Here is a 57,671-nt window from a genome sequence, read left to right as displayed (position 1 = left end):
AGCATAAAATAATGCTTGAATTGTTAAGCCTTTTTTTTCTTCAGTTAAGCGAAATGTAGGAATACTTACGCTGATTGCTGCAATAATTTTATTATTGTGTTTTATAGGAATGGCCAAACAGTTTAAGTCAAGGGAGCTCTCGCCGGATTCTTGGAAATAACCGTCTTGTTTAGAATGAGAACATTCTTCATATAATTGAGGTATGCTTTGGCATGTTTTTTCTGTCATCGCCTTCAAAGGTTCCTTATAAAGTGTGGTTAATTCTTCATAAGAATAGTCGCTGAGCAGTGCTTTTCCAATTGCGGTACTGTATGCAGGCAGTCGTTTGCCTACAAAAGAAACCAGTCGAATGGGTTCTGGTGAGTCTTCCTTTGCTAAATATAATATATCGCCATCCACTAATATTCCCAGTTGGCACACTTCTGATGTTTTGGCGACAATCTTTTTCATTTCGGTTTTAAAAACATCCAGCAGCGTAATATTTTTTAATGACGCAGATCCGATAAGAAACATACTGATACCGATGATATATTTACCGTCGTTTTTTTGTTCGATAAATTTTCTGTCCCGCAGCGTATGGATGATAGGAACAATTGTACTTTTGGGAACTTGTATTTGTGTTGCAATTTCTGTTAGGGTTAGTCCCTCGTCTTTGGAAGAAGCCAGAATTTGCATAATATCCAAAACGCGCAACGTAGGCTTGTGTTGTGAATACGCCATAAAATATCACTTCTTTCATTAATTTATACTGATATATACCGTTAATCTTGCTGGTAATAGTTTGGTCTTTATTCTTCAAATGAATTTAGTCTCATGAATTATACTATTACATATAATTATATAGTATTACTTGTATCTAGTCCAGATATTGGAACAACTATTTTCTGAATAGACTGCATGATTACACAAGAATATACGTTCCTATTAATGTATATAATTTCTTATAAATCAGAGATTGAATAATTTTATGATAGTTGAATACCAGCAGGGATAAATATAAAAATTGAATCGTCATAGAACTTTATACAATTTTCCATCTGGTGATAGCGGCTTAATGCAGAAGTCCATAGATGGCATAAAATGAGAAAATAGTCTTTCTTTTTTTGAGTTCATACAGAATAGGTATTGAATTTTTTCATATAAAATGATAAAATAACGAATATAAGAATTAAAACGTATACACGAACTAAAAACGCATCAATAGGTAGCAACGTATTCATGTGGAAAAGGAGACATATAGCTTCCATCGCAAGGTTCGGTATATGCATATTTATTTTAAATATAGATAATTGTTTTGTCAGGGAGGAAAAAACATCGTGAAAAAAAAATATGTAGTTATGGATGGGAACACGGCAGCAGCATATGCATCGTATGCTTTTACGGAAGTCGCTGCTATTTTTCCGATTACGCCGTCGTCAGTTATGGCAGAAAAAGTAGATGAATGGGCCGCAAAAGGGAAAAAGAATATTTTTGGCAATACTGTAGATGTCATTCAGATGCAATCTGAAGCTGGAGCTGCCGGAACGTGTCATGGATCCCTGCAGGCAGGCGCCCTTACGACAACCTATACCGCTTCGCAAGGGCTATTGCTTATGATTCCGCCTATGTTCAAAATTGGTGGTGAATTTTTACCGGGCGTATTTCATATAGCTGCTCGTACTGTCAGCGCACATGCGTTATCCATTTTTGGTGATCATTCAGATGCCATGGCCTGTCGGATGACCGGGTTTGGCATGATTATGTCTTCTTCGCCGCAGGAAGCCATGGATTTAGGTGCAGTAGCTCATTTAGCAGCTATTGGCGGCAGATATGCGTTTATGCATGTTTTTGATGGTTTTCGGACATCTCATGAAATGCAGCGTATTGAGGCGCTTGATTATGAAGATTTAAAAAAGTTGGTAGATTATCAGCAGCTTAATGCATTTCGTAAAAACGGGCTAAACCCGGAACATCCGCATGAACGCGGTACGACTGTCAATCCGGATATTTTCTTCCAGTGTAAGGAAGGCGCCAATGAAAAAGTTGCGTCTATACCTGATGTAGTGCAGCAATATATGGATAAAATCAACGGGTTAACAGGACGTGATTATAAGCTGTTTAATTACTATGGGGCACCGGATGCTGCAGAAGTTATCGTGATCATGTGTTCTGGTGCAGAAACCGTTCGCGATACGGTGGATTATCTCAATGCGCATGGCCGCAAAGTCGGCATGGTTCAGGTTCACTTGTATCGGCCTTTCTCGGTGAAATATTTTACAGAAGCGATTCCGGCGACATGTAAAAAAGTGGCTGTGCTTGATCGTACGAAAGAGTCCGGCAGTATTGGGGAACCGCTGTATCTGGATGTACAGAGCGCACTTATTCAAGCGGGGCGTGGTGATATTATCGTTGTTGGCGGCCGCTATGGACTATCATCCAAAGATACAACGCCGGCGCAGATTGCTGCAGTATATACAAATCTTGCAAAAAGTACGCCGAAAAATAATTTTACGATCGGGATTATTGATGATGTGACGCATACGTCTTTGGCTTCTGAACCAGTTAAGCTTTCCTATCCGGCGCAGACCGCTGCTAAGATTTGGGGACTTGGAGGAGATGGTACCGTCGGTGCCAATAAAAGTGCAATTACGATTATCGGGTTGCAGGCAGATAAGTACGCTCAGGCATATTTCTCTTATGATTCTATGAAAACAGGCGGCTTAACACAGTCCCATCTGCGGTTTGGTGATAAGCCGATTCATGCGACATATCTTGTGGATTCTGCCGATTTTGTAGGGTGTCATGCGCCGACATACGTCCATAAATATGATACAACAGCTGATCTGAAGGAAGGCGGTGTGTATCTGCTGAATTGCCCGTGGAGTCAGGACGAATTGGAGGTACAGCTTCCAGCTAAAATGAAACGTGATTTGTATAACAAGCATGCACAGTTTTATACAATTAATGCCACAAAACTGGCTGGTGAAATAGGGCTGGGAAATCGTGTAAATACTATTTTGCAGGCTGCTTTCTTTGAATTAACCAAGGTTATTCCTTTAAATATAGCCGTCAATGCAATGAAGCAAGGCAACTATGACAGTTATTTTAAAAAAGGCGGGCAGGAAATTGTAGATAAAAATAATAAGGCCGTAGATGCAGGAATTGATGGATTAGTGAAGGTTGAAATTCCGGCAGCATGGGCTGAAGCTGCAGAAGCTCGGTATGATACATTACAAGTGCCTGCTTTTATCCATGATATCGTAGAACCGATGAATCGGCAGGAAGGGGATGCCTTGCCTGTATCCATCTTTAAAAAACATAATTGCTTTGATGGCACATGGCCGCTCGGTACGACGGCATACAGTAAACGAGGCGTGGCTATTAACGTGCCGCAATGGAATGCGGATGCCTGCGTACAATGCAATAGTTGTTCCATGGCATGCCCCCATGCCGCTATTCGCCCAGTACTGCTTACGGATAAAGAGCTTGCGGAGGCGCCGGCATCCTTTGTAACGGCTAAGGCAAAAGGGGCTAAAGTGGCACAATACCATTTCCGGATGCAGGTTTCACCGTATGATTGCCTTGGCTGCGGCGTATGCTTGAGTGTTTGCCCAATGAAGAAAAAAGGTGCGCTTACGATGGTTCCTATGGAGGAAGTAGCCGCGCAGCAGGATAATTTCAACCGCTTTGTTATGGATGAATCATACCTCAAGAAGGAAGTTGTCAGTGATAAAACAGTGAAGGAAGCACAGTTTGCGAAACCGTATTTCCAATTTTCACCAGCTTGTGCAGGATGTGCCGAAACAACCTATATCAAAATGGTTACACAACTCTTTGGAAGTCGCATGTATGTTGCCAATGCGTCCGGTTGTTCCTCGGCGTATGGCGGTTCTTTGCCAACGACGCCGTACTGCAAAGATGCCCGCGGCTTTGGACCTTGCTGGGAACAGTCCTTATTTGAAGATAATGCTGAATTTGCGTATGGGTTCCTGCGTGCGCAGGATGCGATTCAAAAAGAGCTGGTTATTCATCTGCAGGCGTTGAAAGATGCGGCGATTGCTGTAGATGTCATTGATGAGTACTTGGATTTTTATCAAAATAGCAGTAAATCTCGTGAAGTGACGGATCAATTGATTAATGGATTGGAACGGATTCCGGCAAACGAAGATATAGAATTCATTTTGCAGAATAAAGAGTTTTTAGCGCGGAAATCAATATGGGCTTTTGGCGGTGACGGCTGGGCATATGATATTGGTTTTGGCGGTATTGATCATGTAATTGCTCAAAATCGTGATATCAACATTTTGGTCATGGATACAGAAGTATATTCGAATACTGGCGGACAGTCTTCCAAAGCGACTCCTACGGCGGCGGTTGCCAAATTTGCGGCTGGCGGCAAACAAGTGAAGAAAAAAGATCTTGGGGCAATTGCCATGACCTATGGATACGTATACGTCGCGCAGGTGGCGATGGGATATAATCAGGCTCAGACCTTGAAAGCCATTCGTGAAGCCGAAGCCTATCCGGGACCCTCTATTGTGATTGCGTACTGCCCTTGCTTGGAACATGGGATCAAAGCCGGTATGGGTGCAACACAGATGGAAATGAAAAAGGCTGTGGAATGTGGCTATTGGCATTTGTACCGTTATGATCCGCGTCTTGCGGCAGAAGGGAAAAATCCATTCCAGCTTGATTCTCCGGAACCAGATTCAGAAAAAATGAGAGAATATTTGAGCGGAGAAAACCGGTATAACCGCTTGAAAATTAATTTCCCGGAACGTGCGGAAACGTTGTATGCCAAGACTATTCGCGAAGCTAAAGAACGATATGCTACATATTCGAAAATGGCAGAAAAATAATTAGTTTGGGCTAAATAGCAAGAAGCTTTGCTGCTGCTGGGATAAACGCTCCATTCTAAGTAATGGCAGAGCTTCTTGGTATCATACTATATTTGATGACAATGATAGTCGTATGAGAAAGGGGTTTGGATAGAATATGGATTTTCAGTTTTCTGATGAACAGCGAATGATTATCAAACTGGTTCGTGATTTTGCAGCTAAAGAAATTGCTCCTACAGTACAGCAGCGTGATGAAGCGGAAGTGTTTGATCGTACTATTGTAGATAAATTAGGTGAGCTTGGTTTGATGGGGATTTTTTTTCCAGAAGAATATGGCGGTGGCGGGGGTGATTACCTCAGCTATATTTTGACTAATGAGGAATTATCCCGCGTAGATGATTCTATTGCCTGCAGCTATGCTGCGTCGGTGTCATTGTGCGCATGGCCGATTTTTGCGTATGGTACGGAAGAACAGAAGCAAACCTATTTGGTGCCCTTGGCAGAAGGCACCAAGCTGGGGGCTTTTGGCCTGACAGAACCGAATGCCGGTACCGATTCTGCCGGACAGCAATCGCATGCGGAAAAGAAGGATGGTTATTATTTGCTTAACGGCAGCAAGTGTTTTATTACTAATGGTGGTGAAGCAGATATTTATGTCGTTTTTGCGATGACTGATAAGGCAAAAGGCACTAAAGGCATCTCGGCTTTTGTTCTGGAAAAAGGTATGCCGGGCTTCACTTTTGGAAAAAAGGAACATAAAATGGGGATCCATGGATCACAGACGATGGAATTGGTCTTTCAGGATGTAAAAGTACCAGAAAAAAATCTTTTGGGCCAGGAAGGAAAAGGCTTTAAGATTGCTATGACCAGCTTGGACGGCGGCCGTATTGGTGTGGCTGCGCAGGCTTTAGGAATTGGTCAGGCAGCATTGGATGCAGCCGTTAAATATTCCAAGGAACGAGTACAGTTTGGTAAGCCTATTTGTAAATTCCAGGGTGTATCCTTTATGCTGGCGGATATGGCAACCCGGCTGGATGCTGCCAGACTGCTGATTTATCGTGCAGCGTGTCTGAAGGGGGCAGGGCTTCCTTTTTCAAAAGAAGCGGCTATGGCTAAAATGTATGCGTCTGATGCGGCCATGTCTATTGCTACGGATGCCGTACAAATTTTAGGTGGGTATGGATATATTCGTGAATATGATGTGGAACGGCTTATGAGAAATGCAAAAATCACACAGATTTATGAAGGAACCAACCAAGTACAAAAAATGGTTATTTCAGGGGCTTTATTGCAGTAATGACATACTATGATTACTACTCGGAGGCTGTGTAAATGAGTGATATATTAACGTACGATGAAATGAATATTGGGGATAAAACCAGTTTTGGCAAGACGATCAGCGAGTCTGACGTCTATATGTTTGCAGGCATTACCGGTGATTTTAACCCTCTCCATATTAATAAGGTAGAAGCAGAAAAAACGTTGTTTAAGAGTCGAATTGCGCATGGAATGCTGTCCGCTGGAATTATTTCAACGACGATGACTCAAGCGATTCACGGCGGGACTTCCATTTATTGCTCACAAGAGCTGCTTTTTAAAGCACCTGTCCGAATCGGTGATACTATTACATGTACTGCGGAGCTTATTGAAAAAATTCCGGAAAAGCGACGCCTGATATATAAGACGACAGTTGTCAATCAGGATGGCGTGGTTGTTACCGATGGAAAAGCAGTTATGCTGAAGAAATGATATAGCTTACATTATGCGTATATACTTAGGAGGAATACCCTATGACCTTGAGAACAGGGGAACAATATATTGAAAGCATGCGGAACATGAATCTGCAAGTATACATGTTTGGCAAGAAGGTCGAGTGTCCGGCAGATGATCCTATTTTACGGCCATCTCTTAATTCGGTACGGATGACATATGATTTGGCACAGCTGCCGGAATTTGAAGATCTTATGACGGCGACCTCTCATTTGACAGGGGAAAAAATAAATCGATTTACCCATATTCATCAGAGTGCCAAGGATTTGATGAACAAAGTGAAAATGCAGCGATTGCTGGGGCAGAAAACCGCCGCATGCTTTCAGCGGTGTGTGGGAATGGACGCATCTAATGCTGTTTACTCTACTACGTATGAAATTGATCAGAAATATGGGACCCATTATCATGAAAACTTTGTCAATTTCTTAAAACAAGTGCAGAAAGAGGATTGGACGGTAGACGGGGCTATGACAGATCCGAAGGGGGATCGGGGCAAAGCTCCGCATGAACAAGATGATCCGGATTTATTTTTGCATGTTGTAGAACGTCGTCCAGATGGGATTGTCGTTCGCGGAGCTAAGGCACATCAGACAGGATTCATTAATTCGCATGAAGTTATTGTTATGCCTACGATTGCTATGCGTGAAGCTGACAAAGAGTATGCTGTATCTTTTCATTGCCGTACAGATACAGAAGGTATTTTTATGATTGTCGGCCGTCAATCGTGTGATACTCGTAAAGTGGAAGGAGCGCCTATGGATACAGGCAATCCGGAATTTGGCGGTACAGAAGCTCTTGTTATTTTTGATAATGTTTTCATTCCCAACAATCAGATTTTCCTTAACGGTGAAGTGGAATTTGCAGGTATGATGGTAGAACGTTTTGCCGGATATCATCGTCAATCCTATGGCGGCTGTAAAGTCGGAGTGGGTGACGTCCTCATCGGCGCGACGGCACTGATTGCTGACTATAATGGTTGTGCCAGAGCCTCTCATATAAAAGATAAAATTATTGAAATGCAGCATTTGAATGAAACATTGTATAGCTGCGGTATTGCTTGCTCTGCTTTGGGGACAAAAACCGAGTCGGGAAACTATCTGATTGATCTGCTTTTGGCGAATGTCTGCAAGCAAAATGTCACACGATTTCCTTATGAAATTGTGCGCCTTGCTGAAGATATTGCCGGTGGTCTTATGGTGACAGCCCCGTCTGAACTGGATTTGCGAGACCCTAAATTAGGTAAATATGTAGAAAAATATTTGAAGGGTGTCGGTGTTGTTTCAACGGAAAATCGTCTGAAGGTTTTACGGCTGATTGAAAATCTGTGTTTGGGAACGGCAGCCGTTGGCTATCGTACGGAATCCATGCATGGTGCGGGATCACCGCAGGCTCAGCGTATTATGATTTCCCGTCAGGGGAATTTGGAAATGAAAAAAGAACTGGCAAAAGAACTGGCGCATGTAACCGAATAAGGATAGGTGATGGCTGTGGTTAATGATATTAAAGAAAAGATGGAAGCATTAATGGATGCAGAAATTCGCCCGAGGTTATGGGGGCATCAGGGAAATATCGTAATTCAATCTATCACGGATGGCGTTGTACATCTTCAAATGTCAGGCAGGTGCAGTGGCTGCCCTAGTGCTTTGACAGTTACAGGAGAATGCATTAGAGAAAAAATATTGGCAGCGTTTCCGCAGATTCAAACCGTCATATTTAATTGTGTAAGTGAAGATTTACTGCAGCAAGCTCGAAATATATTAAGACGGTCAGATTCAGCAGGGAGTATATAATGGATATCGGCATTAAGTATTGCGGTGGGTGCAACAGTCAATATGATCGTGTCGAAGCAATCAGGCACTTACAGAAAATGTATCCCCACCATACATATTCGTATGTTTCAGATGAAAGAATGGCACAAGATATATGGATTGTTGTATGCGGATGTTCCAGAGGATGTGCCGGTATAGAAGGTCTCGTAGCACGACAGCATCTGTTTTTTGTTACCCAGGAGGAGGATATGGCTGCTGTGGAAATACAACTCAGTGCGATGCCACGCAGCGGGAAATGATCATTGAAAGGTGATTTATAGTATGACAATTGGGATAAAAGCACCTGGATATTATATCCAGGGCGCAGGAGAATTGGATAGGCTGGGTAACTATATAAAAAAAATAGGAACATCATTTTTGGTGATCGGATCTGCTAATAATAAGAAGCGCATTGGAGATCGCATTGCGGTCTCGCTGAAAAGTGCAGATAAGACGATGTTTTACTGGGAATTTGGCGGTCAATGCTCAAAACAAGCAATTGCTGATGCCGTGACAGCAGCACAGAAACAGGGCTGCGATGCCATTATCGGTGTTGGCGGCGGTAAGGCACTGGATACGGCGAAGGCTGTGGCGACGAATATGGGAGGACTGCCGGCAATAATTATTCCGACGATTGCGTCTAATGATGCGCCGTGCAGCAGCGTTGCGGTTATTTATAATGATGACGACGTTGTCGTAAAAGCGCTCATGATGCATCGAAACCCGGATATAGTCCTTGTTGATACGAACTTGATTGTTCAGGCCCCGAAACAGTATTTGATTGCCGGTATGGGAGATGCCCTGGCCACGTATTTTGAAGCGCGGGCCTGTCGCCGGAGTGGTGCGAAAACCATGTCCCGCGGTCAATGTTCTATGACCGCCTTGGCCTTGGCCGAATTGTGCTATAAAACGCTGCTCAGAAACTCGGTCAATGCACTGACAGCGGTGGAACATCATGTTGTTACGCCAGCACTGGAAGTGGTTGTTGAAGCTTGTGTGTATTTGAGCGGTGTTGGTTTTGAGTCTGGAGGACTGGCAGCGGCCCATGCTGTCAATGATGGTCTGGCCCATGTCCCACAGGCGAGCAAGGCATCGCACGGTGAAAAGGTTGCTTTTGGACTCTTAGTACAACTTCAGTTGGAACATGCGCCACAGGAAGAGTGGGACACTGTGTTGGCCTATATCCGGACTGTCGATCTGCCATCGTGTCTTGCTGATTTGGGAATTACAGAGGTAAAGGAAGCGGAAATCCGTAAGGCTGCGGAAGCAGCGGCAGCACCAGCGCAATTCACAAAAAATATCCGTCCTGATATTACGGCAGAAGAAGTATATAATGCGATCATGGCCGCGGATGCGGCGGGAGGCCATACATAAAAAATACTGAACAGATACAGGTGTAATATGTTTTGTGCAAAAGGGTAAGGATGGGAAAAATTCCATCCTTACCCTACTACGTTTATAGCAGATAAGAAAACATAAAAAAACAGCTCATCCAGAAGGATGAGCTGTGAACAAAACTTTTCATATAGAGCATATTCAAGTATGCTTAGGTTTCATACAATCCGCTCGGTTTTTCCGAAAGATTGATGTAAATATTTTTGGTCTGCATATAATGCTTCATTGTTGTCTTATCCGTTTCACGGCCGATACCGGAAAGCTTATATCCTCCGAAAGGAGCTCCGGCAGGGATTGCATTGTAGGTATTGACCCACATACGTCCTGTTTCAATGGCACGGGCTACACGAATGGCACGATTAATGTCACGGGTCCAGACGGCACCGCCTAAACCGTATTCGCTGGCATTCGCCAAAGCGATTACATCGGCTTCGTCTTTGAAGGGGATGATGCATACAACCGGCCCAAAGATTTCTTCCTGAGCGATGCGCATATCATTTTTTACATCAGCAAAAATGGTCGGGCGGATAAAGTTTCCCTTTTCAAGCTCATTTCCTGTGATCTTTTCACCGCCGCAGACAAGCCGTGCACCTTCTTTTTTACCGATTTCTATGTATTCCAGGATTTTTTTGACCTGAGTCTGATCGATCTGAGCACCCATTTGTGTATCAGATTCCCAAGGAAAACCAACTTTTACGCGGTTAAAGCGTTCTGCTAGATCACTTACAAACTTATCATAAATCGATTCCTGAACAAAGATACGAGAACCGGCGCAGCACACTTGGCCCTGATTAAAGAGAATCCCCAATTGAGCGCCATCCATTGCCATATCCCAAGGAGTATCTTCAAAGAAGATGTTGGCTGATTTGCCGCCTAATTCAAGCGTTGCCGGAATTAATTTTTCCATGGCGGCCTTGTATACATCACGCCCGATTTCTGTGGAACCTGTAAATGCCAGCTTCTGAATATCCGGATGATCAAGGATGTACTGTCCCGATTTAGAACCCTTGCCGGTAATTACGTTTACTACACCAGGCGGCAGAATACCTTCAATTAAATGCATTAATTCAAGAACGCTCAACGACGTCGTGCTGGATGGTTTCAGAATAATAGTGCAACCAGCTGCCAGTGCCGGAGCTAATTTCCATGCTGCCATAAGGAAAGGGAAATTCCAAGGGATTACCTGGCCGACCACTCCGATTGGTTCATGAACAACAAGGCTCAATGTATTTTCATCAATCAGAGAGGCACGCCCTTCTTCAGTGCGGACGACACCTGCAAAATAACGGAAATGATCCGCTGCAAACGGAACGTCAACGTTTGCTGTCTCGCGAATAGGTTTACCATTGTCCAGGGTTTCGATCATAGCCAGCTTATCTTTATTGGCAGTGATCGCATCTGCTATTTTCAGCAATGCATCCTGACGCTGTGCCGGCGTTGTTTTTTTCCAGGCGGGTAATGCCGCGTGAGCAGCCTTTACTGCCGCGTCGACATCAGCCTTTGTTGCCTGGGCGCATGTTGATAATACGTCGCCGTTAGCTGGGTTGACAGCATGGAAGGTAGCGCCGTCACTGGCGGGAACCCACTGACCGTTAATGTACAAACCATAAGAATCGCGTATCCATTTTTCTGTCATAAATGACACCTCTTTTACAAAAAATAATGGTAAATATAATAGAAATGAATGTTACAACATTCACACAACAACAAATATATTTTAGTTGACAACCTTTATCAATTAAAATATATCATAGAGTGATAGAAATGTCAATGAGTAATTTTGTGAATATATGGAATTCATTTGACGAATATATGCGTATGGATGTATAAGTCTACATGAGAGGATTCTCTGAAATGTAAAGGTGTTTATATACAAAAAAACAGACACTGCGAGGACCGTGTCTGTTTTAGGTTAAAATCGATAGGTTACGCCGGCTCCGACGCCGTGCTCATTGTCGCCGTTATCGGGCATGTAGTTGTGATAATTTACATTAAAGCCCAGCCCTAAGGCCAGATTATAGTTCAATCCGATCTGGGCTTCATCAAAATGAGAACCAACTACATAGGTGGCATATGGCTGCAGGCCCAGTACATGAGGTGTGGATACGCCGACGCCTCCATATATAGAATCGGATTGACCACTCATATGATTGCGCCAGCCGCCGAGCAGCTGAATATGGGAGCCTACCAGATTATATTTAGCGTAAAAATCGTTCTGATGTCCATATTCATCACGATCGACGTATTTATAGCCGATGGTTAATTTAGGAGCTACTCTGCCCTCAATATAGGATTCTTTTATACCGACGCCACCTTGAATGCCCACGTCGGGAACGCCCGGCACCGGGACGGCCAACGCTGTAGAGGCATTGATGATAGTACTTAAAGCGGTTAGCAGTAATAGTTTTTTCATTATTTTCTCCCTTCAAATTGAGCTACTCTTTGCCGAATATAAAGCGATCAATTGCTTCTGCGACAGCACCTTCGTTATTATTTGCATTCGTGATGACATCACAATAAAGGCGAATTCGTGGATTCAGATTGCGTACTCCAATAGCGAGTCCGGCAGCTTTTAACATTTCAATATCGTTGATATTGTCTCCGATCGCCATCGTTTCTTCGGGCTGAACTCCAAGGAGTTCAGCTAGCTTGAGGAGCCCGACTCCCTTTGTAACATTCTTGTGCATGAATTCGATATATCGGTTACTTGAAAAACTGACTTCAGCGTCAGCAAGCCAAAGTCGCATTTCCTGATGAATTTTTTGGAGAATTGCATCATCTGTGTTCATAATAATGATTTTACTGACAGCATCACCCTTTAAGAAATCGAGAGTCCTTTCCTCTGTCGGGATGTAATCCATCCGTCCCTTTAAAAAAGCTTTTTCATCAGGTGTGATACGGCGGATATACACATGGTCATGAGTGTATATGTGTGTACACATGCCATAGGTCACGCTTTTCTGGTATAGTTTATTGGCCAATGCAAAGGGGATGGCATCCCAATATAAAGACGTGGAATTTTTGTTTTCCGTGATACTGCTGCCATTAAAAGCAATGACATATTGTCCTCTTTTATCATATAATTGTAAGGTTTTTAAAATTCCCGCGACCGAGCGAAAGCCGCGTCCGGTACAGGGAACAAATTTGATCCCTGCTGCGGTAGCTCTGGCGATAGCCTCTATATTACGTTGGCAGATAGTAGCATCGTTGCTGAGCAAGGTTTCATCCATATCACAAGCAATAATTTTATATGTACGCATGGGACCGATCTCTCCTTTGTTTTGAATAGACTTAGTCTAGCATAGATTACCGGCAGCGTAAAGCGATTTTATCATACCTGAAAAAAAACGAAGTGATAAAATGACTGTTTAATATTACATAAAATATAGAAAAAAATACTGCAGCAGTGCAAGACCGTCTATATTCACAGAAAATGGATTTAAGCGCATATTTTTTGTGTGTCTCGCAATTTTTAATAAATAAAATACGCTGCAGATGGTATAATAGAATAACATGAAAAGGTGATAAAGGAGGAGAGGTATTTTGACAAACACAGAATTGGCGGATCATGCAGCACAGGTTCGCCGGCATATTGTGAAAATGATTACGGAAGCGCGATCCGGACATCCTGGCGGTGCCTTGTCCATTGTGGATATGCTGCAAGTATTATATTTTGAAACAATGCGCGTGGATCCGTCGCGACCCCATTGGGAGAATCGGGATCGTTTTGTGCTATCCAAAGGACATGCGGCGCCGGCATTATATGCTACGTTAGCGGCACGGGGCTTTTTTTCGGAAGAAAAATTATGGAAGCTGCGGCAGTGCGGCGCGATGCTGCAAGGAAATCCAGATATGAATACGACTCCGGGAATCGACATGTCGACCGGATCGTTAGGACAAGGTTTGTCTGCGGCAAATGGAATGGCACTGTCTGCTAAAGTCGATGCTGCTGATTGGCGTGTGTATGTCATCGCCGGCGATGGGGAAATACAGGAAGGGCAGATTTGGGAAGCCGCAATGTCGGCAGCACAGTACCAGCTGGATAATCTTACTTTGTTTATTGACCATAACGGGCTGCAGATTGATGGCGCAAATACAGATGTCATGTCGGTCATGCCAATTGCTGATAAGTTTCGATCTTTTGGCTGGAACGTTCTGGAAATCAATGGTCATGACTATGATGCGATCCGATCCGCATTGGTCTTGGCAAAACATGCAAAAGGCTGTCCTTCTGTTATTGTAGCGGAGACAATCAAGGGAAAAGGAATTTCCTTTATGGAAAATGAAATTGCCTGGCATGGTAAAGCTCCAGATGTAAGACAGTGCAGAGAAGCGCTCGGGGAACTGGGAGGTAATGTATGATGGGAACTGCGATGCGAACTGCATTCGGACATATTTTACAGCATGAATTATATAAGAACCCCCGGATCGTAGTGTTGGATGCGGATCTGGGAAGCTCAACAAAATCAATCGCGTTCAAATCCGCAGCACCGGGACGGTATTTTGATATGGGAATATCCGAACAGGATTTGATGGGAACGGCTGCCGGTTTTGCGGCTGCCGGGAAAATACCGATTGCCAGCACTTTTGCCGTATTTGCTGCAGGGCGGGCGTTTGAACAAATACGCAACTCGATCTGCCTGCCCAATTTGAATGTCAAAATTTGTGTTACCCATGCCGGCCTGACTGTAGGTGCCGATGGGGCGACACATCAGGCTATTGAAGATATGTCGATCATGCGCAGTCTGCCTAATATGACCGTCATCAGCCCATCTGACGCTATAGAGACGGCGGGCTGCCGTTCAGGCGGCTGTGGCTCACGATGGGCCGGTATATATACGTATGGGCCGGGATCCTGTGGAAGAGATTCATGCAGCAGATTATCGGTTCCAATGGGGTAAAAGCGAGATTCTTCGGGAAGGCAGGGATGTGGCAATCATTGCTGCGGGAATTATGGTGCATAAAGCCCTGGAAGCGGCAGACATACTGAAGAGCAGAGGGATACAGGCCATGGTCATCAATATGCACACGATTAAACCTATTGATGTGGCAGGGATTGTGGCAGCTGCGAAAAAAACAGGATTTATCGTTACTGCCGAAGAACATACTGTCCTTGGCGGTCTCGGTTCGGCAGTGGCGGAAGTATTGGTGCGGCAATGTCCGGTAAGGCAGGCATTTGTAGGCGTACAGGATCAGTTCGGAGAATCGGGATCAGCAAGTGAACTACTGGAAAAATATGGATTGACGGCTCGGAACATTGTCGAAAATGTTATGCTGGGAATCCGATCTTAGCAGCTTGTTTTTCGGTGCGTTTTTCAGTATTATTATAAGGAAATACATACTTAGTGCATAGGGAGGAAATGATATGATTACGGATGATAACATGATGAAATTGCAAAACGGCAGCGATGTCCGCGGCGTAGCAGTAGCGGGGGGCGCCTCAGAGCCGGTTACGTTGTTCCCCGAAGCCGTGAATCGTATTGCTGCGGGTTTTGTCCGTTTTTTGGCAGCAAAAACAGGAAAACAGCCGGGCAACCTGCGGATTGCAGTGGGTCATGACTCCCGTATTTCTGCCGGCATGCTGAAACAGTCCGTGTTAGAAGGTATTTGTGTGCAGGGGGCGGCAGCTGCCGATTGCGGCTTGGCCTCCACACCGGCCATGTTTATGTCGATTATTTTTGAGCAGACCCATATGGACGGAGCGATTATGATTACGGCCAGCCACCTGCCGTACAACCGTAACGGATTAAAGTTTTTTACAAAAAGCGGCGGTTTGGAAAAAGCAGATATTACGGAAGTACTCCGGAGTGCTTCCGGCATGAAGGCGCAATCCTGTGGCAATGCAGGCGTGCAGAAAATTAATATTATTGATATATATGCAAAGCACTTATGCGGGAAAATACGGGAAGGCCTGCAGGCTGCGCCTGACAGTAAGCCGCTGGCGGGGATGCATGTTGTTGTGGATGCCGGAAACGGCGGCGGCGGATTTTTTGCGGATAAAGTGCTTGCTGTGCTGGGAGCCGATACGTCAGGCAGTCAATTCCTCGATCCGGACGGTATGTTTCCCAATCACATTCCCAATCCGGAAAATAAAGAGGCCATGGCGGCTATTCGTAAAGCTGTCTTAGACAATCATGCCGATCTGGGACTTATTTTTGATACGGACGTAGATCGCATGAGTGCGGTTCTTCCCGATGGGAAGGCTATTGATCGAAATGCACTGATTGCAATGATGGCGGCAATTCTGGCGCCAACGTATCCTGGCAGCACGATTGTGACGGACTCTGTTACCTCAGATGAATTGACTACATTTTTACAGGATGAACTGCATTTGATCCATCACCGGTATATGCGGGGCTACAAAAATGTTATTGACGAATGTATTCGCTTGAATCAAAACGAAACCGTATCGCCGCTGGCCATCGAAACATCGGGTCATGGAGCACTGAGCGAAAATTATTATCTTGACGATGGAGCCTATTTAGCAGTCAAGCTGCTGATTGCAGCCGCCTGGGCGAAAAAAGAAGGAAGGTCTCTGGGCACGCTGATTGCTGCGTTAAAACAACCGGCTGAAAGCAAAGAATATCGATTGAAAATTAAAGGAACCGATGATGTCAAGGCATATGGGACGGAGGTTCTTCGCATGTTTGAAGCGCGGGCGGCTGCGGCTGGTATTGCCATTGCCAAACCATCGTATGAAGGTACACGACTGGTCTTTGCTGATGGCTGGGCGCTGCTTCGTATGTCTCTGCATGATCCGAATATGCCGCTGAATATAGAAAGCAAGCATCCCGGCGGCTGCAGACATATTGCGGGACAGGTCAGGAAACTTTTGACCGGCTTTGATTGTCTGGACATGAGTGTATTTGATCAATAATAACAAGTCATCGTATTGATTTGTATCGGTATAGTTGCCATTGAAGGAGAACTGTTTGTTAGCATATACATAGAAAAACACAAACCAAGAAGGTGTCTGGCAAAAAAAATATAATTTCTCTTGACTATTTGACTTTATGCTGTATGATATAAAGGAGAACTGGCACTCGATGATAGGGAGTGCTAATATATCTTGAATAAAAGGAGACTGTTAGACATGGCAAAAGAAATGTTTGAATTTCAGGCAGAAACGAAGCAGTTGTTGGACTTGATGGTCCATTCTATCTATACGAATCATGAAATTTTTTTACGGGAATTGATTTCCAATGCCTCGGATGCGATTGATAAACTTCATTATCAATCCTTGACCAATCGGGAATTATTGGAAGGAGACACGAATTTTGAAATTCACCTGACTCCGGATGAAGCTGCGCATACGCTGACGATTTCTGATAACGGGATCGGCATGAACCGTGATGAAATCATTCAGGATTTGGGGACCATTGCCAAATCAGGAACGAAGGCTTTTCTGGAAAAGCTGAAAGAAACGAAGGAAGCCGATGAAAAGGTAACAGATAAAGATATGATTGGTCAGTTTGGTGTTGGCTTTTATTCTGCCTTTATGGTTGCCGACAGCGTGACTGTCGTCACACGCAAAGCTGGAGAAACTAAGGCATACCAATGGGAATCGGCAGGAGATGGTCAATACAGCTTGGAAGAATGCGAAAAGCCAAAGCATGGTACTACGATTGTCCTGCATTTAGGCACAGGTTTTTATGGCAGTGATGCGGAAGAAAACTATACGGATAAAAATTCCCTTGAAAGCCTGGTTAAAAAATACTCGGATTATATTCGTTATCCCATTACCATGGAGTTCACGGTAAAGGAAAAACCAAAGGACAAAGACGGCAAGCCCATTGAAGATGCTAAAGAGGAAGAACGTGTGGAAACACGTACTTTAAATTCCATGCAGCCTCTGTGGACGCGTACTAAATCAGATATTAAACCAGAAGAATATAAAGAATTTTTCCAGCATCAATTTTTTGAATGGGAAGATCCCATGGAAATTTTCCATACGCGTGTAGAAGGGAATGTCGAATATACGGCATTGCTGTTTATTCCGGGCAGTGCCCCCTTCAACTTGTATTATTCTGATTATGAACCGGGCATTCAACTGTATTCGCGGCATGTATTTATTATGGATAAATGCAAGGATCTGCTTCCGGATTATTTGCGTTTTGTCAAAGGCCTTGTCGATTCACCTGATTTATCCTTGAACATTTCACGGGAATTGTTGCAGCAAAGCCGGGAATTGAAGCTTATGGGACGTAATTTGGAAAAAAATATTCTCAAGACGTTGACTCGCAAGCTGGATAAAGACCGGGACGCCTATGAAAAATTCTGGGCCGAATATGGTAAATCCTTGAAAATAGGGATTTACAGCGGCATGATGAGCGGCGAAAATAACGTCGAAAAGTTAAAGGATTTGATCCTGTTCACGTCCTCAAAGGACGGCAAGCTTTGCACACTCAAGGAATATGCAGGCCGTATGAAGGAAGGGCAGAAGAAGATTTACTATGCAACGGGCAAAGATAAAGCGGCTATTGATGGATTACCTCAAATGGAATTGCTGCGCGATAAGGATATTGAAGTCTTGTGCATGACAGATCCTGTCGATGAATTTGCTGTTGAAGCCATTCGTGAATATGATGGCAAACAGTTCCACTCTATCAGCCGCGGGGATTTGGATCTCGACGATGATGCATTTAAAGAAGAAAAGAAGAAAAATGAAGACTTGACTAAAAATAATGAAGGTCTTTTGAATGATATGAAGGAATTTTTGGATGGAAAAGTAGTCGACGTTCGGCTATCTAATCGCTTGAAAACGGGTGCCGTATGCCTTGTATCTGATGCGGCAGGGCCGTCTCTTTCCATGGAACAAGCCTTTGCAGCGGCAAATAACCCGATGCTCAAGGCCAGACGGATTTTGGAAATCAATCCGCACCATGCCCTTTTTGAAAGGTTGCAGCATGTGCATGAAACCGGCAAGGATGCGCCGGAATTCAAGGATTACTGCAAGTTGATGTATGATCAGGCACTTCTCCTGGAAGGGATTATGCCGGATGATCCTGTCACCTTTGCAAATAAAGTTGCTGAAATGATGGCAAAATAAAATAGATTGCAAAAAAGAAGTACGGTGGGCACCATATACTCACCGTACTTCTTTTTTGTGCGGGATAAGGAATCGTATGTTTGATTAGTGCACATTTGACGATAAGAAAGTGTAATGGTATAGTTTTCTATATGCAATATTTGCAATTATTTATCATATGCGGAATAGTTTGAAGGGTGGTCTTAGTATGGAAAGTGTCTTTTTACGGCAGTTTTTGATGATCAGCGATATGCGGACCGTTTTGTTTTTGGCGGTGCTGATAGTGCTCTTTGGTTTTATTTATTATTTGTATAAAAAACGGCACATGAGTTTTTCCGTTGTTGTTATGATCGGTACGGGTTTAGGTCTGCTGTTAGGATTAAGTATCCAGGCCATGATCGGATTTTCGCCGGAACCGATGAAAATCACATTTGTCAAAGAGGTAACGAATTGGTACGCGTTATTTGGCAATGGTTTTATGGATTTGATTAAAATGCTGGTTGTACCTCTGGTACTTATTACGATGGTTCATGTCGTTATCAACATGAAGGGCGGACAGACCATGAGTAAATTGGTCAAGGCCGGCGTGGGCGTGACGATGGGGATGGTAGCCATTGCGGCTGTAGTCGGAACGGCTATGGGGATGCTCTTTCAGGTTGGGGCGGGCATAGCCGTTGAGAGCGGCGCGGCAAAAGCCAAGGAAATCGTATCAGTCGCTTCGACGCTGCGCAGCCTTATTCCAGGAAATCTTGTGGACAGCATGGTTCATAATAATGTCATCGGAATGGTTATTTTTGCCGCTATTTTGGGTGCCGCTATTTGGTGGGTCAACTATGAAGACGCAGAAACGGCAGAACCATTGTATAAATTGATCAACAGCCTGTACAAAGCCATTATCAATATGGCACTGCTGATTTTGGATCTTATGCCGTATGCCGTAATTCCACTGCTGGCGAATACCATTGCGCAGCATGGTCTGGTCGGACTTCTTGATGTAGGAAAATTTATTATTGTGCTTTATGCCGCTATGATTCTGCAATTTATTATTCAGCTGATTATGCTGGCCTTGTACGGAATTAACCCGTGGCCTCATTTGAAAAAGTCCTATCCGGCTCTGCTGCTGGCATTTACTTCCCGGTCTTCGCTGGGGTGCCTGCCGATGACCCTGGAAACGCTGACAAAACGTCTCGGTGTTTCTCAAGGAACGGCCAGTTTTGTTGCAGGTTTTGGCTGCACTGCCGGCATGCAAGGCTGCGCCGGTGTATTTCCGTCTATGTTGATTGTCTATGTGGCTAACGTGACGGGACAGCCTATTGACTTTACGTTGATTGTCATGACGATTATCGTTGTTACGATTGGCTCACTCGGTATTGCCGGGATTCCCGGCGTAGCGACCATGGCGGCGTCTGTAGGACTGTCTGGCGTTGGCATGGGAGCACAGTTTGTCAAAGTCAGTCCCATTTTAGCAATCGACCCGTTTATTGATATGGGCCGGACACTGTTGAATGTTGCCGGAGCAATTACCAATGCGCTGATTGTCGATAAATATATGGGTTCCCTTAACGCACATACCTATCAGGATATGCAGGCAGGATTACAGACAAAAAAGACGGACACAGATAACAAACAATAAAACATATCTTTCTTTGCATGCGGGAGAGCTTTACATAGAAAACTGCCATACACGCAGCATACGGTGTATGGCAGTTTTTGTATGTCCGATTTTTTCGAAACGGTGGGATGCGGCTTTTAAGCAGCTGCATAGCGGAAAAATCACTGCGGGAATATACAAAAATAAGCGTGCAGATGCGACGGATTTTTTCACATAGTTATATCTGTACATATGTTTGGTTCCATGCTATACTAATGTAACCGATAATAGTTATTTTTTAATGAATATGGGGGAGGCAGCGAAGTGGATATACAATCCCATTTAAATAAAGATTATAATATGGAAACGCCGTTTCGCGTCGTGGCGCCGTACCAGCCCATGGGAGATCAGCCTGAGGCCGTTCAGTCACTGGCCGGCGGTATTCGATCCGGCCAATGGGCGCAGGTACTTCTGGGAGCGACGGGTACGGGCAAAACGTTTACAATGGCTAAGGTCATCGAGGCAGTACAGAAGCCGACACTGATCATCGCTCACAATAAGACGCTGGCTGCCCAGCTGTGCAGCGAATTCAAAGCTTTTTTTCCTGACAATGAGGTGGGATACTTTGTCAGCTACTATGATTATTATCAGCCGGAAGCGTATATTGCGTCGACGGATACGTATATTGAAAAGGATGCGTCTATCAATGATGAAATTGATAAACTGCGCCATTCGGCTACGATGAGTCTGTTTGAACGGCGTGACGTGATTATTGTGGCGTCTGTATCCTGTATTTATGGCTTGGGCGATCCGGAGGATTATAGTGAATTGGTTGTATCGCTTCGCCTGGGGCAGGAAAAGACACAGGAAGAAATACTCCATAAACTGGTGGATATTCAATATTCCCGCAATGATATGGATTTGCAGCGCGGTACTTTCCGTGTTCATGGCGATACGATTGAAGTCGTGCCTGCGGCGTATGACAATTCCGTCATCCGTATCGAAATGTTCGGAGATGAAATTGACAGATTGACAGAGGTGGATATTCTTACTGGCGAAATAATTGCAGAACGGAAGCATGTGGCGATTTATCCGGCCAGTCATTATGTCACGACCAAGGAAAAAATGGAAAAGGCGCTTGTCACGATCCGTAAGGAACTCGAACAGCAGTTGACGGAACTGCGGGACGGCGGTCACCTTTTGGAAGCACAGCGACTGGAACAGCGTACTCGGTATGACATGGAAATGATGGAGGAAATGGGATATTGCTCCGGCATCGAAAATTATTCCCGCCATTTGGCGGGACGCACTGCCGGTCAGGCCCCATATACGCTTCTCGATTATTTTCCCGATGATTTTCTTATTATGATTGATGAATCTCACGTTACCTTACCGCAGCTGCGGGCTATGTATGCCGGTGATCGGTCGCGGAAGGAATCCTTGATTGAATACGGCTTCCGGCTGCCGTCAGCCTTGGATAACCGGCCTTTGAAGTTTGAGGAATTTGTAGAGCGGATCAATCAGATCGTCTATGTCAGCGCTACGCCGGGAGAATATGAAATGAGTGTGCAGACCAACCTGGCGCAGCAGATTATCCGGCCAACAGGCCTGCTGGATCCAGAGGTGGAAGTGCGGCCTATTGCCGGACAAATGGATGATTTGCTGGGTGAGATTCGTAAACGTATGGAACGGCACGAACGGGTTTTGGTAACTACGCTGACAAAAAAAATGGCAGAAGATTTGACGGATTACCTGAAAGAAATGGGGATTCTCGTGCGCTATCTTCATTCGGATATCGCTACGATCGAGCGGGCTGAAATCATCCGTGATCTGCGGGCCGGCGTATTTGACGTGCTGGTAGGGATCAATCTTCTCCGGGAAGGTCTGGACATGCCGGAGGTATCCCTGGTAGCAATCCTGGATGCCGATAAAGAAGGCTTTCTTCGGTCAGATACGTCGCTTATCCAAACCATGGGCCGGGCAGCCCGCAACGTCCATGGTACGGTTATTATGTATGCTGATAGAATGACAGGCTCGATGCTCCGAGCTATGGATGAAACGAAACGTCGCCGGGAAGTGCAGGACGCTTATAATAAAACGAATCACATTACACCTAAGTCTGTCCAAAAGGCTGTTGTGGATCTCATTGAATTGACAAAAATCGCCGAAGACAGTGTCTCTTATAAAGGCGGTGGAGAAAAGCTGACGAAGGAAGCACTGCATAAAGTAATCAACACGGTAACACAGCAGATGAAGGCGGCGGCGAAAGGACTTGAATTTGAAAAGGCGGCGGAGCTGCGGGATCGTTTGGGAACGCTGCGTCAGCAGTTGGCAGATTTGAGCCATGATGATACATTGCCTAAAGAAATGCAGGGCGAAGATATGCCGTCCGCACGATATATCAGAAAGGTGAAGCGGCCAGACCGCAGCCGGAAGAAAAAAGCATGAACTGCACCGTTTATGGCAGGTAACTATTTCATTTAATATGATGATAAGGAGTATATAATCAACCTATGCAGGAACCATATATTGTTATTAAAGGTGCACGACAGCACAATTTAAAAAATATAGATGTAAAAATTCCTCGAGACAAGCTGGTTGTGTTTACCGGTTTGTCCGGATCCGGAAAATCATCGCTGGCTTTTGATACGATCTATGCGGAAGGACAACGGCGATATGTTGAATCTCTGTCGGCATATGCCCGGCAGTTTTTAGGACAGATGGACAAGCCGGATGTCGATTATATTGAAGGACTGTCCCCTGCTATTTCTATTGATCAAAAGACAACAAGCCGCAATCCCCGTTCTACCGTCGGCACGGTTACCGAGATTTATGATTATCTCCGGCTGCTGTATGCGCGCGTAGGCGATGCCTTCTGTCCTAAATGCGGCAAGCCCATCCGGCAGCAGACGATTGAACAAATGGCCGATTCAGTCATGGCGCTCGGAGAAGGGGAAAAGGTCATGATCATGGCACCGGTTGTTGACGGACGCAAGGGAACTCATCAGAAAATCCTGACCCGGCTCGTCAAGGACGGGTACGTGCGGGTGCGGGTTGACGGAACTGTTTATCTCTTATCCGACGATATTCCTATGGATAAAAATAAAAAGCATACGATAGAAGTGATTATCGACCGGCTGGTTATAAAAAGCAGTATTCTAACTCGACTGACAGATTCACTGGAAACAGCGGCCAAGCTTAGTGACGGCATTGTCCATATCTTGCAGATGAACACCAAAAAAGTACTTACCTTCAGTCAGCACTTTGCCTGCCCGGATTGCCATATCAGCCTGCCGGAAATAGAGCCGCATCTTTTTTCCTTTAATAGTCCTTTCGGCGCCTGCCCGGATTGCTCCGGCATTGGCAGTACGATGGAAGTGGATCAGCATTTGGTGCTGCCCGATGAGGATAAACCCTTCGCCGACGGGGCCATTGCGGCACTGAGCAGTAATCCCGATTCGTGGTTTATGCGTCAGCTGGGAGGGCTGCTCAAGCCCCGGGGATTTACGCTGAATGCCTGCTATAGCGAACTTCCTGAGGAACTGCAGAAAAAAATTCTGTGGGGCGCCGCGGATACCTGTGTATTTGAATATGAAAATCTGCGCGGAGAGGTAAAAACCTTTTCCACCCCTTTTGAAGGCGTTATTCCCATGGTGCGCCGCCGCTATCGTGAAGCCTCTTCGGACATGATGCGGGATCAGTTTGAACAATTTATGTCCGTGAAGCCCTGCACGACGTGTCACGGTGCCCGGCTGCGTCCGGAAGCGCTGGCGATCAAAATTGGCGGATTAAATATTTATGAATTAACGACTTGCACTGTCAGTGATATGATACGCTTTTTTCAAGGCTTGCAGCTGACGGAAAAACAGCAGCTTATTGGCAAACAGATTTTTAAGGAAATACGGTCACGTCTGGAATTTCTGCAGACTGTCGGCTTGGAGTATCTTACCTTGTCCCGGACGGCAGGAACACTGTCCGGCGGTGAAGCTCAGCGTATCCGTCTGGCAACGCAGATTGGCTCAGGGCTTGTCGGCGTATTGTACATTTTGGATGAACCGTCTATCGGACTTCACCAGCGGGATAACGATAAACTTCTTCAGGCATTGCAGCATCTGCGTGATCTGGGCAATACGCTTATCGTGGTAGAGCACGATGAGGATACGATGCGGGCGGCAGATTTTATTGTCGATATAGGTCCGGCTGCAGGAGAACATGGCGGTCAGGTCGTCGCGCAGGGGACCGTTGCCGACATTATGGCCTGCGAACAGTCTGTGACCGGTCAGTATTTGAAAGGCACAAAATTTATCCCCCTTCCTGTCGAACGGCGTCGGGGCACCGGTAAGATGATTGAAGTTATCGGTGCGGAAGAACATAATTTGAAAAAGATCAATGTATCCTTCCCTATAGGAACCTTGACGGTAGTGACGGGCGTATCCGGATCGGGCAAATCGACCTTGGTCAATGAAATACTCTACAAAGGGCTGGCTGAAGCTGTTTATGGGACATTACACCGGCCGGGAAAATTCAAGAAAATAAAGGGCACGGAATATATCGATAAAATCATTAATATCGATCAATCACCCATCGGACGGACGCCGCGTTCCAATCCGGCCACGTATACCGGTGTGTTTGATTTTATACGTCAACTGTACAGTCAGACCTCGGAAGCTAAGGTGCGGGGCTATAAGGCGGGGCGGTTCAGCTTTAACATCAAAGGCGGACGCTGTGAAGCCTGCCATGGCGACGGCATCATCCGCATTGAAATGAACTTCCTGCCTGATGTATATGTGCCCTGTGAGGTTTGCCACGGAGCGCGCTATAACAGGGAGACGCTGGAAGTAAAATATAAGGGAAAAACGATTTCTGACGTACTGAACATGACTGTTGATGATGCTTGTGAGTTTTTTGCCAACCTTCCGCGAATTCTTAATAAATTGAAAACACTGCAGGAAGTTGGCTTAGGATATATCCGTCTGGGGCAGCCGGCTACGACACTTTCCGGTGGGGAAGCTCAGCGTATCAAGCTGGCCGCAGAACTGTCCAAACGCAGTACGGGACGAACTTTGTATATATTGGACGAACCGACGACGGGTTTGCATGCCGCAGACATTCACAAGCTCATGGATGTACTGCAGATGCTCGTCGATGGCGGAGATACGGTCATTGTCATCGAGCATAATCTGGATGTTATCAAGACGGCTGATTATATTATTGACCTGGGGCCTGAGGGCGGAGACGGCGGCGGCAGTATTGTTGCTGCTGGAACGCCGGAAGACATTTGCCGTGTGCCGGAGTCGTATACCGGCAGATTTTTAAAGCCTGTCTTAGAACGAACCAGACAGCTCATGACAAAGGGGAAGGATCATGGCAGTAAGTGAAGCAGTACTGGAGAAAATACATAATCTGACGACACAGCCTGGTGTATATCTTTGGAAGGATGTGACCGGCCGTATTATTTACGTCGGCAAGGCTGTTAATCTGCGTAACCGTGTTAAAAGCTATGTCCGGAGAGATGTAAACCGATCTCCGAAGGTAGCAGCCATGATGAGTCATGCTGTCGATTTGGAAACGATGGTTGTGACTAATGAGATGGAAGCGCTCATACTGGAAAATACGCTGATCAAAAAGCATCATCCACGGTATAATATTATGCTTCGGGACGATAAAACATATCCCTATATTAAAGTGACGCTGCAAGAGGACTATCCGCGTATTTACATGACGCGCCGTGTCTTGCGGGACGGTGCCCGCTACTTCGGCCCCTTTGCTGATGCTGGGGCCGTACATCGTGTGCTGAAGCTCCTGCAGCGTGCTTTTCATATCAGGTCCTGCCGTACGATGCGGACAGATCGTCCTTGCCTGCAGTATCATCTGGGCCACTGTGATGCACCCTGTGTGCATTATATTACCAGGGCCGCATACGGCGAGCTGGTTCAGCAAGCCGTCAATGTCCTGGATGGGCGGGATACCGGTGTGCTGCGGGAACTGCAGTCTAACATGGAGGAAGCGGCAGAACAGATGGAATTTGAAAAAGCGGCTATGTACCGTGATCAAATTCAATCTATTCATGTTATTCAAAAGCAGCAGACAATCGTGACACAAGGGGGCGGGGATATGGATGTTCTTGGCTTTTCTCGTGATGCAGGACAGACTTGTGTGCAGATTTATTTGATACGCCGGGGCAAGCTCATGGGGCGAGAGACCTTCAGTCTGGATAATAGTGCGGATGAAACGGCGGCGGCTCTTACCGACGCTGTACTGGATCAATATTACACCGGCGATGTATTTGTACCCAGGGAAATCGTCGCAGCGGCAGTCGATGACGTAGAAGGGCATGAACGGCGCCTCAGCGCCAAAAAGGGGCAGCATGTATCTCTTGTCGTGCCCCAGCGGGGCCTGAAAAAAAAGCTGCTTGATATGGCCGAAGACAATGCTCGCGTTTTGTTGGAACAGCGCCGCCTGCAATGGCAGCATGACAAGGATAAGACCAGCGGCGCCGTCGAAGCGCTGGCCCGTATTCTTGATTTGCCGCATCTGCCGGAACGGATGGAGTGCTTTGATATTTCGCATACGCAGGGAATTGAAACAGTGGCTTCGATGGTGGTGTTTGAAGGAGGCCGGCCGGCTAAAAAGGAATATCGCCGTTTTAAATTGAAAACTGTTCAGGGAAAGCCGGATGATTTTAAATCTATGGCGGAAATCATGGGCCGGCGCTACCGTGAAAGTGAATGGCCTGAGCCGGATCTGATTATTATAGACGGCGGCAAAGGGCAGCTTCATGCTGCCTTGCCAGTCATACGGGCGGCTGGTTGCGAAGCGCCGGTTGTCAGCCTGGCTAAGCGCATCGAAGAAGTATTTGTCGAGGGGCGGAGTGATTCTATCATTTTGGATCATCATACGCCGGAGCTGCAGCTGCTGCAGGCTATCCGGGATGAAGCGCACCGCTTTGCCATTACCTATCATCGCAGTCTGCGCGGCAAGCGGAGTCTTGTATCCATCCTTGACCACGTAGAAGGTATCGGCCCCAAACGCCGCAAGGCCTTGTGGCAGTCTTTCAAAACACTGGAAGACATGAAAGGTGCTACTGTGGAAGAATTGGCTGCTGTGCCGGGCATGTCCAGACAGGCAGCGGAAAATGTATATTATTTTTTTCGTTTGGGTACCGATGAAAAGCGAAAAATGATATAATGATATAACAATATATTATGTGAGGAGGAGATGGAAGGATGATTAAACAGAAATTTCTTATGGCGGTATGTTCTGCGCTGCTGATCGGTTCCATGGCCTTGGCGGCATCCCCGGCCGCAGTACAGGATGCGCAAAGGGCAGTATACACACGTCCTAACGGCAGTACGCTGACGGTACAATATCCTCAGGTCTCTGTAGAAGGTAATCTGGCAGCGGGACAAGCAATTACCCAGTATTTTTTGGATGAACAAAAAAAAGCGGAACAATTCTTCCAAAAAGAGGGTCGGGACGACATGAAAATGACCGAAGAAAAGTCCTATGCAGTGACACTCAACGATGGGAAATATTTGTCCTTTATTGATCAAGGATATATTTATCTTGAAGGGGCAGCACATCCCACAAGCTGGAAGACCGGTGTAACCTTTGACGTACAGACCGGGCAGCGGCTCAACTGGCAGGACCTGGTCCGCCCGCAGGATGCGAAGGACTTCACGCTGAAGCGCATCAATAATAAAATTACGCTCAGCTCCTATAAGTTGTCCTCTTATTTCAATGGCTTAACGGAACTTCCGTCCAATTATTATCTGGATGGCAAACGGAATATACACTTTCTTTTTGGGCAATATGAAATTGCACCGTACGCTACCGGTATTGTAGACATTGATATGGGAAAACCGGCAAAATGAGTATTGCAAAATGCAGTAGCATATGGTATGATGAAAAGGGATAATTAATAAGGACTATCCGTTAGTAAAACATTTTTAGGAGGTATGTTAGAATGGACAAATACGAATGCACTATCTGTGGTTACATTTATGATGAAGCGGAAGGTGACGCTGATAACGGCGTAGCGGCAGGCACAAAATTTGCTGATTTGCCGGAAGACTGGGTCTGCCCGACCTGTGGCGCAGGCAAAGATGCCTTTACAAAAATGGACTGATTTTCAGCAATGTCAAAACCTACTGTCATGTGATATACTCATGACAGTAGGTTTTTTTTAGAGGAGGTAAAAATAATGGATGTAAAAGAAATGCGTGATAATGCAAGAAAACGGATGAAAGGCTGTCATGTCTGTCCCGAATGCAACGGCAAAGCTTGTGTCGGCATGATTCCCGGGTTTGGCGGACTGCGGACTGCACACTCCTTTATGCGTAATGTAGAAGCGCTGCAGGAATACGGGCTGATCATGCGCAGCATGGCCGGAGTGGAAACACCGGATACGGCAATCGAACTGTTTGGAAAAAAGCTGAGTCTGCCAGTGCTGATCGCTCCGGTCGGCGGCATCGTGCTGAATGCCAAAGTCGAGGGCGATCCCGAAGCCGTTGAAAGAGAATATGACGAAGCCGTTACACAAGGGGCTATGGAAGCGGGTACCTTAGCCTTTACCGGTGATAGTGGGGCTGCCTACATGTATGCCTCAGGAATCGAATCCTGCCAAAAAAGACGGGGATTTGTCATTCCGACGATCAAGCCCCGGGAAGACGTCAAGATTATTGAAAAGGCCAAGCTGGCGGAAGCGGCCGGCGCACCGGCTGTGGCTAGTGATATTGATGCGGCTACGCTGATCAACATGCGCATTTTTGGGCAGCCCGTAGGTCCCAAAAATGCGGACAGCATCAAAAAGATTGCGGCATCAGTCCATATTCCGTTTATTGTCAAGGGCATCATGTCTCCAGAGGAAGCGATAGCTTGTGTTGACGCCGGTGCGAAAGGCATTGTCGTCAGCAATCACGGCGGCCGTATTCTGGACGGTATGGCCGGAACCGCAGATGTACTGCCGGAAATTGCGGATGCGGTCAAAGGACGGATTACGATTTTTGTTGACGGCGGTGTACGCCGTGGAGAAGATGTTTTGAAAATGCTGGCTCTTGGTGCTGACGCAGTTCTCATCGGACGGCTGGCTGCTGTGGCCGCCATCGGCGGTGGGGCAGAAGGGGTAAAGCTCATGCTGGATACCTTCAAAAGAGAACTCAGTGATGCTATGATGATTACCGGTACGGCAGACCTTAAACATGTCAGCCGCACCATATTGAAACAAATTAAATAGTATATGTGTTGCTCCAGTAAGTGACAGTAACAATACTCCGTTTTTTCCTGCAGGATACCGGTGAAGAGACGGAGTATTGCTGCGAAAAATATACTTTCAAATTCAAAATAATAGTTGTCAATTGCTTTGAATGATTCTTGTATGCAGGGCTATTCTCCCGTATAATCGCCTGCCGTCGCTGTTAAGGAAAAAACTTGCTTGCTATATAATGCTAATGTATAATTGTGTTGAAAAATAAAATTATGCTGCTAGGCAGGAGGGGATTTTTATGAAAAAAAATTATGCATTGGTAAAATATATGCCGGCAGTACTGCTGGCCGGTGCATTCTTTCTGACGTATCCAGTCCAAGGTGAAGATACGGCCGCAAGGGACCGCGATAATGCGCCGGTATCATCCAGCTATGAGTTCAGATCTATCTCTTATGGCGATAATCAGGATGGCAGAACCTATCATCGCATTATAACCATGCGCGATGGGGTCAAGGATGCGGACGTCACAACTGTCGGCGGCAGCGCCATGTGGGATACAGATGACCAGGGCCAGTATGTTAATGGATATATGAATGGTATTGAAATAAAGGAAGGCAACGTCAAGGCAAACAACGTAGCTGCTGAAAATATCCAGTCTGCCACAGCAAATATAGGTACGGTATACGGTACGGCGATCCATGTCGGGAGCGGCTCCCTGGGCGGTGTCCAATTCACCGGCAGCGGTGTGGTTACTGGGGTGCAAACCAATGAGGCAGATCCGACATCTGCAGTCACTCTTGCATATTTGAATCAAAAAGTAACTGCCTTGGAGGCAGAAAATCAAAAGCTGCAGGAAGAAATAGAAGCATTAAAAAAGAAATAATGATGTAACAATGCAAGCGTGTACATACATATACTATTTTTTCGCCGCTGGTCACGAGGGTGACTGGCGGTCTTGTTTTCAATACGACAACAAGACCGCCGCCCGGCCATCGACCGGGCCGCCTTCGTACAGGTGCGGCAAAAAGTGGGCGACAAGCTGGGACTCCAGGCCTGGTATCTCCGCTCCATGGGCGAAGGCTATCACAAGACGGGCATGGAAGAAATAGCCGGCGGCTGGGGGAATTATGATCAGGAAATGGACATTGCCAATGTCTTCGGCATCGGCGCCCAATACAAGCTCGGCGCATCCTATCTGTCCTTCGACTGGGGGATCAACCGCGCTGCTACGGGCCGCTATTTCCATGGCGGCCGCGATGCCTACGGACGCTATACCGGCGGCGGCTCGGCGCCGACCTTCTGGGTGGCCCGCGTCGACGTGGGTAAGGCGGATACGGAGCGTCCCGGCAGCTGGAATGCCTTTGCGGACTACAAGTACTTCGAACACGGCTCCTTCTTCGGCGGCAACGGCACAGAAGGGGTACCGGACCGCTACCTCGACGGCATCCGCTCCTTTACCCTGGGGGCCGGCTACGTCCCAGCGAAAAACTTCCTCCTGGAAGCCTTCTATACCTTCGGTGCCAAGAGCACAAGCCAGCGCGACACCCTCTACGGGCCGGAACACTTTACGCTGGGAGACTATACGAGAATTCAGGCGACGTATCGTTTTTAGGTGCGGCAAACTATATGAAGCATTCTTACGACAAAAAAGATTAGGAAACCGGTCTTTTTGTCGTAAAGATGGCGGCCTGAAAGATATAAAAACAAGCAGGACCGGAATTTGTTCCGGTCCTGCTTGTTTTAAAAAATATGTAATAAAAATGCCGGGGTGCTTACGCGTTGGTATCAGACGGTGCTTCTATTGGATCGTAGCCGGCTGGCTTGTCCAATATGGCAGCTTCGTCCTGTGCCGAGGGAACCGGTGCAAAACCGTTACGGAACAGGGTGCGTACAGATTGTATATAAGCTGGTATGATTTGATCCATGAGAAGATATCGCTTGCGGAACAGGTTGCGTTTCTGGGATTTGATATCCCCGTATTTGCGGCGCTTTTCTTCAATAGGCATACGAAAATACCATGCTTCTCTCGGATCAGGGACCGCTCCTTCATCAATCCAGAAATCATTGAAGTTGGTTTTTTTGGAACGGTTGCCTCGCAGGACGTGGCTGTTGGTGTAAAAACCTTCATCAGTGATGACATAAAAATCGTGAATTCCCAAGGTCTGGATAAAGATGCGCAGCAAATATAAAATAAAGTTTTTGGGACGATAGCCAAAGAGTTTTTTGGTAAGCGCCTTGGTCGTATCCAAGCCATGCTTGGAGCCTTGAAGCGTGCCGATATAGATAGACGGTATGCCGTCTGCATTGTAGTCGAAACGGAAGTTGAAATGATATATCATTTCTTGTTCATGATATAAGCCGAGGGACAGAAAGCCTTCTTTTCGCTGGCCCGTGTCAAAGAGAAGACGGGCTTCGAGGGGCAGCGTGCTGTCCTCTGATTTCCATAGTGTATATCCGGACTCCCAATAGATTTTGTGGATGACCTCGTCAGAAAAAAAACTGCGCAGAATGGTGAAATGGTGAAGCAGCGCATCCAGACGCTGACGCATCGTTGAGTTTTTGAAGAGAAAGACGCGGGTCATGACCTCTTGGAAATCTGGATCGTGTGTTTCGAAAAAGCCCTGCATGGGCGGGTAAGCTTCAAAAAAAGCATATAATTCTTCAAACAGGCTGCGGTTGGTTACTGCGCGAAAGAAAAAGACGACAGCCCGTTTATTTTCCTGAGCATTCCGCGGACCATATATTTTTCTGGACAGACGCCAGAAATGGGACATGCTGTGCATGAAATAGGCCTCCTCAATTGGGGTAGAATAAGACACATATTAAAACATTATTATACTGTTATTCTTGGAGACATGTCAACGTTACGTTAGAAATCTATTTATTGTTAAATAAAGCAGAACAAAAAACATAAACAAAAATAAAACAAAATGATTACATAAAACGCTGAAATATAATTTATATATTGACATATGGCTGGTATTTTGATAGAATGATAACAAGCAAAGGCGCTGTTACTATAACAGCGCCTTGTTTTGTTGTCGTATTGAAAACCATACGCTGTGCGTATGGTTCTAAAAGCTTATAGCTATACGTAGAAAAAGCAAAACCTCCTTTGCTATACTAAGCACAGGTTCGCCAACCGTACTTAGAGCAAAGGAGGAAAATGCTATCCATGGACACTTCAAGTTTAGCACATACAAAATGGAGATGTAAATATCATCTTGTGTTTGCACCCAAGTACCGTAGACAATTGATTTACGGGAAATTAAAAAAAGATATTGGAAAAATTTTACGGGAATTATGTAGTCGGAAAGATGTAGAAATACTGGAAGCTAATGCGTGTAGGGATCATATACATATGTTAGTGAGTATTCCACCTAAGTTGTCCGTATCTGCGTTTGTAGGATATTTGAAAGGAAAAAGCTCTCTGATCATTTTCGAAAGACATGGGCAATTAAAATATCGATACGGAAACAGAAAATTTTGGTGTAAAGGATACTACGTTGATACAGTGGGAAGAAATCAGAAGGTAATTGCACAATATATCCGAGAACAGTTACAGGAAGATATGGTGTGTGACCAAATGACACTGAAAGAACTTGTAGATCCATTCACGGGGAAACCCTATAAATAAGAAGCGCCCCTCGGAGAGGGGCAGCAGGTAAGTGTAGTGCGGTTGGTGGATTTTCCATAGGCCCTTGCGGCCTAGGCAGGTAATAAGGCTTCTAGCCGCAGAGCAAACTACCTGTTATACAGGTAGTTTTGATTTAAGAGAAGGGAGATATGTTATGAAAAAGAAATTTGATTGGAGCTTGCTTATGGGGGCGGCTTTTCTGATGGCGACGTCCTCTATCGGACCCGGATTTTTGACGCAGACGACAGTATTTACACAGCAGCTGATGGCCAGTTTTGGTTTTGTTATTTTATTTTCCGTCATTTTAGATATTGGTGCGCAGCTCAATGTGTGGCGCATCATCGGTGTCAGCGGCAAGCGGGGGCAGGATGTGGCCAATCTGGTTTTACCGGGACTTGGCTATTTTGTGGCTTTTTTGATCGTATTAGGCGGCCTGGCTTTCAATATCGGCAATATCGCTGGCTGCGGGCTGGGCTTTCAAGTGTTGTTTGGCGTGGATCCCAAGGTTGGAGCCGCTATCAGTGCCATCATTGCCGTGTCTATCTTTGTGGTAAAGGAAGCCGGCAGGGCTATGGATAAGTTTACCCAGATAGCGGGTGTAGCTATGATTCTTTTGACTCTATATGTGGCTGTTTCTTCCAATCCGCCTGTTGGCGAGGCCATCCAAAAAACATTCATGCCGGATACGATTGATTATGTATCTATCGTTACCCTGATCGGCGGCACCGTCGGCGGTTATATTACTTTTTCCGGCGGGCACCGCCTTGTTGATGCCGGTGTGACTGGTGTAGAGGCATTGCCCCAGATTACCCGTTCTTCTGTAACCGGTGTCTGCGTGACCGGCGTTATGCGGGTGCTGCTGTTTCTGGCGACGTTAGGTGTTGTTTCGTCAGGACTGGTGTTAGATAAAGCCAATCCTCCTGCTTCGGTATTTCTATTAGCGGCTGGTAATGTGGGTTATAAGATTTTTGGTATCGTTATGTGGGCCGCCGCTATTTCTTCGGTTATCGGAGCCGCCTATACGTCGGTATCGTTCATTCGTACGTTCAGCAAAAAATTAGATATGAATTATCGCTGGCTGGTTATTGCCTTTATTGTTTTTTCCACGCTGGTGTTTGTTATTGTTGGACGTCCTGTTTTTATATTGGTTCTTGTCGGTACGCTCAACGGATTGATTTTGCCAATCACTCTTGGCGTTATGCTGCTGGCGGCATATAATAAAAAGATAGTAGGTGATTACAAGCATCCTAAATGGATGACTGTGTTTGGTGTTATCGTGGTAATCATGACGGCGTACATGAGCGTCATGACGCTGATTACACAAGTTCCTAAGTGGTTTAGCTAATGTGAGGAGGCAGCATGATGGAATATAGTTCTATGAAGCCGGGCGATGTGCGGCGCTTGATACGGGAAGGGAAATTCACAACCTTTACAAGCGGCGTATGCAACGGGTATGCCCAGGCCAATTTGGCCATCCTTCCCAAAGAGCTGGCTTTTGATTTCTTGTTGTTCGCGCAGCGCAATCCCAAACCCTGCCCTGTGCTGGATGTGACGGAGGCAGGCAATCCGGAACCACGATTGGCAGCGCCGGGAGCCGATATTCGTTTCGATATTCCCAAGTACCGTATTTACCGCAAAGGAGAATTGACTGATGAGGTAACGGATTTGAAACAGTATTGGCGTCAGGATTTGGTAGCGTTCCTGCTGGGGTGTAGCTTTTCCTTCGAAGGACCTATGCTGGATGCGGGATTGGAAGTGCGGCATATTACGGAAGATCATAATGTGCCTATGTATATTACCGATATTCCCTGCACGCCTGCGGGTGTGTTTCACGGGCCTATGGTCGTATCCATGCGGCCGATGACTCCTGAAAATGCGATTCGGGCTGTCCAGGTAACGAGTCGTATGCCATCTGTGCACGGGGCGCCTGTGCATATCGGAGATCCGGCCGCTATCGGTATTCGCGATATTTCCAAGCCTGATTTTGGTGATCCGTCGACTATCCGACCCGGTGAGATTCCCGTGTTTTGGGCCTGCGGCGTCACACCGCAGGCAGTAGCCATGTCGGTCAAACCGGAATTTATGATTACGCATGCGCCGGGACATATGTTTATTACAGATCTGCTTAATGCGGATTTGAGCGTATTATAGGAGGCGTTCATGTATACTATTGATTTGAACAGTGATTTGGGGGAAGGCTTCGGTGCCTATACGATCGGCAGTGATGGGGATATATTAAAGCATGTGACCTCGGCGAATATTGCCTGCGGGTTTCACGCCGGCGATCCTGTCGTGATGAATAAAACGGTTGCTCTGGCTGCCGGTAACGGCGTTGCCATGGGGGCACATCCGGGGCTGCCGGACTTGGTGGGCTTCGGGCGCCGCACTATGGCTGTTACACCGGAGGAAGCCTACGCCATGGTGGTCTATCAGGTAGGTGCGTTGGCGGCGTTTGCCAAGACGCAGGGACGGTCATTGCAGCATGTCAAGCCGCACGGGGCACTGTACAATATGGCAGTCAAAGATGCGGCACTGGCGGCAGCGGTTGCCCGTGCTGTCCATGATATAGATTCCAACTTGATTTTATTTGGCCTGGCCGGCAGTCAGCTTATCGTGCAGGGGAAAAAAATGGGACTGCAGACGGCCAGCGAGGTATTTGCCGACCGCACCTATCAGCCGGACGGATCGTTGACGCCGCGCAGCCGGGCCGATGCTATGGTGACAGACGAGAACATCGCTATCAGCCGCGTCCTGCGCATGATTACAGAAGGCGTCGTCCGGGCACAGAACGGGGAGGATATTCCCGTCCGGGCTGATACGGTCTGCGTTCATGGTGATGGAGCCAAGGCGCTGGCGTTTGCCTGCAAAATTCACAGTGTCTTGTCTGAACAGGGCGTAACCGTTACGTCGTTTCGCTGAGGTGAAAAGGTGAACATATGAATGAAACTGATTTTGCTATAGAGTCTATGGGAGAAGCTGCCGTGGCTGTATCCTTCGGTCATGTTATTTCACCGGATATACATCAAAAGGTACGGCTTCTGGGCGCATATCTGGATCGCCACCCGTTTGCGGGTTTTACAGAGGTTATTTTATCCTATACCGCAGTGACCGTTATCTACGATCCGTATGCCGTCCATTTGGCCTGCGGTCAGAACGTGCCGCCAGTACAATTTGTCAAAGATACGCTGTTTCAGGCTTTGGCGGCCGCTCATACGGACGTGCTGCCGCCGCCTGCGGTCGTTACGATTCCCGTTTGCTACGGCGGTGAATATGGGCCGGATCTGGCTTTGGTTTCTCAGCAGCATGACATGGCGCCGGAGGAAGTAATAGAAATTCACAGCAGCGGCGAATATTTGGTGTATATGATCGGGTTTTGTCCGGGTTTTCCGTATTTGGGCGGCTTGGATGAACGGATCGCAACACCGCGCCGCCGCAGTCCGCGTTTGGAAATCCCTGCCCGCAGCGTTGGTATTGCCGGCATGCAGACCGGTGTATACCCGCTGGCGACGCCAGGCGGCTGGCAGCTTATAGGCCGTGCTGCCGTTGATTTGTTTACACCGGAGCATACGGAAGCACCGACTCTCTTACATGCCGGTGACATCGTTCGTTTTACGCCTATCAGCCCGGAAGAATATGCTGCTATAAGGGGGATTCAGCCATGAGTATAGTTGTTTTACGGGGAGGGATGCTTTCCGTGCTGCAGGACAGGGGACGTAAGGGCTATCAGAAGGTTGGCATGCTCGTAAACGGTGCTATGGATGAAGAGGCCCTGCGTCTCGGCAATATTTTGACAGGAAACGAGCAGCAGGAAGCGGGACTGGAAATCACCATGCTGGGACCGGTTTTGAAATTTTCTCAAGAAACATTGATTGCACTTACCGGTGCTGATATGGATCCCAGAATCGACGGACGCGCTGTTCCTATGTGGCGTCCTGTATTGGTACGAGCCGGTGCCGTCCTTCGTTTCGGACATTCGCTGAGCGGCTGCCGGTCGTATCTTTGCGTGTCCGGCGGCTATGATGTCCCGAGCGTTATGGGCAGCAAGAGCACCTATCTGCAGGCTCATATCGGAGGATATCAGGGTCGGGCACTGGTACAGGGAGATGTACTGTCTTTGGGGCGGATGAGTGATCAGGGCCGCCGCATTGTCAAAACACTGCATGATACGGGTGGGATCCAGACTTCCGATTGGTATGTCGAAGCGGCCCACCGCTTGTATGATGAAGTCGCTGCCCCGGTCCGGCTTACTGCGGGGCTCCAGTATTCCTGTTTTACGGAGGACAGCCTTCAGCGGCTGGTTTCAGAGCCTTTCCGTATTACCGTTCACTCAGATCGTATGGGCTACCGACTAGAAGGCTGCCAGCTGCGGTTGAAAAAACCGCTGGAAATGATTTCGGAGGCAGCGGTACAAGGTACGATTCAGGTTCCCGCTGATGGTAATCCGATTATCTTGATGGCTGATAGACAAAGCACTGCAGGATATCCGAAGATAGGGCAGGTCATCATGGCAGATATGAGTCGTCTGGCGCAGTACCGGCCGGGAGACTGGGTGCGTTTTGCTGCGGTGACGATAGCACAGGCAGAGGCATTGTTTTTAGAACGGGAGCAATATATACGAAATATCGCTGTTTCTGTGCAATATAGATTGGCTTAAAAATAAATTTCTTTTTAATAGATCAGAGGAAGAATGTGAGGAATACAGTGAATATAAAAGAAATAGAAGCATTGATGCAGGTGTTTGAAAAATCGTCGCTGACAGATTTAAAAATAAAAGATAAGGATTTTTCAGTTGAACTGAGCCGCAGCGGCATGACCTCGCCGCCGGCAGTCATGATTCCGTCTGCTGCAGAAGGGATCGTTCCGGCAGCAGAGGAAAGCGACGTTATTACGGCGCCTATGGTAGGGACGTTCTATATTGCTGCCAATCCGGAATCCAAGCCTTTTGTGAAGGTAGGGGATAAGGTAACGGCTGATACGACCGTATGTGTTTTGGAGGCCATGAAAGTATTTACGGAGGTTCCTGCTGATATAGCCGGTATTATAACAGAGGTTTTAGTATCGGACGGCGATTTTGTTGAATTTAGGCAACCTCTTTTTAAGGTTAAGAGCCGTTAAAGAGGAGTGGGTGTAGTGAATATAAAAAAAGTATTAATTGTAAACAGGGGAGAAATTGCGGTTCGTATTATTCGTGCCTGCCGTGACCTGGGCATCAAAACTGTTGCCGTATATTCCGAAGCTGATGCCAGTGCCATGCATGTCAATCAAGCTGATGAGGCATACTGCATCGGGCCCGCCGCCGCTGCCAAGAGTTATTTGAATGTGACAGCGCTGCTGACGGTAGCTGGGCATGCCCATGCAGATGCGATACATCCCGGGTATGGATTTTTGGCGGAAAACGCTGATTTTGCAGAGGCTTGCCGCAATGCCGGATTTATTTTTGTTGGGCCGTCTGCAGAGGCGATTCGCCGTATGGGAGATAAAGCGCAGGCCCGGGCAGCTATGATTGATGCAGCGGTTCCCGTAGTTCCCGGAACCAAGGATTTGATCCGCTACGTCAATGAATGCGAAGAGGTGGCGGCACAGATCGGGTATCCTATTTTGATTAAAGCCACCGCTGGCGGCGGTGGACGGGGCATGCGTGTGGTTCCGAACCGGCAAAAAATGAAAAAAGCGCTGCAGGAAGCTATGCAGGAAGCTAAAATGAGCTTTGGCAACGGCGGCGTATATTTGGAAAAATATTTGACTCATGCCCGGCATGTGGAAATCCAGATTATGGCCGATTCACACGGCCATGTCGTTGCCTTGGGAGAACGAGACTGCTCGACGCAGCGGCGACATCAAAAAGTCATCGAGGAAGCGCCGTCGTCTTTTGTAGATGAAAAAATGCGTGCTGCCATGAGTACTGCTGCGGTGGCGGCTGCCAAGGCTGTTCAATACTGCGGTGCCGGTACAGTAGAATTTATTGTTGACGAATATAAAAATTTTTATTTTATGGAAATGAATACGCGTATACAAGTTGAACATGGCGTGACAGAATTGGTAACGGGAACGGATTTGGTGAAAACGCAGCTTCGGATTGCCGATGGGGAGGCACTGCCCTGGAAGCAGGAAGATATCCATATCCGCGGCTGGGCGATTGAATGCCGTATTAACGCAGAGGATCCGCAGCATCAATTTATGCCCAGCCCCGGAAAAATTACGGTATATGAACCACCCCAGGGAGAAGGCGTACGTGTTGATTCCTGTATATCTGCCGGTTCGGAAATTACTCCCTTTTATGATTCTATGGTGGCGAAGGTATTGGTGAAAGCGCCGGATCGCAAACAAGCGATACAAAAAATGCTGCAGGCTTTGGAGGATTTTCGTATCGAAGGGATTAAAACTAATATTGACTTGCATTGGAATATTCTTTCGGGACAGATTTTTCAGCAGGGAAAGATGGATACGAGTTATTTAGAAGAGCATTTACAGGAATATATTTAAAAAAAAGGCTGTTATGACAGCCTCTTTTTTTATAATCACTTGCAAAAAGTCAAAAAGACGAATATAATAAGCATAGACTAAAGTCAAAAGGTAAATAAAAACTTTATGTCTTGATGAAATGGTTGCATTTTTACACGGAGCAGGTGATAATATGAGTGTATTAGCTGATAAAATTGAACAGTTTATTTTACATAAATTATTAGAGGAAGAAGAAGAAAATATCATCCTGCGGCGCAATGAGCTGGCGGATGAACTTGAATGTGCTCCGTCACAGATCAGCTATGTCCTAAGTACACGTTTTTCCAACGACAAGGGATATCTGGTCGAATCACGGCGCGGCTCCGGCGGATTTGTGCGTATCATTCGGTTGACGCCTAAAAAAGAAGATCGCACGCCTGTTTTAATGAAGGAACGCCTGCCGGCCGTTCGAGTTACGGTAGATGATCTGGATGTGCTGTTGTTTCGCCTGATCAAGCAGCATAGTTTAACAAACCGGGAAGCGATATTGATGCATCATACGTTTTCGGCGCTGTTTGATGAAGTCGATGATGAAGCGCAGCGAATGGCTGTGGTCAGCCAAATTCTCCAGCATCTCAATTTGCGCTGATGTATGCGAAGGGAGGGTGAAATCCATGTTATGTGATGTCTGTAAAAAGCAAGAGGCTGTTGTCCATATTACAAAAATTGAAAACGGACAGCGGACAGATATGCATTTATGTGCTGAATGTGCGAAAAAGCAAAGTCAATTTGCAGCTTTTAATGATTTTAATATTGTTGATAATGATTTTTTTCGAAAGATGGCATATCCCAATTATACGGGAGAATCAGCTGACGAACCACGCTGTGCAAGCTGCGGCATGACGTACAGTGATTTTAACCGGGCAGGAAAATTTGGATGTCCGGACTGCTATGAGGCATTTAAGGAAGAAATTCCGCCTTTGATGCGGCGTATTCACGGTCATAGCAAGCATGTCGGCAAAGTGCCGAATCGTGGTACAGGCGTATTCCGCACGGTAACACAGATCAAACGCCTCCGACAGCATTTGCAAAAGCTGGTTCGGGATGAACGCTATGAGGAAGCGGCTAAGGTTCGCGATGAAATACGGGTCCTGCAGAGGCAGATACCGCAGCAGGATGCGTCGAAGGAGGGATAATGATGACTGTTGAATTTGTGTCTTCTCCTTTGCTGCCATGGCAGAACGGTTCCGGTGATTTTGCTGATATCGTCATCGACAGCCGTATCCGGGCAGTACGTAATTTAAAAAAATATATTTTTCCCGACAAGGCTTCGGACACGGAGCTGGCGGCAGTTCTTGATGAAGGAAAACGCAGTATGCCCGGCCTCAATACCATGGGGACCGGACGGTATGAATATATTGATATTGCCGCTTTGGATCCGCTGGAAAGAGAGCTTCTCGCCAGCAGGCATTTTTCTTCGGCGGCGCATATTGCCAAACCAGAACAGAGAGGTCTGCTTCTCCGAGAGGACGGGGCCGCAGCGGTAATGATCAACGAAGAAGATCATTTTTGCATTCAGACGGCAGCAGCAGGTCTGAATCTGCAAAAGGTTTGGGAGGAAGCTTCTCAGATAGATGATACCTTGGAAAGCCGGCTGAACTTTGCGTTCCGTGATGATTTCGGATATTTGACTGCCAGTCCGTCCATGACAGGAACCGGGTGTATTGCCGGAGTCACGATCCATGTACCGGCGCTGATTCTCATGAAACGTTTCAACCGTATTGTGCAGGGCATTACTAAGTTTGGTTTTGCCGTTGGCGGAATTCATGGTGAACGCAACGATCTGTCCGGCAATGTTTTTCAAATTACCAATCAGATCACCTTGGGTGTATCAGAATCGGATATACTGGAGCAGCTTCGGAAAATAGTGACGCAGATCGTTCAGGAAGAACGGAACTGCAGAGATGTACTATGGAACCATAACAGCCATGCGCTGAAGGATAAATGCCAGCGGTCTTACGGAATGCTGGCTAATGCCTGGCTTATGAGCCGGCAGGAAGCGCTGTCCCGCGTCAGTGATTTGCGCTTTGGGATTGATTTAGGTATTATTGCAGAAGCACCGCTTGCCTATGAAGCACTTATGACAGCAGCGGAACCGGCATTCCTGCAGGCTAAGGTAAAAAAGGAACTTCCGGAAGAAGAATTGGAGCGGCAGCGGGCGAAGGCCATTCAGAATGTATTATCAGCGTATGCTGTTCCTGTAACTTGATACGATACTATACTTATTATCAGTGAGGAAGTGATACTATGTACAACAGATTTACGAATGATGCAAAAAATGTTCTCCGTTATGCACAGGAATCGGCACAAAAATTCCGTCATGACTATGTAGGAACTGAACATATATTGTTGGGGCTGGTGTTGAATACAAGCGGCTTGGCAGGCCAGCTGCTGACGCAGCTGGGTTTGACCAATGAAAATGTCAGCCGGGCTATTGAAACGACGATCGGACTGGGCAAAACGGTGCCAACGGAACTGCGCCTAACGCCGCGGACGAAACGCACGATGGAATTAGCCGTCAGCGAGGCCAATCGTCTGGGACAAAATTACGTCGGTACAGAGCATCTTTTGGCCGGCATCCTGCGCGAGGGAACCGGTATGGCACTGCAGATTTTAGAGGGGATGGATATTCATCCCGATACAGTGGCACAAAGATTGAGTGAAATGATGGGAAATTCCCTCTTTGATGAAGAAGAAGGGGAAGCATCGCAAAGCGGGGCTATTGATCTGTCTGAATTCGGCAATGATTTGAACGAATTGGCCCGGCAGGGAAAGGTCGATCCTGTTATTGGCCGCAGTGTGGAAATTGACAGAGTTATTCAGATACTCTGCCGCCGCACCAAGAATAATCCTGTTCTTATTGGAGCTCCCGGCGTAGGAAAAACGGCAATTGCCGAAGGGTTGGCACAGCGTATTATCATGGGGAACGTGCCGGATATTCTTTTGGATAAACACATCTTTTCTTTGAACATCGCCAGTATTGTTGCCGGTACGAAATACCGGGGCGAGTTTGAAGAACGGATCAAAAAGGTGATTGATATTCTGCAGAAGGATGAAACGACGCTGCTGTTCATTGACGAGCTGCACCAACTCATTGGTGCCGGTGCCGTGGAAGGATCCATGGATGCGGCGAATATTTTGAAACCGGCTCTGGCCCGGGGGGATCTGCAATGCATCGGGGCCACAACCATTGATGAATACAAAAAATATATTGAAAAGGATGCGGCCCTGGCCCGCCGGTTCCAGCCGGTGCTTGTGGGCGAACCTTCTGAAGACGATGCTGAAGAAATATTATTCGGATTGCGGGATCGTTACGAAGCTTTTCACAAGGCCCGGATTACTGACGAAGCTGTAAAAGCGGCTGTCAAGCTGTCCTCACGGTATATTTCGGACCGGTATCTGCCGGATAAAGCTATTGATGTCATGGATGAGGCAGCTTCTAAAATTCGCGTGAAGGTATATGCCCCTTCCCATGATTTGAAGGAAATAGAACAAAAGCTGGCTGATGTGAATAAGGAAAAGGAAGCGGCACTGGCTAGTGAGGATTTTGAAAAATGCGCTTCTCTTCGTGATGAAGGAAAAAAATTGTCTGACAAAATTACGACGCTGCAAAAGGAACGTAAGCAGCAGGATGATGCCAAACTGATTGTGACAGAAAATGATATTGCTGATGTTGTCTCCATGTGGACCGGCGTCCCGGTGCAGCAGATTACGGAAACGGAATCGCACCGCCTTCTCCATTTGGAAGAGGAACTGCACAGACGGGTCATCAGTCAGAATGATGCCGTCACGGCGGTATCTAAGGCGGTTCGCCGGGCGCGGGCCGGCTTGAAGGATGTAAACCGTCCTATTGGGTCCTTTCTGTTTCTCGGCCCCAGCGGCGTTGGCAAGACGGAACTGGCACGAACCCTGGCACGGCAGCTGTTTGGCAGCCAGGAAGCCATGATTCGTATTGATATGAGCGAATTTATGGAAAAATATAGTGTGTCCCGTCTGGTTGGAGCGCCTCCCGGCTATGTAGGGTATGAAGAAGGCGGTGAGCTGACTGATGCGGTACGGGAAAAACCATACAGCGTCATTCTCTTTGACGAAGTGGAAAAGGCCAGCAGTGATTTCTTCAATCTGCTTCTGCAGGTTCTTGACGAAGGCCGGCTTACGGATTCCAAGGGACGGACTGTTGATTTCCGCAATACGGTAATTATTATGACCAGCAATCTCGGTGCCTCTCATTTGAAACCAAGCGCACCTGTGATGGGCTTTGCGGCCGGTGCTGACTCGGCAAAAGATCGGGAAGTGGCTTTTAAAGAAGCGCAGAAGGAAATTTTGAATGACGTGCGCCGGTTCTTCCGTCCGGAATTTTTAAACCGCATTGATGAAATTATTGTCTTTAAACCGCTGGAAAAAAATGATCTGCGGCATATCGTGTCGATTATGCTGGAGGATTTGACAAAACGGCTGAGTGAAAAAGGCGTTAGAATGGAATGGACTACCGGAGCAGATGATGTTCTTGTAATGCAGGGAACTGACTTTGCCTACGGAGCACGGCCGCTGAAACGAGCAATTCAAAAGCTGGTCGAAGATCCTATATCGGAAATGCTGCTGGGCGGCAGTTTAAAGGAAGGAAACACGATTCACGTGGATAGCCTGGATAAAAAGGAACTTGTCTTTACGACAGAATAGGAAGTACTATGGTGAAAGTGAAGACTCGGTATGTATGTACAAACTGCGGCAGTGTTTCCAGCCGGTGGCTGGGACGGTGTCCGCAGTGCGGTGAATGGAATACGATGACGGAGGAAGAAGCTCTCCCGGAAGTGCCGAAGGGAAGTCAAAGCGTACAGCGTGGCGGAGAAGCTGCTAAACCGGCATCTTTGCCGGAGATTGCAATGGAAAAAATGGAGCGCATCGAAACGGGGATCGGAGAATTGGATCGGGTCCTTGGCGGCGGCATTGTACCGGGCGCGTTGGTTTTGTTGAGCGGTGATCCCGGCATCGGTAAGTCTACCTTGGTTCTGCAGATGGCGTCAGCTGTCTGCCAACGGGCCGGAACTGTTTTGTATGGCTCCGGCGAGGAATCGGCTGGTCAGATCAAGCTGCGGGCAGACCGTTTAGGGATTGACGCGCCGGAACTGGTCATTCAAGCGGATACGTCGCTGGATGCTATTTTACGGGAAGCGCAGCAGCGCCGGCCGGCGTTGGTCATCATTGATTCCATTCAGACTATGTACAGCCGTGAAATTGAAGGAACGCCGGGCAGTCTGGCACAAATACGGGAAGGTACGAGCCGTATCATGACTTTTGCCAAGACGATGGGCATTCCCGTTGTGGTAATCGGACATGTGACGAAAGAGGGTGCTATTGCTGGTCCCCGCATGATGGAGCATATGGTAGACGTTGTATTGTACTTTGAAGGAGAACGGAACTACCAATTCCGTATCCTGCGGGGAATTAAAAACCGGTTTGGCTCAACCAATGAATCGGGATTGTTTACGATGAATGAAAAAGGGCTGGCCGAGCTGGCCAATCCATCACAGCTTCTGCTGTCCGAACGGTCGGCCGATCAGGCTGGCTCGGCGGTCGCGGCCGTGATGGATGGTATGCGGCCTCTGCTGGGAGAAATACAGGCTCTGACCACGCATTCTGTTTTTGCCGTGCCGCGGCGGACTGCCTCTGGTATGGATTACAATCGTCTCATCATTTTACTGGCGGTGTTGGAAAAACGTGTTGGCGTGCCGCTGGGAACACAGGACGTTTATATCAATATTGTCGGCGGTCTGCGCATTACTGAGACAGCTGCCGACCTGCCTGTGGCGCTGGCAATATTTTCCAGCCTGCGGGATATGTCGATGGACAGTCAGACCGTGGTTATGGGCGAGGTGGGACTCACGGGAGATATACGCCGCGTGCCTCATGCCCTGCGCCGGGTCAAAGAGGCTGCTAAAATGGGATTTCGTACCTTTATTCTGCCGAAAGGAAATATGGATGATATGAAGGGCCCTGATATTTCCCGCTGCCGTCTGATCGGAGTGGCAACCCTACAGGAGGCTATGGAAGCAGCGTTTCAGAAAACGTAATGGCAGTTTCTGCAGGAGAAGGTTTATTCTGCAGGAACTGTTTTTTTATGTACCGGCTATGGTTGTACATACGTAAACTTTGGTTAAATTTTTATTAGAGTTTCTTGTTTTTTGTGGTTTATTATCATGAAATATGGTATAGTTATATAGTTATCATGGGATTGGCATAAAGGAGGGATGTTTGTTGTGGATGATAAATATGCATCAGATCAGGGCGATACAGTAAAAACTAAAAGACCAAAGAAATTTAATGGCGGCAAAATAGCAGATAATATTATGAAAGGTATTATCATGTTGATTATGGCTGTCATTTTTGTCATGCTGGTTGATCAGATAGTTATGACACCGTTTTTTAATGCGGAAATAGAAGGAAGTTTTTCTCACGGCAGTATTTTTGGGACAACTTTGATTACGGTAGTTTCGTATATTGCCGGCGCGGTTGTTGGCATCCTTGTTGGATATATTCTTTCGCCGTTTATTCTCAAGCTGATTTGGGCGGCGATCCATCGTATTGAAACGGGCCTGAGTGACTTTGAAAGTCAGGATTTGATAGTCGGAACGCTGGGTTTGCTTTTTGGACTCATTATTGCTAATTTAATAGGGCTGGCGTTTGCCCGACTGCCTATTATCGGCGCATATGGGCCGATTGTGTTTAGTATTGTATTCGGGTATGCCGGTATGAGCATTGCTATCCGCAAAAAGAATGATATTATGTCTCTCGCAGGATCCCTGCGCATCGGCAAGCAAAATAAAGACCATAGCTCGAAGCGGCGGGATACGGATTTTTCCGGCAAGCTGCTGGATACCAGCTCGATTATTGACGGACGTATTGCGGAAATCTGCAGCACCGGATTTTTGGAAGGCCCTCTTCTGGTACCGGTATTTGTACTGGAGGAATTGCAGCTTATTGCCGATTCTTCGGACTTGCTGAAACGCAATAAAGGTCGTCGCGGTCTGGATATCCTCAAGCAAATGCAAGAGGATAATTATGTCGAGGTCCGTATTATCAATGATGATTTTGACGATGTGCAAGGGGTCGATTCCAAGCTTGTACGGCTGGGACGCAAGATCAATGCCAAGGTCGTTACAAATGATTATAATCTGAACAAGGTAGCCGCTCTTCAGGGTGTCGTTGTTCTTAATATCAATGACTTGGCAAATGCCTTGAAGCCGGCACGTATTCCCGGAGAGGAAATGAATGTTCTCATTGTCAAGGCCGGAAAGGAAGAAAACCAGGGAGTCGCATATCTTGATGACGGTACGATGATCGTTGTCGAAAATGGACAGAAATATATTGGCGAGACGGTGCCTGTCATGGTTACGTCTGTGCTGCAGACATCGGCAGGCCGTATGATTTTTGTCAAAATTGCAGATGAGTAGGTGAATTTTTTGAAAGTTTCTGTTATTATCGTAGCGGCCGGTTCCGGCCGGCGGTTTGGCTACGAGCGTAATAAGCTGTTTTATCCGCTTTGCGGCAAGCCTGTATTGGCACATACGCTGCAGCATGTGTTTGCTGCGGCTTCAGTTGATGAAGTCATTATTGTCAATGCAGAACATGATCATTCTGATATTGTGAAAATTGTAGAAGCTCTCCACCCGGCGATGCCTGTGAAATATGCGCTCGGCGGTGCGGAGCGTGAAGATTCTGTATATAATGGCCTCATGGCTGCCAGTGATATGACAGATATCATTATGGTTCATGATGGCTCACGCCCCCTGGCCGGTCCGGAATGGTACGATAATGCGCTTCCGGTTATGGAAACGGCGCATGCAGCTATTTATGCTATTCCCGTAAAGGATACAGTGAAAGTACGGGAGAAGGCAGAAGGACATGGGGCGCAGAGCGTTCAGACATTGGATCGAAGTCGCCTTATTGCAGCCCAGACACCGCAGATTTTTCATAAAAATATATTGCTGAAGGCGCATGAATATGCCAAGGCGCATCATATTACGGGAACGGACGATGCCTCTTTGGTTGAAGCGATCGGAGAGAAGCTGGTTATTCTCCAAGGGGATGAACGGAATCACAAGGTCACGACCATGGATGATGTGCCGGTTCTTGAATTTTATATGAATGGCCCTACGGAGCATAGGGTCGGCAGCGGCTATGACGTCCATCCTTTAATTAAGGGCCGCAAGCTGATTCTCGGCGGCGTTGAAGTTCCGTACAGTCTGGGTCTGGACGGTCACTCTGATGCAGATGTTCTCACGCATGCTGTAATGGATGCGCTTCTTGGAGCGGCCGGTCTTAAGGATATTGGTACCTATTTTCCAGACTCGGATACGAAATTTAAAAATATTTCCAGCTTGGTTTTGTTGGAAAAGGTGCGGCAGATTCTTATTGAAAACAGTTGCCGCATTATTAACGTGGACGTCACGCTCATGGCGCAGCGGCCTAAAATCAAAGAGTATGTGCCCCATATGATCAGTAATATAGCTAACGCGCTGCAGATTGATACGCTGGCAGTGTCTGTCAAAGCGACAACGACAGAACATTTGGGATTTGTCGGTCGTGAAGAAGGTATGGCAGCGCAGGCTGCAGCGATGGTTCTTAAATACAGAAACGCATAGGAGGAATTTTTCATGTCACAGGAAGTACGCGTTCGTTTTGCTCCCAGTCCGACGGGGCCGTTTCATATCGGCGGTGCCCGTTCGGCGCTTTTCAATTATCTTGTCGCCAAACACACGGAGGGTAGATTTATTGTTCGTGTTGAAGATACGGATAGAAAGCGGTCTACCCGCGAATCAGAAGAAAATATTAAAGACGCATTGAAATGGCTGGGAATCAATTGGGACGAAGGGATAGACGTAGGCGGTCCTTATGGACCCTACCGGCAGATGGAACGGCTGGAGCTGTATAAGCAGTATACAGACAAGCTGCTTGCCGAAGGCAAGGCCTATTACTGCTTTTGTACGCCGGAAGAATTAGAAGCAGAAAAACAGGAACAGCTGAAGGACGGAAAAACACCGGTATATAGCGGTAAATGCCATCATCTCCCCAAGGAAATGATAGATCAGTATCTGAAGGAAGGCCGCCCGCATGTCATCCGGATCGCTACGCCGCCGGATGAAACCCTGGAATTGGATGATCTTGTTCGTGGTCATGTTTCCTTTGATTCCAATAATGTCGGGGATTTTGTTATTGTTAAATCGGACGGTATTCCTGTCTATAACTATTGCGTCGTCTTAGACGATGCTCTTATGCATATTACGCATGTTATCCGGGCTGAGGAACACCTGTCCAATACACCGCGGCAGCTGGTGCTGTACCATGCCTTGGGATTTACCGTGCCGACTTTTGCGCATGTGTCTCTGATTTTGGGCAAGGACAAAAAAAAGATGAGCAAGCGTCATGGCGCTACTTCTGTTCAGCAGTATAAAGAAATGGGATATCTTCCCGATGCTATTGTCAATTTCCTGGCACTTCTCGGCTGGACACCGGATACAGATCAGGAAATATTCAGCAGGGAAGAGTTGAACCAACAGTTTACGCTGGACCGGGTGGCAAAGAATCCGGCTGTATTTGATATCGAAAAGCTGAATTGGATCAATTTCCACTACATGAAACAGCTCGACGCAGAGCAGCTGTTGAATGTATGTCTGCCTCATTTACAAAAGGCTGGCTACGCGTCGGCAGCGCCTGCGGCAGAAGAAGGGCAGTGGCTCAAGGATATGGTATGGGCTATGCGGGAACACGTACAGTACGGAGCGCAGATTGTTGATGCAGCCTCTGTTTTCTTTGCAGAAAACTATGCGCCGGAAAATGAAGAAACAGCGGCGGTGCTCCAGGAAGAAACAGCTCCGGCAGTGCTGCGTATGTTCCGAGACGAATTAGCGGCTCTTGATGAAGTGACGGCAGATACGGTACAGCCTTTATTTAAGAAGATTCAAAAAGGTCTGAAGGTCAAAGGGAAATTTGTTTATATGCCTATTCGTGTCGCTGTTACCGGTGTTATGCACGGCCCTGATCTCAACGTGATCGTGGCTCTTATGGGACGTGATAAAGTGATCAGCCGGTTGGAACGGAGTGACCTGTTTTAATAGCCACACCTTGACAAAATGGGATTTATTAGTTAGTATAAATAATACAATATATATTAATTAATAATATATATTAAAATGCGTTTCCGATATACATATTTAATATGTCAATGCGATGATCAAAATGATCTGCAGACGAGCACTACAGAGAGGATAGGACGGGGCTGAGAGCTTATTCAGACGGCAAACCTGCAGAGTTGCCTTTGTGAGCAGGCTGGGTGAAGTGAGTAGCCCGGTTCGGAGGCATCCGTTATATGCCTTGAGATTATGGTGGTAATGCCATAAAAACAGAGTGGAACCGCGGGCCACCGTCTCTGTAAAGGGATGGTGGCCCTTTTGTCATTTCAAGGAGGTTAACTTATGAGAGAATTGAAAGTATATAATACACTTACTCGGGAAAAAGAGCCGTTTACCCCGGTAACGCCGGGACAGGTGAAAATGTATGTCTGCGGGATTACGCCGTATAATCATTCCCATATGGGAAATGCCCGTCCTTTTGTTACGTGGGATGTCATCAAGCGGTATTTAGAGCATTTGGGATATGAAGTGACGCATATTCAGAATTTTACCGATGTAGACGATAAAATCATCAATGCCGCTATCGGCGAAGGCGTCTCCTGGGATACCATTTCCAATCGGTACATTGCCTCCTATTTTGAAGTCATGGACGCTCTTCATGTACGGCATGCCGATAAATATCCGCGTGTATCTGAGCATATGCCGGAAATTATTCATATGGTGGAAAAGCTGATTGCCAAGGGATATGCATATGTGATTGATCACGATGTATACTACAGCGTGGAAAAATTTGACGATTACGGCGAATTGAGCGGCCGCAGTCTCGATGATATGATGGCCGGTGCCCGTATTGAAGTGGATGACCGTAAGCATAATCCTATGGATTTTGCGCTTTGGAAGGGAGCTAAGCCGGGCGAACCTTCCTGGGACAGCCCGTGGGGAAAAGGCCGTCCTGGCTGGCATATCGAATGCTCTGCAATGAGCAATAAATATCTGGGAGATACCTTTGATTTTCATGGCGGCGGCAGTGATTTGATTTTTCCGCATCATGAAAATGAAATTGCCCAGTCTGAAGCTTATACGGGTCTGAAACCGATGGTAAAATATTGGCTCCATAACGGATTTATTACGATCAATTCGGAAAAAATGAGTAAGTCCTTGAATAATTTTTTCCTTGTAAAAGATGTATTGGCACTGTACAGTCCCGATGCGCTGCGATTCTTTCTTATTTCCAACCATTACCGCAGCCCGCTGGATTTCAGTGACGAACGGCTCAATGAAACGACCCGTAGTATCGAACGGCTTGGTACGTCTATTGACAATGTGCTGGAACTTTTGAAAATGCCGGCCGGTCCGAAGTCAGCGGAAGCACAGCAGCTTTTGGAAGATGCCCATAAGAACGAAGAGGCCTTTGAAGATGCGATGTGTGATGACTTCAATACGGCATTAGCCAGTGCCGCGATGTTTGATTTGGCGAAAAAAGTCAACATTTATAAGGATGCCGTTATGAATACGGCTGTTCCTGTCGATCCTTCGGTGCTTTCTGAAGTTAAACGAGTTTTTAAAATGATGACGGATATTTTAGGAATACTGGAAGAACGGTGGGAAGGGCAAAAAGCAAATGCAAGCAGCAAGGATTATGATGAACTGATGGATGCGATTCTGGAAATCCGGCAGGAATGCCGGGCGCAGAAGCAATATGCCCTGGCAGACGCGATACGGGACAAATTGGCCGTGCTGGGTATTACTATTGAGGATTCACCGCAGGGAGCTCGTTGGAAAAAGTGAAATTTAAACAACTGCAAGCAGTGAAAAGCCGGGCGTATGCCGCTTTTGCCCGGGGTGAACATTTGGAGGTGCCCGAAGAAGAGGCGGCCAGGCTTGATTCTATTTCTTTGGCTTTCGTTGGCGACGCGTATTACGCGCTCCATCTGCGGCACCGTCTTGTCGATACGGGAATTCCGCATGTGCAGATTCTGCATCTGCTGGCAGCAGAATTTGTATCGGCTAAGGTGCAAGCCTATGTGTACCGTCAGATCAAGAATGATTTGCAGGAAGAAGAAAAAATGGTATGCCAGCGGGCGCGAAACGCACATACACAGGTGCCTAAAAGCGCTTCTGTTTCCGAATATCACGATAGTACGGCATTGGAAGCGCTGGTCGGGTATCTGGTCATGGCGGAGAAAACGGAACGTCTGGGAGAACTGATGGAGCAAGTGTACACCTATACGAAGGAATATTGTGCAGTAAAGCATGGAGAAAAAGATAACCTATGAGTACAGACAGTATCATTACAGGCCGGAACAGCGTGACGGAGGCCTTGCGGGCCGGCCGGTCTATTACAAAGCTATATATTGCGGCCGGCAATGACACACAGCCGTTGCAGCGCATACGGGATATGGCTCAGGAAAAGGATATTCTGGTAGAACAGGTACCTAATAAAATATTGAATCAACTGGCTCCGGGAAACCGTCATCAAGGTGTCATCGCATTTGCTGCTCCTGTAGCCTATGCGTCTCTGACGGATGTGCTGGCCGATAGTGAGGCAGCAAGGCGCGTACCCTTTTTGGTGCTGCTGGATGGGATTGAGGATGTTCATAACTTGGGTGCCATTATCCGGACTGCCGAATGTGCCGGAGTTGACGCGGTGCTTTTACCTAAACGGCGCAGTGCACCTGTTAATGAAACAGTAGGAAAAACATCGGCCGGTGCTGTTGAATACATGCCTCTCGTTCAGATCGGTAATATTTCCCAGACCTTGAAGAAATTGAAAAAGCAGGGGTTTTGGATCATTGGTGCCGATATGGAGGGGGAAATGGATTACTTTCACAGTTCTCTTACAGAGCCGGTCGTGCTGATTATTGGCAGCGAGGGACGGGGGATTTCCCATCTTGTAAAGGAAAACTGTGATATATTGGTACAAATTCCCATGTTTGGACAGGTCAATTCGCTCAATGCATCGGTAGCCGCCGCACTTTTGATGTATGAGGTCGTGCGGCAGAGGCAGGCGACCACGCCATGAAGGAGTTGCTCATCGTCGACGGGTATAATATCATTTTTGCCTGGGCCAGTTTAAAGAAACTGGCAGACGAATCGTTGGATCATGCCCGCGAGACGTTTATCAATACGATGGCCGGTTACGGTAAATCAAAAGGATATCAGCTAATCCTTGTTTTTGATGCCATGTATACTGAGGAAACAGAAAAGAGCATGAAAATCGGCAGGGATTGTGAAATTATTTTTACGGATAAGGAAGAAACAGCTGACAGCTGCATTGAACGTCTTGTCTATGGCCGGCGCGGCGAACGGCGCATTGTGTATGTTGCCACATCGGATGGCCCGGAGCAGAACCAGATACTAGGTACGGGAGCGTATCGCATTACAGCGCGGGAGTTAGCAGAAGACGTAGAACGGGTACGCCAGGAAGTGGCGGCATACGACCACCGCAATGTGCTGAAAGGCAGTCAGAGCCGTAACGAAATCGTTTACCGTGTACAGGACGCAAATGTATTGCAGAAGCTGGAAAAAATTCGCAGATCTAAAAAATAGAGGTAGCAATATGCAGGCAGAGGCAAATGCTAAAGTGTATGATCATGAAGAAAGATTTAAAGGATTGACAGACGAAGAAATTGCAGGCATTGCGCAGGAAGGCCATGACAGTCAGGCCGCAGAATATCTTGTCAATAAATACCGCAACTTCGTTAAAGCAAAAGCGCGTTCGTATTTTCTTGTCGGTGCGGATCGGGATGATATCATTCAGGAGGGCATGATCGGATTATACAAAGCGACGCGGGATTTCCGCGGTGATAAACTATCTTCGTTCCGTGCTTTTGCAGAACTATGCATTACCCGGCAAATTATTACGGCAATTAAGACGGCAACACGGCAGAAGCATATTCCCCTTAACTCGTATGTTTCTCTCAATAAACCTATTTACGAAGAAGAATCAGACCGGACATTGCAGGACATTCTGGCTGGTATCCGTGTAACGGATCCGGAAGAACTGGTTATCAGCCGCGAAGAATTTATGGATATTGAGCTTAAAATGAATGAAATCCTCAGTGATTTGGAATGGAAGGTATTGACGGCATATTTGGATGGGAAGTCATATAATGAGATGTCGCAGGAGCTGCATCGCCATGTAAAATCGATTGATAATGCACTGCAGCGCGTTAAACGCAAGCTGGAACGATACTTGGAAACGCGGGACGGTGAAACTAAACGAAAAAAAGCTATTGATAGAAATGGCAAATAAGTGTACAATAGAACCGTTAAGTGTGATTTGTGAGGAGGATTAGCGTGATCACTGTATTAGAAATCGTAGTCGTCATTTTGGCACTGATGCTCATCGGTGTCGTTGTGGCACAAAAAAGCAAGACTCAGGGAATGGGTGCCGGCTTTGGCGGCGGCGCTGACGATTTATTCGGCAGCAGAGCCCGGGGCATGGATGCTTTGTTGTCTAAGGTAACCATTGTTTTGTCTATTATTTTTGCAATTCTGACATTGCTTTTGGGCAGATTGATGAATACCTTTTAAAGAACGGTTAGCCTGCGGCGTTGCCGCAGGCTTTTTTTCATCACCGGCAGCCGGTTCGGACGGCATAATTGCACAACCTATAACTACTGGAGGACTCATATGAATTTTCAACTCTCTCATGATATAATAGATATATGCAGCAGCATGGCTCCCGGCGGAGCAACGATGGAAGACTGCGCAGAACGGCTTTGTATTTCCGGTCAGCGGCTGGCCGTCTTGTTTGAGACATTTGATGAATTAGTGAGGAGTGGAAAGCTCATGAGAGTGGCAGGAGAACGCTATTTAGCGTCGAAAAATCCCCAGGAAATCACCGGTATCTACAAAGGTTATACATCATCCTTTGGATTTGTTATCAGCGAAGATTTGCAGGAGGATGTCTATATTGCCGAGCAAAACCGTCATACCGCGATGAATAATGATAAGGTAGTGGTTCATATCATTCAGAGCAGCAGCGGCAGACACAAGCAGGAAGGACAAGTTGTCAGTATCGTCGAGCGGGCCAACAAGACTATTGTAGGCACGTTTGACCGGGAACGGAGATGCGGCTTTGTCACGCCGGATGATGAACGAATTCGTGAGGATATCTATATCCCGTTGGATAAAATCTGTAATGCCCGTACCAGTGCCCGTGTCCTCGTCAAAATTAATCGATGGCCTGAAGATGGCCGTAAGGCAGAAGGGGAAATCACGGAAATTCTCGGTTATGACGGCGATAAAGATTTGGATATCAAGGTCATTATGGCACGGCATGCCCTGCCCTTTGATTTCCCGGACGACGTCAAGGAGGCTGCTGATAAACTGGATAAGACCGTCACTATGGAAGACGGCCGCCGCGATTATCGGGATCGGCCCCTGATTACCATTGATAGTGAGGATGCCAAGGATCTGGACGATGCTATTGATGTAGTCCGTCTGCCTGATGGGCATTTTCGTCTCGGCGTGTATATTGCCGATGTCAGCTATTATGTCCGGCCAGGCTCGTCTATTGATGCCGAAGCGTATAACCGTGGCACCAGCGTTTATCTAGTGGATCGTGTTATTCCTATGCTGCCGACGGTTCTTTCTAATGGTATTTGCAGTCTCAATGCAGGAACAGACCGCTACGCCATGACCTGTACGATGGAAATTGACAGGGAGGGCAAAGTGATCCGTGCTGATATCGGCCCGGCTGTTATTTGTATCAAGCGTCGATGTAATTATAAAGAAATCAAAAAAGCGCTTGTCGATGATATTATTCCCGATGATCTGCGCTTGTTTATGCCGATGCTTCGAAATATGGAAGAACTGTCAGGCATTTTGAAAAATATGCGTCTGCGCCGCGGCGCTATCGATTTTGATTTTCCGGAATACAAGATTATTTTGGATCCCGAAGGCATTCCGCTGCGTCTCGAACGAAGGGAACGGACGATTGCCGAGCAGATTGTCGAAGAAAGCATGCTGATTGCCAACGAAACGGTGGCGTCATACCTCCAGAACAGTGAAAATCCATCTGTTTATCGTATTCATGAAATCCCCGAACCGGAACGGATTGAAATGATGAGAACGGTCTTAGCCAGCTTTAATTTACCCCTTCCCGATGCGGAGCATGCTACGCCGGCACAATTTCAAAAGCTGCTGTCCCTGTCGGAGCATACCGATGCGGAATTGATTGTACAGACCATCGCGCTCCGCTCTATGCAGCAGGCCCGGTACTCGACGGTCAATGCGGGCCATTTTGGCCTGGCATCTGAATGCTATACCCATTTTACGTCACCGATCCGCCGCTATCCTGATCTGATGATACACCGTCTTATCCGACAATATCAGGAAAAAGGCAAGCTGAAGGAGAAGGATGCCCAGCAGTCCCTGTCTTATCATACTGTGGCCGCTGATCAGGCTAGTACCAGAGAACGCATTGCTGTAGATGCGGAACGGGAAACGGATGATTTAAAAAAGGCGCAGTACATGGTTCCGTTTATCGGACAGCCTTTTGATGCACATATTACGGGAATCACGGCATTTGGCCTCTTTGTCGGATTGGAAAACGGCATTGAAGGGTTGATTCATATTTCTCTTCTGACAGATGATATGTATGAATTTGATGAAGCAACTTATACTATGCGGGGACAGCTTAGCGGCAAGGTATATCATTTGGGAGATGCTTTGCAGGTAACGCTGGCTAAGGTGAACGTCGAAAAATGTGAAATCGATTTTGTGCCGGGGGTTATTGAGTCGCTGGAAGACCTGCAGCAGCTTATGCAGGCCAGTGCAGACCGGCGGCATAAGAAAAGCGGCCGGAAAGAAGGCGGCTCGTCATCGTGGCTGCCCAATGGGGCAGCGGCAAAAAAAATGAAAAAAGGGAAAAAAGATGGTAAGGCAGATAAAAAAGTCCGCCGCGGCAGAAAAGATAAAAGCCGCAAAAAAAAGAAAACAAAAAAGAAGTAGGAGGAATATGCTGTGGCACAATCGCCAAGTGGTGTTAAATATATAACGGATAACCGTAAAGCCCGGCATGATTATTTTATTCATGAAACGTATGAAGCTGGCATCGCACTGACGGGGACGGAGGTAAAATCCCTGCGGCAGGGTAAGGTGAATTTGAAGGACAGCTATTGCCGTATCGACAATGGTGAAGTCTTTTTGGCGGGCATGCATATCAGTCCCTATGAACAAGGAAATCGATTCAATCATGATCCCCTTCGGACGCGTAAGCTGCTGCTTCATAAATACGAAATCTTGAAGCTCCTGGGACGCATCAAGGAAAAAGGGTATACACTTATTCCGTTGAATTTGTATTTCAAAAAGGGAAAAGTTAAGGTGACAGTTGCCTTGGCAACGGGAAAAAAGCTTTACGATAAACGGCAGGCATTGGCAGAAAAAGAAGCAAAGCGCGATATTGAGCGGCGCATGAAAGAACGCCAATACTAGCAGGCAGGTTGGGGTGAAAGCAGGACAGGACGTATCATTAGGATTCAAAAACTTGGTTTTTTTCAAGCTTTTGAATCCTTTTTTGTGTACAGTATTGTGGCTGAGTTTGTATCAAGAAGCGTCAGGTGCCGCTGATAGAGGGATTAAAAAATAAATGTCGGAATGGATTATTTTGTGTCCGAATGGAGTAGAAAGGAATTTTTCTGTTTGCTATAATGTCAAGTGTAAATTGATTTTTAATATCAAAATAGATAGCAAACAGAAATGAGGGAATTCCATGAAGCATACGATATGGAAAAAACAGCGGCAGGTATGGTACGCTGGTTTGTCCTGTGCAGTCCTGCTG

The 57,671-nt window shown here is 46.8% G+C and carries 48 protein-coding genes and 2 pseudogenes (1 of these 50 running past the window's edge); 44 read left to right on the top strand and 6 right to left on the bottom strand.

From position 1 onward, the window contains the following. Nucleotides 1–720 carry the 5' portion of an IclR family transcriptional regulator gene (locus tag AB840_RS04480; protein ID WP_048513638.1) on the bottom strand. Its footprint begins 87 nt before the window's first position, so 720 of the gene's 807 nt are visible here — the first part of the coding sequence; it begins with the start codon at nt 718–720; its stop codon lies off the left edge, out of view. 596 nt (nt 721–1,316) lie between these two features. Between AB840_RS04480 and nifJ the strand changes: the two genes are divergently transcribed. From nifJ to AB840_RS04445, 7 genes are all read left to right on the top strand, one after another. Continuing rightward, the gene (gene nifJ, locus AB840_RS04475; RefSeq protein WP_143745040.1) at nt 1,317–4,838 is read left to right on the top strand and encodes a pyruvate:ferredoxin (flavodoxin) oxidoreductase; all 3,522 of its coding nucleotides are present in this window, start codon (nt 1,317–1,319) and stop codon (nt 4,836–4,838) included. Nucleotides 4,839–4,974: 136 nt separating this feature from the next. Next, complete coding sequence (locus tag AB840_RS04470; RefSeq protein ID WP_048513637.1) at nt 4,975–6,114, top strand: acyl-CoA dehydrogenase; 1,140 nt, start codon at nt 4,975–4,977, stop codon at nt 6,112–6,114. A 35-nt stretch (nt 6,115–6,149) separates the two neighbouring features. Beyond that, complete coding sequence (locus AB840_RS04465) at nt 6,150–6,566, top strand: MaoC family dehydratase (protein WP_048513636.1); 417 nt, start codon at nt 6,150–6,152, stop codon at nt 6,564–6,566. A 41-nt stretch (nt 6,567–6,607) separates the two neighbouring features. Next, nucleotides 6,608–8,059 carry a 4-hydroxyphenylacetate 3-hydroxylase family protein gene (locus AB840_RS04460; protein WP_048513635.1) on the top strand — a complete coding sequence of 484 codons (1,452 nt, stop codon included), beginning with the start codon at nt 6,608–6,610 and terminating at the stop codon, nt 8,057–8,059. A 9-nt stretch (nt 8,060–8,068) separates the two neighbouring features. Continuing rightward, nucleotides 8,069–8,377 (top strand): NifU family protein, encoded by a 309-nt coding sequence (locus AB840_RS04455; protein ID WP_048513634.1) that lies wholly within the window; start codon nt 8,069–8,071, stop codon nt 8,375–8,377. Then, on the top strand, nt 8,377–8,655 hold the full coding sequence (locus AB840_RS04450) for a hypothetical protein (protein ID WP_048513633.1): 279 nt from the start codon (nt 8,377–8,379) through the stop codon (nt 8,653–8,655). Before AB840_RS04455 ends, AB840_RS04450 begins: the two co-directional genes overlap by 1 nt. A 22-nt stretch (nt 8,656–8,677) precedes the next feature. After that, nucleotides 8,678–9,769, top strand: a complete 1,092-nt coding sequence (locus AB840_RS04445; protein ID WP_048513632.1) for a glycerol dehydrogenase — start codon at nt 8,678–8,680, stop codon at nt 9,767–9,769. Nucleotides 9,770–9,941: 172 nt separating this feature from the next. Here AB840_RS04445 and AB840_RS04440 read toward each other — a convergent pair whose 3' ends face one another. The 3 genes from AB840_RS04440 to AB840_RS04430 form a co-directional block, all read right to left on the bottom strand. Beyond that, nucleotides 9,942–11,426, bottom strand: coding sequence for an aldehyde dehydrogenase family protein (locus AB840_RS04440; protein WP_048513631.1), 1,485 nt, complete (start codon nt 11,424–11,426; stop codon nt 9,942–9,944). Nucleotides 11,427–11,702: 276 nt separating this feature from the next. Continuing rightward, the gene (locus tag AB840_RS04435) at nt 11,703–12,203 is read right to left on the bottom strand and encodes a hypothetical protein (RefSeq protein WP_072061756.1); all 501 of its coding nucleotides are present in this window, start codon (nt 12,201–12,203) and stop codon (nt 11,703–11,705) included. A gap of 22 nt (nt 12,204–12,225) precedes the next feature. Then, complete coding sequence (locus AB840_RS04430; protein WP_048513630.1) at nt 12,226–13,050, bottom strand: Cof-type HAD-IIB family hydrolase; 825 nt, start codon at nt 13,048–13,050, stop codon at nt 12,226–12,228. A gap of 283 nt (nt 13,051–13,333) precedes the next feature. Between AB840_RS04430 and AB840_RS04425 the strand changes: the two genes are divergently transcribed. The 13 genes and pseudogenes from AB840_RS04425 to AB840_RS04365 all read left to right on the top strand — a co-directional run. Then, nucleotides 13,334–14,152, top strand: coding sequence for a transketolase (locus AB840_RS04425; RefSeq protein WP_048513629.1), 819 nt, complete (start codon nt 13,334–13,336; stop codon nt 14,150–14,152). Further along, a pseudogene (locus AB840_RS04420) lies at nt 14,152–15,082 on the top strand (transketolase family protein). The gene AB840_RS04425 and the pseudogene AB840_RS04420 overlap by 1 nt, the downstream one beginning before the upstream one ends. A 73-nt stretch (nt 15,083–15,155) precedes the next feature. After that, entirely contained in the window at nt 15,156–16,667 is a 1,512-nt protein-coding gene (locus tag AB840_RS04415) for a phosphohexomutase domain-containing protein (RefSeq protein WP_048513628.1), read from the top strand. Between the two features lie 216 nt (nt 16,668–16,883). After that, nucleotides 16,884–18,839, top strand: a complete 1,956-nt coding sequence (htpG, locus tag AB840_RS04410) for a molecular chaperone HtpG (RefSeq protein ID WP_048513627.1) — start codon at nt 16,884–16,886, stop codon at nt 18,837–18,839. Nucleotides 18,840–19,026: 187 nt separating this feature from the next. After that, a complete protein-coding gene (locus tag AB840_RS04405) occupies nt 19,027–20,451 on the top strand; it encodes a cation:dicarboxylate symporter family transporter (RefSeq protein ID WP_048513626.1) in 1,425 nt (474 codons plus the stop codon). Between the two features lie 318 nt (nt 20,452–20,769). After that, on the top strand, nt 20,770–22,857 hold the full coding sequence (uvrB, locus tag AB840_RS04400; RefSeq protein ID WP_143742694.1) for an excinuclease ABC subunit UvrB: 2,088 nt from the start codon (nt 20,770–20,772) through the stop codon (nt 22,855–22,857). Between the two features lie 65 nt (nt 22,858–22,922). After that, nucleotides 22,923–25,787 carry an excinuclease ABC subunit UvrA gene (gene uvrA, locus AB840_RS04395; protein WP_048513624.1) on the top strand — a complete coding sequence of 955 codons (2,865 nt, stop codon included), beginning with the start codon at nt 22,923–22,925 and terminating at the stop codon, nt 25,785–25,787. Next, on the top strand, nt 25,774–27,597 hold the full coding sequence (uvrC, locus tag AB840_RS04390; RefSeq protein WP_048513623.1) for an excinuclease ABC subunit UvrC: 1,824 nt from the start codon (nt 25,774–25,776) through the stop codon (nt 27,595–27,597). Before uvrA ends, uvrC begins: the two co-directional genes overlap by 14 nt. A 38-nt stretch (nt 27,598–27,635) precedes the next feature. After that, nucleotides 27,636–28,283: a DUF3298 and DUF4163 domain-containing protein gene (locus tag AB840_RS04385; protein ID WP_048513622.1), complete on the top strand. Its 648-nt coding sequence runs from the start codon at nt 27,636–27,638 to the stop codon at nt 28,281–28,283. Between the two features lie 92 nt (nt 28,284–28,375). Then, nucleotides 28,376–28,537, top strand: coding sequence for a rubredoxin (gene rd, locus AB840_RS04380; RefSeq protein WP_048513621.1), 162 nt, complete (start codon nt 28,376–28,378; stop codon nt 28,535–28,537). Nucleotides 28,538–28,612: 75 nt separating this feature from the next. Then, nucleotides 28,613–29,644, top strand: coding sequence for an alpha-hydroxy-acid oxidizing protein (locus AB840_RS04375; RefSeq protein WP_048513620.1), 1,032 nt, complete (start codon nt 28,613–28,615; stop codon nt 29,642–29,644). A gap of 268 nt (nt 29,645–29,912) precedes the next feature. After that, nucleotides 29,913–30,497: a hypothetical protein gene (locus AB840_RS04370; protein WP_048513619.1), complete on the top strand. Its 585-nt coding sequence runs from the start codon at nt 29,913–29,915 to the stop codon at nt 30,495–30,497. Nucleotides 30,498–30,578: 81 nt separating this feature from the next. Further along, nucleotides 30,579–31,226, top strand: a pseudogene (locus tag AB840_RS04365) (TonB-dependent receptor); the annotation flags it as partial. A 160-nt stretch (nt 31,227–31,386) separates the two neighbouring features. Here AB840_RS04365 and AB840_RS04360 read toward each other — a convergent pair. Further along, entirely contained in the window at nt 31,387–32,397 is a 1,011-nt protein-coding gene (locus tag AB840_RS04360) for a VirK/YbjX family protein (RefSeq protein WP_048513617.1), read from the bottom strand. Between the two features lie 392 nt (nt 32,398–32,789). On the opposite strand from AB840_RS04360, the gene tnpA reads away from it, so the two are divergent. The 24 genes from tnpA (at nt 32,790) to smpB (ending at nt 57,325) form a co-directional block, all read left to right on the top strand. Further along, nucleotides 32,790–33,251 (top strand): IS200/IS605 family transposase, encoded by a 462-nt coding sequence (tnpA, locus tag AB840_RS04355; RefSeq protein WP_200809882.1) that lies wholly within the window; start codon nt 32,790–32,792, stop codon nt 33,249–33,251. A 154-nt stretch (nt 33,252–33,405) separates the two neighbouring features. Then, a complete protein-coding gene (locus AB840_RS04350; RefSeq protein ID WP_048513615.1) occupies nt 33,406–34,596 on the top strand; it encodes an NRAMP family divalent metal transporter in 1,191 nt (396 codons plus the stop codon). A 14-nt stretch (nt 34,597–34,610) separates the two neighbouring features. Continuing rightward, nucleotides 34,611–35,402: a putative hydro-lyase gene (locus AB840_RS04345; RefSeq protein WP_048513614.1), complete on the top strand. Its 792-nt coding sequence runs from the start codon at nt 34,611–34,613 to the stop codon at nt 35,400–35,402. 9 nt (nt 35,403–35,411) lie between these two features. After that, nucleotides 35,412–36,170, top strand: coding sequence for a LamB/YcsF family protein (locus AB840_RS04340; RefSeq protein ID WP_048513613.1), 759 nt, complete (start codon nt 35,412–35,414; stop codon nt 36,168–36,170). A gap of 17 nt (nt 36,171–36,187) precedes the next feature. Then, nucleotides 36,188–36,913 carry a 5-oxoprolinase subunit PxpB gene (pxpB, locus tag AB840_RS04335; RefSeq protein WP_048513612.1) on the top strand — a complete coding sequence of 242 codons (726 nt, stop codon included), beginning with the start codon at nt 36,188–36,190 and terminating at the stop codon, nt 36,911–36,913. Beyond that, nucleotides 36,910–37,905, top strand: coding sequence for a 5-oxoprolinase subunit C family protein (locus AB840_RS04330; protein ID WP_048513611.1), 996 nt, complete (start codon nt 36,910–36,912; stop codon nt 37,903–37,905). Before pxpB ends, AB840_RS04330 begins: the two co-directional genes overlap by 4 nt. A 47-nt stretch (nt 37,906–37,952) precedes the next feature. Next, the gene (locus tag AB840_RS15775; RefSeq protein WP_053078138.1) at nt 37,953–38,366 is read left to right on the top strand and encodes an acetyl-CoA carboxylase biotin carboxyl carrier protein; all 414 of its coding nucleotides are present in this window, start codon (nt 37,953–37,955) and stop codon (nt 38,364–38,366) included. A 15-nt stretch (nt 38,367–38,381) separates the two neighbouring features. Beyond that, entirely contained in the window at nt 38,382–39,734 is a 1,353-nt protein-coding gene (gene accC / locus AB840_RS04320) for an acetyl-CoA carboxylase biotin carboxylase subunit (protein ID WP_143745039.1), read from the top strand. 151 nt (nt 39,735–39,885) lie between these two features. Then, nucleotides 39,886–40,341 (top strand): CtsR family transcriptional regulator, encoded by a 456-nt coding sequence (locus AB840_RS04315; protein WP_048513610.1) that lies wholly within the window; start codon nt 39,886–39,888, stop codon nt 40,339–40,341. Between the two features lie 25 nt (nt 40,342–40,366). Continuing rightward, on the top strand, nt 40,367–40,888 hold the full coding sequence (locus AB840_RS04310; protein ID WP_048513609.1) for a UvrB/UvrC motif-containing protein: 522 nt from the start codon (nt 40,367–40,369) through the stop codon (nt 40,886–40,888). After that, entirely contained in the window at nt 40,888–41,961 is a 1,074-nt protein-coding gene (locus AB840_RS04305; protein WP_234984830.1) for an ATP--guanido phosphotransferase, read from the top strand. The genes AB840_RS04310 and AB840_RS04305 overlap by 1 nt, the downstream gene beginning before the upstream one ends. Before the next feature lie 38 nt (nt 41,962–41,999). Beyond that, nucleotides 42,000–44,432 (top strand): ATP-dependent Clp protease ATP-binding subunit, encoded by a 2,433-nt coding sequence (locus AB840_RS04300; protein ID WP_048513607.1) that lies wholly within the window; start codon nt 42,000–42,002, stop codon nt 44,430–44,432. Nucleotides 44,433–44,440: 8 nt separating this feature from the next. After that, nucleotides 44,441–45,823 (top strand): DNA repair protein RadA, encoded by a 1,383-nt coding sequence (radA, locus tag AB840_RS04295; RefSeq protein ID WP_048513606.1) that lies wholly within the window; start codon nt 44,441–44,443, stop codon nt 45,821–45,823. Between the two features lie 186 nt (nt 45,824–46,009). Further along, nucleotides 46,010–47,203 (top strand): PIN/TRAM domain-containing protein, encoded by a 1,194-nt coding sequence (locus AB840_RS04290; protein WP_078791662.1) that lies wholly within the window; start codon nt 46,010–46,012, stop codon nt 47,201–47,203. Next, nucleotides 47,204–48,394, top strand: coding sequence for a 2-C-methyl-D-erythritol 4-phosphate cytidylyltransferase (gene ispD, locus AB840_RS04285; RefSeq protein ID WP_234984829.1), 1,191 nt, complete (start codon nt 47,204–47,206; stop codon nt 48,392–48,394). 12 nt (nt 48,395–48,406) lie between these two features. Next, complete coding sequence (gene gltX, locus AB840_RS04280; protein WP_048513604.1) at nt 48,407–49,864, top strand: glutamate--tRNA ligase; 1,458 nt, start codon at nt 48,407–48,409, stop codon at nt 49,862–49,864. 360 nt (nt 49,865–50,224) lie between these two features. Beyond that, nucleotides 50,225–51,670 (top strand): cysteine--tRNA ligase, encoded by a 1,446-nt coding sequence (cysS, locus tag AB840_RS04275; protein ID WP_048513603.1) that lies wholly within the window; start codon nt 50,225–50,227, stop codon nt 51,668–51,670. Continuing rightward, nucleotides 51,667–52,158, top strand: a complete 492-nt coding sequence (locus AB840_RS04270) for a Mini-ribonuclease 3 (RefSeq protein WP_048513648.1) — start codon at nt 51,667–51,669, stop codon at nt 52,156–52,158. Before cysS ends, AB840_RS04270 begins: the two co-directional genes overlap by 4 nt. Continuing rightward, the gene (rlmB, locus tag AB840_RS04265; protein ID WP_048513602.1) at nt 52,155–52,904 is read left to right on the top strand and encodes a 23S rRNA (guanosine(2251)-2'-O)-methyltransferase RlmB; all 750 of its coding nucleotides are present in this window, start codon (nt 52,155–52,157) and stop codon (nt 52,902–52,904) included. The genes AB840_RS04270 and rlmB overlap by 4 nt, the downstream gene beginning before the upstream one ends. Next, nucleotides 52,901–53,431 carry an NYN domain-containing protein gene (locus tag AB840_RS04260; RefSeq protein ID WP_048513601.1) on the top strand — a complete coding sequence of 177 codons (531 nt, stop codon included), beginning with the start codon at nt 52,901–52,903 and terminating at the stop codon, nt 53,429–53,431. Before rlmB ends, AB840_RS04260 begins: the two co-directional genes overlap by 4 nt. A gap of 10 nt (nt 53,432–53,441) precedes the next feature. Further along, nucleotides 53,442–54,137 carry an RNA polymerase sporulation sigma factor SigH gene (gene sigH / locus AB840_RS04255; RefSeq protein ID WP_048513600.1) on the top strand — a complete coding sequence of 232 codons (696 nt, stop codon included), beginning with the start codon at nt 53,442–53,444 and terminating at the stop codon, nt 54,135–54,137. A gap of 44 nt (nt 54,138–54,181) precedes the next feature. Next, entirely contained in the window at nt 54,182–54,418 is a 237-nt protein-coding gene (secG, locus tag AB840_RS04250) for a preprotein translocase subunit SecG (protein WP_048513599.1), read from the top strand. A gap of 99 nt (nt 54,419–54,517) precedes the next feature. After that, nucleotides 54,518–56,842, top strand: a complete 2,325-nt coding sequence (gene rnr, locus AB840_RS04245) for a ribonuclease R (RefSeq protein WP_048513598.1) — start codon at nt 54,518–54,520, stop codon at nt 56,840–56,842. Between the two features lie 12 nt (nt 56,843–56,854). Beyond that, on the top strand, nt 56,855–57,325 hold the full coding sequence (gene smpB / locus AB840_RS04240) for an SsrA-binding protein SmpB (protein WP_048513597.1): 471 nt from the start codon (nt 56,855–56,857) through the stop codon (nt 57,323–57,325). A gap of 121 nt (nt 57,326–57,446) precedes the next feature. Here the strand turns inward: smpB and AB840_RS17755 are convergent. Continuing rightward, a partial coding sequence (locus AB840_RS17755; RefSeq protein WP_048513596.1) for a hypothetical protein occupies nt 57,447–57,671 on the bottom strand: 225 nt, incomplete at its 5' end.

It is taken from the genome of Megasphaera cerevisiae DSM 20462 (genome assembly GCF_001045675.1).
GTDB classification, from domain to species: Bacteria; Bacillota; Negativicutes; order Veillonellales; family Megasphaeraceae; genus Megasphaera; species Megasphaera cerevisiae.
The sequence above is the reverse complement of the archived record's forward strand: the minus strand, read 5'-3'. Positions and strand labels throughout refer to the sequence as shown.

Bases quoted from the DNA above. Each gene is read 5' to 3' on its own strand.
- AB840_RS04360 (WP_048513617.1), bottom strand. From the start codon at position 32,397: ATGCACAGCATGTCCCATTTCTGGCGTCTGTCCAGAAAAATATATGGT.
- tnpA (WP_200809882.1), top strand. From the start codon at position 32,790: ATGGACACTTCAAGTTTAGCACATACAAAATGGAGATGTAAATATCAT.
- AB840_RS04385 (WP_048513622.1), top strand. From the start codon at position 27,636: ATGATTAAACAGAAATTTCTTATGGCGGTATGTTCTGCGCTGCTGATC.
- AB840_RS04465 (WP_048513636.1), top strand. From the start codon at position 6,150: ATGAGTGATATATTAACGTACGATGAAATGAATATTGGGGATAAAACC.
- AB840_RS04305 (WP_234984830.1), top strand. From the start codon at position 40,888: ATGATGACTGTTGAATTTGTGTCTTCTCCTTTGCTGCCATGGCAGAAC.
- htpG (WP_048513627.1), top strand. From the start codon at position 16,884: ATGGCAAAAGAAATGTTTGAATTTCAGGCAGAAACGAAGCAGTTGTTG.
- uvrC (WP_048513623.1), top strand. From the start codon at position 25,774: ATGGCAGTAAGTGAAGCAGTACTGGAGAAAATACATAATCTGACGACA.
- rnr (WP_048513598.1), top strand. From the start codon at position 54,518: ATGAATTTTCAACTCTCTCATGATATAATAGATATATGCAGCAGCATG.
- rlmB (WP_048513602.1), top strand. From the start codon at position 52,155: ATGAGTACAGACAGTATCATTACAGGCCGGAACAGCGTGACGGAGGCC.
- AB840_RS04445 (WP_048513632.1), top strand. From the start codon at position 8,678: ATGACAATTGGGATAAAAGCACCTGGATATTATATCCAGGGCGCAGGA.
- sigH (WP_048513600.1), top strand. From the start codon at position 53,442: ATGCAGGCAGAGGCAAATGCTAAAGTGTATGATCATGAAGAAAGATTT.
- AB840_RS04450 (WP_048513633.1), top strand. From the start codon at position 8,377: ATGGATATCGGCATTAAGTATTGCGGTGGGTGCAACAGTCAATATGAT.
- uvrB (WP_143742694.1), top strand. From the start codon at position 20,770: ATGGAAACGCCGTTTCGCGTCGTGGCGCCGTACCAGCCCATGGGAGAT.
- AB840_RS04300 (WP_048513607.1), top strand. From the start codon at position 42,000: ATGTACAACAGATTTACGAATGATGCAAAAAATGTTCTCCGTTATGCA.
- AB840_RS04260 (WP_048513601.1), top strand. From the start codon at position 52,901: ATGAAGGAGTTGCTCATCGTCGACGGGTATAATATCATTTTTGCCTGG.
- AB840_RS04415 (WP_048513628.1), top strand. From the start codon at position 15,156: ATGATTACGGATGATAACATGATGAAATTGCAAAACGGCAGCGATGTC.
- cysS (WP_048513603.1), top strand. From the start codon at position 50,225: ATGAGAGAATTGAAAGTATATAATACACTTACTCGGGAAAAAGAGCCG.
- AB840_RS04375 (WP_048513620.1), top strand. From the start codon at position 28,613: ATGGATGTAAAAGAAATGCGTGATAATGCAAGAAAACGGATGAAAGGC.
- radA (WP_048513606.1), top strand. From the start codon at position 44,441: ATGGTGAAAGTGAAGACTCGGTATGTATGTACAAACTGCGGCAGTGTT.
- AB840_RS04350 (WP_048513615.1), top strand. From the start codon at position 33,406: ATGAAAAAGAAATTTGATTGGAGCTTGCTTATGGGGGCGGCTTTTCTG.
- gltX (WP_048513604.1), top strand. From the start codon at position 48,407: ATGTCACAGGAAGTACGCGTTCGTTTTGCTCCCAGTCCGACGGGGCCG.
- pxpB (WP_048513612.1), top strand. From the start codon at position 36,188: ATGAATGAAACTGATTTTGCTATAGAGTCTATGGGAGAAGCTGCCGTG.
- rd (WP_048513621.1), top strand. From the start codon at position 28,376: ATGGACAAATACGAATGCACTATCTGTGGTTACATTTATGATGAAGCG.
- AB840_RS04405 (WP_048513626.1), top strand. From the start codon at position 19,027: ATGGAAAGTGTCTTTTTACGGCAGTTTTTGATGATCAGCGATATGCGG.
- AB840_RS04440 (WP_048513631.1), bottom strand. From the start codon at position 11,426: ATGACAGAAAAATGGATACGCGATTCTTATGGTTTGTACATTAACGGT.
- AB840_RS04345 (WP_048513614.1), top strand. From the start codon at position 34,611: ATGATGGAATATAGTTCTATGAAGCCGGGCGATGTGCGGCGCTTGATA.
- AB840_RS04430 (WP_048513630.1), bottom strand. From the start codon at position 13,050: ATGCGTACATATAAAATTATTGCTTGTGATATGGATGAAACCTTGCTC.
- uvrA (WP_048513624.1), top strand. From the start codon at position 22,923: ATGCAGGAACCATATATTGTTATTAAAGGTGCACGACAGCACAATTTA.
- AB840_RS04370 (WP_048513619.1), top strand. From the start codon at position 29,913: ATGAAAAAAAATTATGCATTGGTAAAATATATGCCGGCAGTACTGCTG.
- AB840_RS04315 (WP_048513610.1), top strand. From the start codon at position 39,886: ATGAGTGTATTAGCTGATAAAATTGAACAGTTTATTTTACATAAATTA.
- AB840_RS04455 (WP_048513634.1), top strand. From the start codon at position 8,069: ATGGCTGTGGTTAATGATATTAAAGAAAAGATGGAAGCATTAATGGAT.
- AB840_RS04470 (WP_048513637.1), top strand. From the start codon at position 4,975: ATGGATTTTCAGTTTTCTGATGAACAGCGAATGATTATCAAACTGGTT.
- AB840_RS04460 (WP_048513635.1), top strand. From the start codon at position 6,608: ATGACCTTGAGAACAGGGGAACAATATATTGAAAGCATGCGGAACATG.
- AB840_RS04330 (WP_048513611.1), top strand. From the start codon at position 36,910: ATGAGTATAGTTGTTTTACGGGGAGGGATGCTTTCCGTGCTGCAGGAC.
- AB840_RS04310 (WP_048513609.1), top strand. From the start codon at position 40,367: ATGTTATGTGATGTCTGTAAAAAGCAAGAGGCTGTTGTCCATATTACA.
- AB840_RS04340 (WP_048513613.1), top strand. From the start codon at position 35,412: ATGTATACTATTGATTTGAACAGTGATTTGGGGGAAGGCTTCGGTGCC.
- AB840_RS04435 (WP_072061756.1), bottom strand. From the start codon at position 12,203: ATGAAAAAACTATTACTGCTAACCGCTTTAAGTACTATCATCAATGCC.